Source organism: Ruegeria sp. HKCCE4148 (assembly GCF_017872495.1).
Taxonomy (GTDB): domain Bacteria; phylum Pseudomonadota; class Alphaproteobacteria; order Rhodobacterales; family Rhodobacteraceae; genus Ruegeria.
In genome coordinates this window covers 57,672-111,952 of the sequence record NZ_JAEDOS010000007.1, presented here as the reverse complement: position 1 = coordinate 111,952, position 54,281 = coordinate 57,672, and the positions used below count along the sequence as shown (strand labels likewise).

Here is a 54,281-nt window from a genome sequence, read left to right as displayed (position 1 = left end):
GCCTTCTTTCTGGTCTTCAGTCGCAAACATCGAATGGAAGACGCGACGCTCGAACAACATGCCTTCACTTAGCGGAAGTTCATAACTGCGATTGACGGCTTCTTTGGCTGCGATGGCGGTAATCTGCGACTTCTCAGCAATCTTTTGAGCCGCTCCAGTTGCCTCTTCGATCAACTTCTTGGCGGGCACAACTCGGCTTACCAAACCTGCGCGCTCGGCCTCTTCTGCATCCATGAACCGGCCCGTCAGGTTCATATCCATCGATTTCGATTTGCCGACGAACCGCGTCAAGCGCTGACTTCCACCGAGCCCCGCGATGACACCCAAATTGATCTCGGGCTGTCCGAACTTGGCAGTGTCTGCGGCGATGATGAAATCGCACAGCATCGCCAGCTCGCATCCGCCGCCCAACGCATAGCCCGCAACAGCGGCGATGATAGGCTTGCGGATCGCCGAAACCCGGTCGTTGGCATCGGCAAACAGGTTCACGTTGTAGACGTCCACAAAGCTCATCTCGGACATTTCCTTGATGTCCGCACCGGCGGCAAAGGCCTTGTCCGATCCGGTAATCACAATGCATCGCACCTTGTCGTTGCTGTCTGCATCTTCCAGCGCGGCACACAACTCACCCAGCAACTGGGTATTGAGCGCATTCAACGCATCCGGTCGGTTGAGTTTGATAAGAGCGACGTGGTCTTCGATTTCGACGATGATCGTCTCAAAAGCCATGAGGTGAAAGCTTCCGGTTGTTCCGTTCAGATACGATTCCTTATCACGCGATTTCGTTGGATCAAGTTATCTTTGGCATTGCACACAATAGAAGGATGAGCGACCGGACTGTGTGATTCTCTTGATTGTCGCGCCACAGCCCTCTGTCCGGCAAGGCTCTCCCTCGCGCCCATAGACGTCAAAGCTGTGCTGAAAATATCCAAGTTCTCCATCAGCTTGGCGGAAATCTCGCAAGGAAGAGCCGCCTGCTTCTATGGCGTCCTGCAACACTTGCCGGATGATCGGAACCAATGCGGCAACACGGGATGCAGAAATCTGCCCGGCTTTGCGACGTGGCGACACCTTGCCGCGATAAAGCGCCTCGCAGACATAGATATTGCCCAATCCGGCAACGATTCCCTGATTCAAGAGCGCGGATTTGACCGGGGTGTTCTTGCCTTTGAAGGCCTCGATCAGGTGCTCTTCGTGGAAGTCATTGCCCAAGGGCTCTGGCCCCAGAACCGACAGCAACTTGTGGTCATCCGCCGTTGCTGTCGGCATCAGGTCCATGGCGCCAAACCGACGTGGGTCATTGAAGGTCACGCGGGCACCGTTGGCCATGTGAAAGACGACATGGTCATGCTTCTCAGGCATCGGGTGCTCATGTACAAACCGCCCCAAAGGATCACCTGATACTGTCATGCGGCCCGACATGCCCAGATGAATCAGCAGCGTTTCTCCACTGCTGAGATCGGCCAGAATATATTTCGAGCGCCGCCGCAAACGATCCACCCGCTGACCCGTAAGCCGTTCGGCCATACGCTCGGGGAAGGGCCAGCGCAGATCAGGGCGATTTACGTCTGCCTGTTCAATCACCACGCCTTCCATCGCAGGGCTCAGGCCGCGTCTTACTGTCTCGACCTCGGGCAATTCGGGCATTACACGGCTCCTAATTCAAAGGGCCGCATTGTGCGCGCCTCTTATGGCCCTATAACAGAGGCGAAATTCGACGAACGGCAAGGCAAATGTCCGACAACAGCGACAAGACCACTCATTTCGGGTTTGAAACCGTGCGCGAGGCTGACAAGGCCGGGCGCGTGCAGGGCGTATTCAACTCGGTGGCCTCGAAATATGACGTGATGAACGATGTCATGTCGATGGGCATCCACCGAGTCTGGAAAGACGCGATGATGGATTGGCTGGCCCCACGCCCTGGCCAACGGCTGCTGGATGTGGCGGGCGGAACAGGGGACATCTCTTTCCGCTTCCTCAAACGCGCAGGCCACGGCCACGCCACTGTTCTGGACCTGACCGAACCTATGCTGGTCGAAGGCCGCCAACGCGCCGAAGCCGACCAGATGTCGGACAGCCTGAATTGGGTGGTCGGGGATGCGATGGCCCTGCCGTTTGAAGACAACACCTTTGATGTTTACACGATCTCTTTCGGCATCCGGAACGTCACCCGCCCGCAAGAGGCCCTGAACGAAGCGTTCCGCGTACTGAAACCCGGCGGTCGCCTGATGGTGCTGGAATTCAGCCAGTTGCCCAATGACGGGCTGCAAAAGCTTTACGATCTCTACAGCTTCAACGTCATCCCACGCATGGGTAAGCTGATCGCCAATGACTATGACAGTTATCAGTACCTTGTGGAATCTATCCGTAAATTCCCCGATCAAGAAACCTTTCTGGGCATGGTCCGCGCTGCTGGCTTCGAGAACGCCAAGTACCGAAACCTGAGCATGGGCATCGCCGCGCTGCATTCCGGCTGGAAAATCTGATGCGCGGTCCTCACAATATTATCCGCCTGATCCGCACAGGCGCCACTTTAGAGCGCACCGGTGCCATGAACGTGGTTCTGGACGCTTTTGAGGCCCCCCGGTCGCTGCGGTTTATCGCCCACGCGTTGGGCAAGCCGTTCCAGTGGCTGGGCTACAAAGGCGATCCTGACATGCCGCCTGCCACCCGTGCTCTGACAGCGCTTGGTCCGGCCTACATCAAGTTTGGTCAGGTGCTGTCCACCCGCCCCGATGTCGTCGGCAATGAACTGGCCGAACAGCTGCGCGTTCTTCAGGACAAACTACCCCCGTTTTCTAAGTCTGAGGCCATGGCCGAGGTCGAAAAAGAACTTGGGCAGCCTGTTGCCGAGATGTTCAGCGATTTCAGCGAACCAATCGCCGCCGCATCAATCGCGCAGGTCCATAAAGCCAAACTGGTCAGCACGGGCGAGGATGTTGCCGTAAAAGTCCTGCGACCCGGCATCGAACGCGCGTTCCGCAAGGATGTAGACGCTTTCTATTTCGCGGCCCGTATCGTGCAGCTTTTCGCCCCCGGCGCGCGCCGTTTGCGTCCGATGGAAGTGATCGAACATTTCGATGGCGTTGTCCGTGGCGAACTCGATCTGCGGCTGGAAAGCTCTGCTGCATCGGAATACGCCGCCAACACCAAGGATGATGCCGGGTTCTGGCTGCCGCCCGTGGTCTGGTCGCTGTCTGCGCGTCGCGTGATGACACTGAGCTGGGCCGACGGTATCCCGCTGGGCGACAACGCAGCCCTCGACGCCGCAGGCCACAACCGCCGCGATCTGGCCGAACGCGTCCTGCGCCTGTTCCTGCTGCACGCCCTGCGCGACGGGTATTTCCATGCCGACATGCACCAGGGTAACCTGAAGGTTGCCGCCAATGGCGATATCATCGCCTATGACTATGGCATCATGGGCCATATCGACGAATACACGCGCCGGGTTTATGCCGAGATCCTCTTTGGTTTCATCCGCCGCGATTATAAACGCGTGGCCGAGGTACATTTCGAAGCAGGATATGTCCCCGCAAACCAGGACGTAGATGAATTCGCCCGCGCCCTGCGTGCAGTTGGCGAACCCATCTTCGGCATGGATGCTTCACATATCTCGATGGGCCGCCTGCTGAATTACCTATTCGAGGTGACCGAGCGCTTTGGCATGGAAACAAGAACCGAGCTGATCCTGCTGCAACGCACCATGGTGGTGGTCGAAGGTGTCGCGCGCTCACTCGACGACCACATGAACATCTGGGAGGTCGCCCGCCCTGTAGTCGAAGACTACATCAAGCGATCTATCGGCCCTCGCGCCGCTCTGAGGGATTTTGGGAAAACCGCAATGGTGCTCGCCCGTTTCGGCCCGCGCCTGCCAGCGCTTGTTGAAAACGCACTGATCGCGCAAACCCAAAAAGACGACAAAAAGAGTAACGGCTTTGGTGCATATGCCCTACCTGCCACGATAGGTGCGCTCTTTGGAATAGCCGCAACGCTGATTGCCGTGGTGCTGGGCTAATTCAAACCCGCCTGCTTCATCTGGCTAAAAATACCTTCGGGGGGAATTGCGCCAAAAGCGCAATGGGGGGCAGACAGCCCCCCTGCTCCGTTGTCGTTCAGAGCCGCTCGATGGCAAGGGCAATCCCCTGACCACCGCCAATGCACATGGTGATCAACGCTTTTGACCCACCCGTACGCTCCAACTCGTACAGCGCCTTGAGGGTGATGATCGCGCCGGTCGCGCCAACCGGATGGCCCAGCGCAATGGCACCGCCGTTGGGGTTTACCTTGGCCGCATCCAGACCCAGCTCCTGATTGACGGCCAGTGCCTGTGCGGCAAAAGCTTCGTTGCTTTCGATCACATCGAAATCACCTGCCGACAAACCGGTATTCTTGAACAGGTTTTGCACCGCCGGGACCGGGCCAATACCCATAACTTCGGGTCGCACACCGGCATGGGCATAGCCGATCACGCGTGCTTTCGGTTTCAAACCGGCTTTTTCTGCCGCGTCCGCCGTTGCCAGAACCATCGCAGCCGCGCCGTCATTGATGCCCGAGGCATTCCCGGCCGTGACGCGCCCGTCTTTCTTGAACACTGGCCTCAACCCGGCCAGCGCCTCGGCTGTAGTCGCTTTGGGGTGTTCATCGACCTGGAAATCGACCATGTCGCGTTTGACCTTGACCTGCACCGGAGCGATCTGGCTTTCGAAAAATCCCCCCTCAATCGCAGCAGCCGCACGGGTCTGGCTGGTCATGGCAAACTCGTCCATCTGCTCACGGCTGATCTGATGTTCGTCGGCCACGTTTTCGGCCGTGACACCCATATGCCCTGTGCCAAACGGGCAATTCAGTGCGCCCAGCATCATATCGAGCGAGGTAACATCACCCATCTTAGCGCCCCACCGCGCCTGAGGCACGATGTAAGGGCTGCGCGACATGCTCTCGGCACCGCCCGCCACAGCAAATTCCGCATCGCCAAGCATCAGGGACTGCACGGCGGATACAATGGCCTGAGCCCCGGACCCGCACAGACGGTTCACATTCATGGCCGGCGTACCGTTGGGGATACCCGCCTGCATCGCAGCCACGCGTGATAAATACATGTCGCGTGGTTCGGTGTTGATGACATGACCAAAGACAACGCTGCCGATCTGCGCGCCTTCAACACCCGAACGTTCAAGGGCTGCTTCGGTGGCAACAGTTGCCAGATCAATCGGAGCCATCGAGGCCAAAGCGCCACCAAATGTGCCGATGGCGGTACGCGCACCATCCAGAATCACTACGTCAGTCATATTTTCTCCTCCAAAACCCGCGCGCATTATGCACTTGCAGCATGATCTTCAAATTAGACTCACTGTCACGCCCGGAATTGACATTACGTTGCGCAACACGCATGGATTCCGTCATGACGGAAAACACAGACGATATCCTGAACCTCCTGCCTGCACGCCTGAAAGAGGCACGCCGGGCAAAAGGACTGTCGCTTGAGGCGGTTGCCAAACTCAGCGGCGTTTCCCGGTCCATGGTCAGCCAGATCGAGCGCGGCGAAAGCAGCCCTACGATCTCGACCCTTTGGAACCTGACCCGCGCTTTGCAGGTGGATTTTGCAGGTCTGTTGGAAGGCGCACAAGCCAGTGACCAGATCGAGGTTCTGCGAAGCTCTGAGGTCCCCAGTATCGACAATATGGGGCAAAACTGCCGTATTCGCATCCTTTCCCCGCCGGAAGAAGCCGGAGGTCACGAGGTCTATGAAATTGAGTTTGGTGAAGGCGGAGCTTTGAACAGCCAACCCCACGCCCGCGGAGCGCACGAGCAGCTGACGGTGCTGGAAGGCAGGGTCAGGGTCACGTCCGGCAGCGCCATGTCGGACCTGAACCAAGGAGACACCGCGCGTTACGCTGCAGACATCGCGCATTCCATTGTTGCCAAAGGGCCCGCACGAGTCTTTTTGATCGTGAAAAACGCCTGAATCCGGCAAAATTCCGCCTTCACGGAAATTTTTCCTTCATATTGAATTTCCCCTATTTGGGAAATTCATCCGCTATGTTAGATGTGCGACTCAGTTGAACGGAGGTCGCCATGGCAGATGCATTCCTGTCCCACATCACGGACACACTCGCGCAGATCGAATCCGAAGGTTTGTACAAGCGCGAACGAATGATCACTTCGCCTCAGGGCGGTGAGATTACGGTGGGCGGCAAACAGGTCATCAACCTGTGCGCCAATAACTATCTGGGTCTGGCCGATCATCCGGCGTTGATCGACGCCGCCAAGGGCGTGATGGAGCCCAAAGGATTCGGCATGGCATCGGTCCGGTTCATCTGCGGGACGCAGGATATTCATCGTGAATTGGAACAGAAGCTGGCGACTTTCCTGAACAAGGACGACGCGATCCTGTTTGCTGCCTGTTTTGATGCCAACGGCGGTTTGTTCGAACCGCTGCTCGGCCCCGAGGACGCGATTATCTCAGACAGTTTGAATCACGCCTCGATCATAGACGGAGTGCGGTTGTGCAAGGCAAAGCGCTATCGCTATTTGAACAATGACATGAACGACCTCGAAGCCTGGCTGAAACAGGCACGCGAGGACGGGGCACGGCATATCATGATCGCAACGGATGGCGTGTTCTCGATGGATGGCTATCTGGCTAACCTGCCGAAGATTCGCGAACTGGCGGACAAGTATGACGCCATTGTCATGGTTGATGATTGCCACGCCACCGGCTTCATGGGGCCGAACGGTGCGGGTACGCCGGACCACTTCGGTGTTGATGTCGACATTCTAACAGGAACTTTGGGCAAGGCACTTGGGGGGGCAATCGGCGGTTACATCGCCGGGCCGCAGCCAGTGATCGACCTGCTGCGGCAGCGGGCGCGGCCCTATCTGTTCTCAAATTCGCTGCCGCCTTCCATCGTCGCCGCAGGGCTTGAGGCGATCCGTCTTGTAGAAGAAGGCGACATGCTGCGTGCCCAGCTGTTTGGCAACGCCAAATACTGGCGCGCGGGGCTGGAAAATCTGGGCTTTGATCTACTGCCCGGCGAACACCCGATCATCCCGGTGATGTTGGGCGAAGCGACGCTGGCGCAGGACATGGCGACAAAGCTGTTTGATGAGGGCGTCTATGTCTCGGGTTTCTTCTTCCCGGTTGTTCCACGCGGACAAGCGCGGATCAGAACGCAAATGAATGCGGCTCTAACCAAGGATGAATTGGATCGCGCGCTGACCGCCTTTGGCAAGGTTGGCAAAGAACTGGGGGTGATCTAATGCGCCCCAACACCATGAAGGCACTGGAAAAATCCAAACCCGAAGAGGGCCTGTGGATGGTGCAGGCCCCGGTGCCCGAGATCGGGCCGGAAGAGGTGCTGATCAAAATCAACAAAACCGGCATCTGCGGGACCGATATTCATATCTGGAACTGGGATGAATGGGCCTCTGCCACTGTGCCGGTTCCGATGATCACCGGCCACGAATTCGCCGGTGAGATCGTCGAGATCGGGCGCAACGTGACGGGGCTTGAGATCGGTCAGCGGTGTTCCGGAGAGGGGCATCTGATCACCACCGACAGCCGCCAGAGCCGCGCGGGCAAGTTCCACCTCGACCCCGGCACTCGCGGGATCGGTGTGAATGAGCAAGGGGCCTTTGCGCAGTACCTGAAATTGCCGGCTTTTAATGTCGTGCCACTGCCCGACGATATACCGGATGAGATCGGAGCCATTCTCGACCCCCTCGGCAACGCTGTTCATACAGCGCTGAGCTTCGATCTGCTGGGCGAAGATGTTCTGATCACTGGCGCAGGCCCGATCGGAATCATGGCCGCCGCAGTTGCGCGCCATGCCAGTGCGCGGAATGTTGTGATTACCGATATCAATCCAGATCGCCTGAAGCTGGCTGAACATGTGGTGCCAACTGTCCGCACCGTCGACGTGTCCAAAGAAGACCTGCAAGACGTCATTACCGAATTGGGAATGAAAGAAGGCTTCGACGTCGGTCTTGAAATGTCCGGGTCTCAAGCCGCGCTTGACCAAATGGTCGAAGCTCTTGTGATGGGTGGAAAGATCGCCTTGCTGGGCATTCCGCCCGGGAAATCACCGGTCGATTGGTCGCGTATCGTGTTCAAGGCCATCACCATCAAGGGCGTGTATGGGCGCGAGATGTTCGAGACCTGGTACAAGATGATTGCCATGCTGCAAAACGGGCTGGATATTTCTCGCGTGATCACACACCAGATGAAAGTCGACGAGTTTACCGAGGGTTTTGCCGCGATGAAATCGGGTAGGTCAGGAAAGGTGGTCCTCGACTGGACCTGACACTCTGGCCCTGCGCCGATTCACCCCCTACACATGGGGGGACGCCGGCGCAGGGAGAAGCACATGAGCGATAAGGATGATCGATTTCTTGAACGCGGGATCGAAGACACTCTGGTCACCGATTTCGCGCAGACCCATCGCAAAAGCTATGGCGATTTCCTGCAGCTCAAGACACTGCTGAACCTGCAAAAGACCTTTCAGGACCCTGCGCAACCAGATGAGATGCTGTTCATCATCATCCATCAGGTCAGCGAGTTGTGGTTGAAACTGATGCACCACCAACTGGTGGAAGTACGTCATTTCCTGCAACAGGACGAGTTCGGCCCGGCGATGAAGAACCTCGACAGGGTCAAGGCGATCCAGCGACAGTTGATCGCGGCGTGGGAAACCCTGCTGACCATGACGCCCGCCGATTACATGACGTTTCGGCAGGCTCTGGGCAACTCTTCAGGGTTTCAAAGCTATGGGTACCGGCAGATCGAGTTCATACTGGGCAACAAGGACCCCGCGACCCTAAAAGTGCATCAGCATGACCCCGAAGTTATGGCGATGCTGAATCATGCGCTGACCAAACCATCTCTGTACGACGAGGTGTTGTTCATGCTGTCCCGCCAGGGCTTTGACGTACCAAAGGACCTGTTAGACCGCGACTTTGCACAGCCCTATTCCGGTGATCCGCGCGTGGTCAAAATCTGGCTGCAGGTGTTTCGGGATAGGTCGCAGTATTGGGATCTTTATGCACTGGCGGAAAAGCTGATGGACGTGGAATCCCTATTCCAGCGCTGGCGTTTCGATCACGTCACAGCGGTGGAAAGAGTGATCGGCAACCAACCCGGCACCGGCGGCTCCAGTGGCGTGTCGTTTTTGCGCAAGGCCTTGGATTTACGCTTTTTCCATGATCTCTACGACCTACGCACCGAATTGATGTATGCGGATCAGGAGTGAGCAATGCTGTACCGGGGGTTCACACAGGCCGAGTTGGATCAGGAGTATTCGCCCTCGTCAATGATCGGTGGAGACCTCACACCCTATCTGGACAGCTACGCCGCGCTCAGTGCACAGCATCGCGCGCAGATGGAGGTGATCGGGAACATCTCTTACGGTGATGGAACCGCTCAGGTTCTGGATTTCTTTCCCGCAAAAGGTGCTGGTGCTCCGCTGCATGTCTTTATTCATGGGGGCTATTGGCAAGCCCTCAGCCAGCGCGATTCGGCGATGATGGCACCTGCCCTGATCGAGGCTGAACAGTCGTTTGCGACGCTGAACTACACACTCGCCCCGAATGCACGGATCGGAGAGATGGTCGAAGAATGTCGCGACGCTTTGCTCTGGCTAGCAACCAACGCATCTGATCTGGGTTTTGACCCGTCGCGGATCACCTTGTCCGGGCACAGCGCCGGGGCTCAGTTGGTCAGCATGGTAATGGCAAGCTCAGCCAACAAACTGGCGCGCGCGGGGCTGCGTGTGCGCGACGTGATCCTGATCAGCGGAATTTATGATCTTGAACCGATCAGCCTGACGCCGATCAACGACCCCCTGCAATTGACCCCGGTTGAGGTGAACGACCTGTCCCCCACCCGCCACCTGCCCCGCCCCGGCCCGCGCTATCACGTGACCGTGGCCGAACGCGATACGCCCGAGTTCATCCGCCAGAGCCGGGACTATGCCGAACAGCTGCGCAAAGCCGGGCATTCCGTCAGTTTCGATCTGAAACGTGGGATGCACCATTTTGACATCATCATGCATCCGGGGACGTTTTTATCGGTGTCGCGTTAGTCAAGGACATCGGGCGCCCAAAAGATTTGTCCCCTTCGCCGAGAGCCAAATAATCAAACACGAACCGAGGTTTGTACCGGAACTGCAAATGCCAGCCCCAAGCGCAACCCGGCCATTGAAATTTCGTGCTGCCCCCGCGAGCAGCACGAATTGTTGTTCCGAAACGCAAATACTCGTGTCGCATTGCGATGGAAAAGCAGTCCATACGCCAATGGGATGAACTCATTTCGTAAACTCGTCCTACGCGGAATTGGCCCCAACGAACGTCACACGTGATCAGCTTTTTTGTCGCTAGAAAGCAATTTGAAGCGAGCGCGCGACCTTGCCGTAGCCACCCGCCATGAGGCCCGAGATTGCGCCATCCTCAACCTCCAATTCAACTTTAATTAGGCTCGGGCTTGCAGGGTTCATAAACACTCCTTGCTCGATCTGGAATGAACGCTGAGATGAATCGCCAAAATCGTGCAATACACATGCCAGCGGCCCCGCGGCCATCCCGGTCGCTGCTTCCTCTTCAATCGCGTATCTGGGCGCGAACATGCGAGTCGTGGCATCTCGACTTGTCGCTAAGGGATCGTTTGTGAAGACGTAGTAGCCGATCAAATCCAGCTGCTCACTGATTTGAGTGATTTTGGCATAATCTGGTTTGACATTGGCAAGAACCCTGGCATTTGAAAGACCGACAACGATGAAGCTATTACCGGTATTGACCAGAAGCGGTGGGAACCTCCGATCAATTTGAGAATTGTCGATCCCGAGTGAGTTCAGAACATCATCGATTTTCACGCCCTTTTTGGCCCACTCTTCAACTCCTGAATAGCGTGGGGCCAATTGCTCCATGTAGGCGGCACCTTCTTTCATGAGGATGCGCCTCGGCCCATCAACCGTCTCCTTGGAAGTATCGGGGTTGGGGATCCGACCTAACGCATCAAGGTGCGAAAAGGCTGCGATTGTCGCGTGACCGCAATGAGCGATGCGTCGGTTCGGTGTGAAGAAATCCAGCTTGAAGCCTTCGGTCTCGGACCGAGAGACAAAGGCCGTTTCGGACAATCCAACCCTTGCTGCAATGTCCTGCATGTCTTGCTCACTCAATTCATCAGCGTCCAAAATGACACCTGCGGGATTTCCTCCGGTGCCACCGTCGACAAAGCCGTGTACGACTTCAACCGTTGCCTGTCTGGCTGTATTTGCCTGCGTGTTCATTGTTCGTCTCCATGCATAAGGCCGCACCCTTGAGCATGGTGCGGCCATTTCTACGTCAGTTGCTGGCGTTGGTGATACGATTCAGAAAGGCAGTCATCTGCGTGGCAATCTCGGGTCCATACTCTTCCAGCGCGAAGTGTCCAGTATCGAGCAGGTGAAACTCAAGATCCTTCAGATCACGTTGATAGGGAAAGGCACCTTCGGCAGGGAAGATGTGATCATTCTTGCCCCACATCAGCAGCGCCGGTGGCTGATGCTTGCGAAACAGCGCCTGCCATTTTGGGTATTCGGCAACGTTGGTGCCGTAATCCAGGAAAAGTTCAAGTTGTACCTCCTGATTGCCTTCGCGGTCGAGCAAGTATTGGACGTGCCAGAAATTGTCCGGGTTAATCAGTTCCGGTTTCTGGACACCGTGGGTGAATTGCCATTTGGTAGCATCCAGAGTGAGGAATCCACGAAGCTGATCGCCATTCTCTTGCGATGGCTCGGCCCAATAGGCTTTGATTGGATCCCAGAATTCGCGCAGCCCTTCCTCATAGGCATTCCCGTTTTGAATGATGAAGCCCGTGACTCGTTCGGGCCGTTCCGCAAACATACGAAAACCAACCGGAGCGCCGTAATCCATCAGATAGACCGCGTAGTGATCTACGCCCTTTCGGTCGAGCAGCGACGTCATCATTTTCGATATATTCGCGAAGGAATACTCGAAGTCTTCGGCCATCGGCATATCCGATGCCCCGAATCCTGGAAAATCGGGCGCAATCACGTGGTAGCGCTTGGCCAGTTCAGGAATAAGGTTTCGGAACATGTGTGAAGAGGTCGGAAACCCATGAAGCAGCAGGACAGTGGGCCTGTTCGGATCTCCGGCCTCACGATAGGCGATATTGATGTCGCCGATTTGTTCCGTACGGAAACTGATGGCCTGAGTAGCTTCAACTTGGGTCTCTGCGGCGATTGCAGGGGCTGGTGCCAATGGCCCAACAATAGAAAGCGCAAGAATACTGGCGCTCAGGATGGATTTCAGATTGCGCGGCATGGGTATTTCCTTTCGTCATTCTAGGGCGCGCGTCTTAACGCGCGGGGTTTGACACCGGTCAGTTTTGCTAGCCGAGCGCCTCTTCGAGCCTTGCGTTTCGCGCTTTCAGCGCTGCCAGTTCAGTGCGAAACGGGGCCAGATAATCTTCAAATTCTTCAAGGGTCATGCGTTGGGGGATGTGCTGCGGGCAGTTCCAGTCCATCGCCTCAAGCTTGATCACAATCGCCCGCTCAGGATGAGCGCGATAGCCTGGCGCACTCAGGCGCCGCATCAGGGCCGGATCAGTCTCGGCATCAATGAGCATCGCCCGACCCCAGATCTTGAGACGTCTCTGATTGGGGTAATCCATTAGGATCAGCGAGATGCGGTCATTGATCAGCAGGTTGCCTGTACTGAGATACTGCCGGTTGCCCCGAAAATCGGCGTAGGCAAGTGTCCGTTCATCCAACACCTTCAAAAAACCAACTGGTCCACCGCGGAATTGTACGTAAGGCCAGCCGGTTTCCGAGACCGTAGCTTGATAGAAGCCGTCCCTTTGCGCGATGAAGCTGGCCTCAACCGGGCTGATCAGGTCCTCCTGACGGGCACCTGCCAGAAACTTCGCGTAACCGGTCGCTGACCCATTCTTGGCCTGCGTTTCGCGTACGGAGGGCGTGAAACTGATCTCTGCAAAGGGTCGTACCATCGTATTCTCCACCTTGATCTGGGCTATGCCCTGGGACTGAGGTGAAGTTAATCAGAGCTTCTGTGTTGCGGAATTAGGATAATTGGCAATATATTATTCCAAAATATGGAATAATATTTTGGACAGATTTCACGCGCTAAACGTCTTTGTCAAAGTGGCCGAGCTGAAAGGCTTTGCCGCTGCGGCCCGTCACCTCAGAATGTCGCCGCCAACAGTGACCCGAATGGTTTCCATGCTTGAGGAAAGCCTCGGGCTACGTCTTTTTGTGCGCACAACGCGCTCAGTTATGCTGACTGATAGTGGGCAAAGGTTTTTTGAGGATGCCAAACGTATTCTGGCTGATCTTGAAGAGGCCGAGCGCGCTGCAATCGGTTCCTATTCCGAACCCACCGGGGAATTAAGTGTCACTGCATCGGTCTTGTTTGGTCGTATGTTCATTACTCCGCTTTTGGGCGAATTTCTGGATCTGTACCCAAAGCTCTCGGCACGTACCCTCTATGTTGACCGCGTGGTCAATCTGATTGATGAGGGCCTCGACGTCGGCATCAGGATCGGCAACATGGCGGATTCAAGCCTCATGGCTGTCAAATGCGGCGCAGTGAGGCAGGTACTATTTGCGTCGCCGGCATATCTTGACCAACACGGCGAACCGGAAACACCCGAAGACTTATCCAATCGTGCCATAATCAACTCAACTGCGCTCAATCCATCGGCCCAATGGCATTTTCAAACGGGCAGAAAGACAACTGTCAAACGCGTGAGCCCGCGCATCAGCATGAATACAAATGATGCTGTGATCGAGTTGGCCTTGCGAGGCCATGGCATCGGGCGGCTTCTGTCTTATCAGGTGGCACCCTACATAGCAGATGGGCGACTCAAGACTGTTTTAAAGCCTTATGAACCGCCCGAGGTTCCCATCCATCTTGTGCATCAAGAGGGCCGAACCGTGTCTGCGAAAGTGCGCGCCTTTGTGGATTTTGCCGCCGAGTGCCTCAAGTCCAACCCCCTACTTGGCTAAACGGGATCCCGGTTTGAGAGCGCGACCAACTAAAAGGCGAACTCGTACTATTCAGCCGCTGCTGCACCCGAAGATGTCCATACATTTGGAACAAAGGCACCATCCAACGCAGTGTTGAGAGGAAATGCAGTTGCCGCGAATGCGTCAGGATGCTGCGTCAGAAAAGGTGCGGAATCCAAGATTGGTTTTGCCCACGCGGCAGATGTTGAAACCCAACAAGAACCAACAAAAAAGCGGCCCAAGGGGGCCGCTTTCTCTAATTTCGTTTTGAACCGGATCAATCCAGTGTCCGGGTGACCTCTTCGCGCTCGAAGATTTCGATAACGTCTCCTTGGCGAATATCGTCGTAGTTCTCGAACGCCATACCGCATTCCTGACCCGACTGAACCTCGGCCACTTCGTCCTTGAAGCGTTTGAGCGTCTTCAGCGTGCCCTCGTGGATCACCACGTTGTCGCGCAGCAGGCGGACACCTGCCGAACGACGGGCAACACCTTCGGTGACCAGACAGCCGGCAACTTTGCCGACGCCGGTGACCTTGAAGACTTCGCGGATCTCGGCATAGCCGATGAACTTCTCGCGGATCTCGGCGCTCAGCAGGCCGGATGCAGCTGCTTTCACGTCGTCCACAAGGTCATAGATCACCGAGTAATAGCGGATCTCAACACCCTTCTGGTTCGCGGTGTTCCGGGCCGATGCGTTGGCACGAACGTTGAAGCCCATGACTGGCGCGCCTGATGCTTCGGCCAGGCCGACGTCGGTCTCGGTGATCGCGCCCACGCCCGAATGCAGCACGCGCACGCGCACTTCGTCGTTGCCGATTTTTTCCATCGCCTGAACGATAGCTTCGGCAGACCCCTGCACGTCAGCTTTGACGAGGATCGGCAGCTCGGCCACGTTCTCGTCTTCTTTCGCCTTTTGCATCAGCTGTTCAAGGGTCGTTGCGGCACCAGCGGCGGCGCGTTTGTCCTTGGCAGCTTGTTCGCGATAAGCGGCGATTTCGCGGGCTTGTGCTTCGGTCTCGGTCACGTTCAAAACGTCACCGGCTTCGGGCGTGCCGTTCAAGCCCAGAACCTCGACAGGAACCGATGGGCCAGCTTCTTTGACGCGGTCACCCTTGTCGTTGATCAGCGCGCGGACCTTACCGTATTGCTCACCCACAACGAAGATGTCGCCCTGGCGCAACGTGCCGTTCTGAACCAGAACGGTGGCCACAGGACCACGACCAACATCCAGCTGCGCCTCGATCACAGCACCTTGGGCGGCGCGGTCGGGGTTGGCTTTCAGTTCCAGAATTTCGGCTTGCAGCGCAATGGCTTCCAGCAGCTCGTCCAGACCCTGACCGGTGATCGCGGACACTTCGACGTCCTGAACCTCACCCGACATTTTCTCGACGATCACTTCGTGTTGCAGCAGATCGGTGCGCACCTTGTCCGGGTTTGCGTCCGGCTTGTCGACCTTGTTGATCGCCACGATCATGGGCACTTCTGCCGCTTTGGCGTGGTTGATCGCCTCGATCGTCTGCGGCATCACTGCGTCGTCAGCCGCAACAACCAGAACCACGATATCCGTGACCTGAGCACCGCGCGAACGCATCGACGTAAACGCTGCGTGGCCCGGTGTATCCAGGAAGGTCAGCGTGGTGCCGCCCTCGGTTTTCACCTGATAGGCGCCGATATGCTGGGTAATGCCACCGGCCTCGCCCGCCACAACACGCGCATCGCGGATTGCATCCAACAGCGAGGTTTTACCGTGGTCAACGTGACCCATGATGGTGATGACCGGCGGGCGCGGCTTCAGATCTTCATCGCTGTCTTCGACCTCTTTGATGACGTCTTCAACATCCGAGTCAGAAACACGCGTGACCTTGTGGCCAAATTCTTCGATGATCAGTTCAGCCGTGTCAGCGTCGATGGTCTGGTTCTGTGTGACCATCATGCCCATCTGCATCAGCGATTTGACAACGTCAGCCACACGTTCGGCCATACGGTTGGCCAGTTCCGAGACCATGATGGCCTCGGGCAGCTGCACGTCACGGATCACCTTTTCCCGCTCAACCGTGCCGCCCATGGCTTTCTGACGCGCACGCTCTTGCTTGCGTTTCATCGCAGCCATCGAGCGTTGGCGGTTGCCTTCGCCACCAGTGGCCTGACCCAGTGTCAGCTTGCCAGAACGGCGATTATCTTCACGACCTTTGCCGCGACCGCGCTGCTCGCGTTCACGATCCTGTTTACGCGGAGTCGCAGCAGGCGCAGGTTTGCTGGTCGGAGCGCGTGCCGCTTTCGGCTCTTCCGGCGCGGGCGCTGCAGCAGCACGTTTGGCAGCTTCTTCCGCCTCTTTGCGCTTGCGCTCTTCTTCTTCCGCCTTCTGGCGTGCACGCTCTTCGGCTTCGCGCTGTTCGCGCTCCTTGGCTTCCTGTTCCGCACGGCGGCGGGCGCGCTCTTCTTCGCGCGCCTTTTCAGCGGCCTCACGGGCGGCGGCCTCTTCAGCCTCGCGCGCCTTGGCTGCTTGCAGCGCCTTCATGCGGCGCGCCATTTCCGCGTCGGATATACCCGCCGGGCGACGCGACGGATCACCCGAAGGTGCAGCACCGCCACTTGGCTTTGCCGCGCCCGGCTTGGGGACCACCACGCGCTTGCGTTTGGTTTCCACCACGACATTCTTGGTGCGTCCGTGGCTGAAACTCTGTTTCACATTTCCGGGGCGTGCCCCGCCACGAAGACCCAATGTCTTTTTGCCGTCATTATCGCTCATAAAGCTTCTTACCCTTCCGCGCGGCCCCTGCCGCCGTCATCCGTTTCGCGCAAGCCACGCAAGCGCTGCGCTTCCTCTACAACACGTTTGGCGAGTCCGCCAGAGGCCATGGCAGCATGAATCACCGTTTGGCGTCCAAATGCCTGCCCTAATTCGTCCGCAGTCAGCCAACCAATGTATTTTCCGAAGTGCGGCGTGCTGAGTTTGGACTTGCCGCGCCCCGATCCATCAATGGCCTGAAGCAGCACCTGCGCTTCTTCTCGGTCCAGCCACGTCTTGACCTTTTCATAACCGGCAACCGCGTCACCAGACTTGCGCGCCAGACTGAGCAACTCAACCACGCGGCGCGCGATCTGTTTTTCAACTTCGTCGCTCAGATCGCTCGGCACAGAAACCTGCGCCTTGAACCCGCGCGCAAACAGCTTTTTGCCAACGGCCTTGTCCAGTGCGGCGCGATCTGCCGCCACATAGACCCCACGCCCCGGCAGCTTTGCCGCAACATCGGGATAAACCTGACCGTCCGGTCCCGTCACAAAGCGGATCAGACCGTATTTCGGCTGAACCTCGCCCGTGGCAATGCACTTGCGTTCGGGTCCGTCAGACCGATCTTTATGGACGCCACCGCGACCCATACGCGCCACCCGAGGCCTGAGATCAGGCCTCGACCTCCTCGTCTTCTCCGTCGCCGTCGACATCCTCTTCCGCCTGCTCCAACTCGGCCGGATCAACCCAACCCAACAGGATGCGCGCGGTCATGACCATGTCCTGTGCCTCTTCCAGCGTCACGCCAAAAGGTTCAAGTACACCGTCATCCTTGATGCGTTCGCCATCAACCGTGGTCCAGCCACCGGCCAGTTCCCAGTCCGCGCAGGTTGCGAAATCTTCCAAAGTCTTCACATCGTCCTTGGCCAGCGCTTCTACCATCTGGGGTGTCAGGCCTTCGAATTCAATAAGGCTGTCCTCAGCGCCCAGCGCACGGGCTGCGTCCAGTGCTGCCTTGGCCTGCGCTTCCAGGAATTCACGTGCACGGGTTTGCAGTTCCTGTGCCGTGCCTTCATCAACGCCGTCAATGACCAGCAGTTCTTCGATTTCGACATAGGCAACCTCTTCGAGGTTAGTAAAGCCTTCGGACACCAGCAACTGAGCGAAGAACTCGTCCAGATCCAGCGTTTCCATGAACAATTGGGTGCGGGCTTCGAATTCTTTCTGACGACGCGCCGATTCCTCGGCTTCTGTCATGATGTCGATGTCCAGATTCGTCAGCTGGCTGGCTAGACGTACGTTTTGACCACGGCGGCCGATGGCCAGCGAAAGCTGTTCCTCGGGGACCACAACTTCGATCTTGCCGGCTTCTTCGTCCAGAACCACCTTGGAGACCTCGGCGGGCTGCAGCGCGTTCACCAGGAAGGTCGGTTGATCTTCGTTCCACGGAATGATGTCGATCTTTTCGCCCTGCAATTCGTTCACAACCGCCTGTACGCGGCTGCCGCGCATACCGACGCAAGCACCGACGGGGTCAATCGAACCGTCATACGAAATCACGGCGATCTTCGCGCGCGAGCCGGGGTCACGGGCCACGGCCTTGACCTCGATGATGCCGTCATAGATTTCCGGCACTTCCATCTTGAACAGTTCCGCCATGAATTCTGGCGCGGTGCGCGACAGGAAGATCTGGTGGCCACGAACCTCACGACGCACTTCCTTGATATACGCACGAACGCGGTCATTTGGGCGATAGCTTTCGCGACCGATCTTGTCATTGCGGCGCAGAACAGCCTCGGCACCGCCCAGATCGACGATGACATTGCCGAACTCCTCGCGCTTGACTGCACCGTTGATGATGGTGCCCGCACGATCCTTGAACTCTTCGTACTGACGATCACGTTCCGCTTCGCGGACTTTTTGCAGGATCACCTGTTTCGCGGACTGCGCTGCGATACGGCCCATTTCCACGGGGGGCACTTCTTCGACGAAGACGTCACCAACCTCGGGCGCTTCCATGTACTGGCGCGCCTGTTCGACAGTCATTTCCGCCTGATAGTTCTCAAGCTCTTCATCCTCGACCACGGTGCGCACACGAGTAAAGGTCGCCTTGCCGGTCTTACGGTCGATGGACACGCGAATGTCCATTTCCGCGCCGTAACGGCTCTTGGCGGCACGGGCGAGCGATTCCTCCATCGCTTCGACAACCAGACCGGGGTCGATCATCTTTTCGCGGGCCACGGCCTCGGCGGTCTGCAGCAGCTCCAGCTGGTTGGCTGAGGTGATTGCCATCAGTTCGTCTCCTCTTCGGACCCTTCGGTCTCAATCTCGTCGAAAGCGTTTTCGTTCAGGGCGCCGGCGTCCTTGCGCTGGCGCAGCATTTCCTTGATCAGATCATCGGTCAGGACCAGCTTGGCGTCGCTCAACCAGTCGAATTGCAGACCGATGGTGATCGTCTCATCTCCCTCGGGGATGTTGATCAGAACCTCATCCCCTTCGATCCCGGCCAATTCACCTTTGAAGCGGCGGCGACCGTCGATCAGCTCGGCCGTTTCGATCTTGGCCTCATAGCCTTCAAACGTCTCAAAATCCTTGAGGCGCGTGAGAGGGCGGTCGATACCGGGACTGGACACTTCCAGCGTATAGGCATCAAGGATCGGGTCTTCGACATCCAGCGTGGCGCTGACCGCGTTCGAAATCTCGGCACAGTCGTCCACTTCGATGCCGCCGTCGGGCTTGTCCGCCATGATCTGCAGCGTGGTCTGCTTACCGCTCATCAGGCGGATACGCACGAGTTCGTACCCCAGATCCTCGATCACGGGGGCGATGATCTCGGCCAGTCGCCGGTCAATGGCAGCTTTGGCTATCAAGTCGTTTGTCATCAGGTGCTCTACCCTTTAATCGGGCACAAAAAAACGGGCGCGCGGCCCGTCGAATTTTCCGGTGGAGCCTTGAACCAGAAGTCCAACGCGCCGCTGTTGAAACTGCATATACGCAGGATGGTCCGAGTCTGCAACCCCCGGCGGGATTCGCAGCCGAATTTACGCCATCCACCACCGTTCTGCGATACGGCCGTCGTCTAAAACCGAAGGTCCTGCAATATGGCGCGGCATTCCGACAGCACCAGCTACAGCAAGGGCCATGTCCGCTTCGGACGGGTGAAACCGAAGACCGCGGACACCCTGCATTTCCGCCTTATCCGGCAGAGCCGCCACATCGACATAACCATCGCGCAGCGCTTCGGCCCGAACCCCCGCGTCCGGAATTACGATAACCTCGATGGCATCGACCCATCCGGCCTGACCATCCTTGTAATGCCCCACCACACGGCGACCGAGGAAATGTCGCCCGTCTTCGGCCCGTTCGACGCGGTAACAGCCAGTGCCGTTGGCGGCATGTAATGGCGACACAGTTTGACCCGATCGTTTGACGACAAACCGGCTGTCTGCCAACATAAAGGGCAGACCCGGATTGGCCTGAGCCAGTTCCAAGTGCACGCGATTGGGGGCCATGGCTTCGGCGCGACCAACTTCCGCCAGAACGGCCAGAACGTCCGTAATTTCCAACGGTGTACCATCGTGGAAAACCGCATCATCACGCAGATCAAAGGTCCAGACCCGTGCGTCGGCGTCGGTCTGCCACCCTGTTGCAAGCTCACCCCGCAGCGTTCCGTCGGGCGCGATCTCGGTCAAAGAGTCGAAAACAGCCCCGCGTGCAACTTGTTCAAGGCTGTCGTCGCGCGGTACGGCCAGACGCAACGTGCCGCCTTTCTTCGGCGTGTCCGCCAAGGACGCACCGGTCGCCGCCAAAAGCGCGGCAGCGGCACCTGACGCAAACAAGGCACGGCGGTCAATCCGGGTCATGCCACACCCTCCGCCACGCGATCCATGATGCGCACAAGCTCGGCGCTGATGCCGGGTTCAGACAACGCATGGCCCGCCTGCCGCACCATCTTCAACTCGGCATTGGGCCAGCGTTCAGCCAGATTCCATGCGGCCTGAGGCGGGCAGATCATGTCGTACCGCCCCTGAACGATATGTCCGGGAATATCGGCGATCCGATCCATCTGATCCAGAATCTGCCCATCCCTCTCCAGAAACGCCTTGTTGATGAAATAGTGATTCTCGAGCCGCGCAAAGGTGCGGGCGTATTCACCCGGACTTTCGCCCACCGATCCGTTGGTATGGATCGAGGCCAGCGCATTTTCCCAATGCGACCAGGCGCGTGCATACAGGATCTCGGTCGCGCGATCGCCCGAGAACAGGCGCTTATTATAAGCAGCAATTGTATCGTCCAGCTCACCCTCGGGCAGCAGAGCGGTGAATTTTTGCCAGTGCTCGGGCCAGAACCGTCCGGCCCCACCGCCGTAGAACCAGTCCAACTCGGCCTGCGTGGCCAGAAACACACCGCGCAGCACCAGACGGCTGACCCGATCAGAATGCGTCTGCGCATAGATCAGAGCCAGCGTCGCCCCCCAGCTGCCGCCAAAAACGATCCACTCATCAATTTCGAACAGTTCGCGCAGCCGTTCGATATCAGCGACAAGATGCCACGTCGTGTTGTTTTCGACCGATGCTGTGGGCCGCGACCGACCACATCCGCGTTGATCAAACAGAATCACCCTGTACGCACGCGGATCAAAATAGCGCCGCATAGCAGGGCTGCAGCCGCCCCCTGGGCCTCCGTGAAGGATAACAACCGGTATCCCATCGGGATTGCCGCATTGTTCCACATAGATACGGTGCCCATCGCCCATATCGACCATGCGCTGATCGAACGGGTCGATCGGCGGGTACAGATATTGAACTGCGCGCTTTTGGTCCGGGTACTTGTCCATTATGGCCCTATATAGTCCTTAAGCGTAAAAGAGCATACGGAGACAGGAATGCAAGCGCATCCGAACACTGTGGACCCGTCCGAGATCGCAAAATTCGAGGCGATGGCGGCGGAATGGTGGGATCCCCACGGGAAATTCAAACCTCTGCACATGCTGAATCCGTGCCGTCTGGATTATATCACACAGCAGATTGCAGGTGAGTTTGACCGTGATCTGACCGCGCAAAACCCGTTCGAGGGTTTGCGCCTGCTGGATATCGGCTGCGGTGGTGGGTTGCTCAGTGAACCGATGGCGCGCTTGGGCGCGGCGGTCGTGGGTGCCGACGCCGCCGAACGCAATCTTCCTGTCGCTCGCATCCATGCGGAACAATCGGGCTTGGAGATTGACTATCGCCACACCACTGCCGAGGACATGGCAGCCGCTGGTGAGCAGTTCGACGTCGTGCTGAACATGGAAGTGGTTGAACACGTGGCCGACCCGCAAAGCTTCCTGACCGCCACGCAACACTTGCTGAAACCCGGTGGGCTGCAGATTTGTTCCACCATAAACCGTAATCCGAAATCATACGCGATGGCGATCTTCGGGGCCGAGGTGGTCATGCGCTGGTTGCCGCGCGGCACGCATGAGTGGAACAAGTTCATCACACCTGACGAACTGTTCGAGCTACTGCGCCAGGCCGGGCTGGACCCGGTGGATCGCAAGGGGTTTGTGTTCAACCCGATCTTGTGGAGCTGGTCGATCTCGGACCGGGACTTGAGCGTGAATTATGTGACGGCGAGCGTGAAGCCGGGGTCATAAAACTGGTGTGGAAAGAAAGAGCATAAAAAACCAAACAATAATTCGAGGCGATCGAAGTTGGCATTCCCGTTGCTGTTGCCTGCCAACACGTCCAAAAAAGCCAATAGATTGGTATTAAAACGATTGGAAAAATTATGTTTGGATGGTTGAAAAAACGAGTTTTAAACGCATCCGCGGATGCAATGAAAAACGATATCGAGCGCTTCACGGCTGGCTTAGAAGGTGCTGATGCCGAAGAAATTTCAACAATGTTGGTTATAGCAAATATTTTAAGGCTTAGAATGTTAGATAGCGGTGTGATTCCAGCCGCAGCACTCGACCTAAGCATCCCTCGGGATGAGGACGTTATGTATCAATGTGACATGTGTTCGTTAAAATTAGTAAATGGTGTAAAGAAATTCCAGAAAATCGGGCAGCCATCTGATGCGGCGGGTGCAATGATATGGCTTCATAGCGTTCGCGCGCTAAATGTTCCGGAAATTCGAGTATGTGGCCGTAAGATGTGGGGTCAGCTTGTTCGCGGCTTTCCTTATGTTGATAACACGCTGGGAACGATGCGAGCCGTAATGGGAACACGGCTTCATGAGAACATTGACGAAGAATTGAGGTTCATTCCAATTGGTTTAGAACCCATAGAGACAGGTGCAAACTAAAACGGCCGCTTAATCTTAGTGTTTTGTCGCGCAGGTTATTCAAACATGGCCAGTTCTAGCTTAAAACTAGAAACTGACGGACGTCGAAAATTGGAAAGCGTCTACCCCTACTCTCCCTCCAACTGCAACCGTAAATCCCTCAACACCGGCAGCGTGCTGCGGACGCGCTCCAGCCCCAGTTCTCCGACCACGCGGTTGATCAGCGGGGCAATCGACGAAATCGCCTGATCCCGTGCCCGCCGACCGGCGGGGCTGATCGCCACCATCTTGCGGCGGGCGTCGTCCCAGTCGGGGCGGATGTGGATGTATCCGGCCCATTCCAGCTTGGCCAAGGTGTTTGTCATGGCTCCACGCGTGACGTGGAAGGTGCTGGCCAGTTGCGCCGGGGTCCGCTCATCCCCCACAAACACCAGATGGTTCAGCACCGAGAAATGCGAGATTTCCATGCCCTTGGGCAGCACCCGGCTCAGCCGGTTGCGCAACAATTGGTCTGCAGTCAGAATCTCGCTGAACAGCGTGACCGCCAGGGCATTTTTTTCGTCCGTCATAAGTCCGGTTCTGGATCAGGGCCTGTCGAAAGGCCGCACATGCGTCAAAGAGGGCACACGTCGGCGCGCCTCTGTCACAGAACTATCATCCAAATCGAAAATGTGAATGCCCGGATCGGTACCTGCGTCGATCAGCACCTCCCCCCACGGGGCGACAACCATGCTGTGGCCGTGCGTGTAGCGGGTTTTTCCGCGCGTCTTGGGATGTTCTCCGGTCTGTGCCGGAGCCAGCACCCAACACCCGGTCTCGATCGCGCGGGCGCGCAACAGCGATTCCCAATGCGCGGCCCCTGTGACAGGCGAAAACGCCGCTGGAACCGTCAGGATGCGTGCCCCCGCCTGCGCCAGAGCAGCGTGCAAATTGGGGAAGCGGATATCGTAACAGATGGTCAGCCCCACCTTGCCAAAATCGGTCTCGGCAATCACGGCTTTCTCGCCCGGGCGGTAGTTCTTCGATTCGCGGAAGGTCTCGGATTCGGAAACCTGCACGTCAAACATATGGATTTTGTCATAGCGCGCCACGACCTGACCCTGCGGGTCGATCATGAAGCACCGGTTGGCAAAGCGTCCATCCGTGTCATGGGTTTTAATCCCCAGCGAACCGATCAAAAGCCACACACCCAGTCTGGCGGCCTCTTCGCGCAAGCCCGCCAGGGTGATGTCGTCTTCTTCATGCTGCAGAACCTCGCGCTGCCGCGTTGTGCTGGTCGAAACACAGTTCGTAACCTCAGGCGTCAAAACAAACCGCGCGCCTTGCCCAGCCGCCTCGGCCATCATGGCGCGCACCGTGTTCAGATTTTCGGCCGGATCGTCCGACGAGGTGATCTGCAGCAGCGCGGTCTTCATCAGGCCGCCAGCAACCGGTCGAGCTTGCCCTGACGTTCCAGTTCATACAGATCGTCACAGCCGCCTACATGCTGTGTTCCGATGAAGATCTGCGGCACCGTGCGCTTGCCACCGGCCCGTTTGATCATCTCGGGTTTGCGTTTGGGATGCATCAGCACGTCGACTTCTTTGAATTCAACGCCTTTCTGTTTCAGCAGACGTTTGGCCGCATGACAAAAACCGCATAGCGGCGAGGTATAAATTTCTACCGGCTTCATTTTCCGTTCCCTTTGGGTTTCGCGCAATCTTGGGCGAATTAGGCATCCTTGGCAACGCGCGCTAGAGCCAACACGAAAATATGATTTGCTCCTGCATCCTGGCATACACGGGCGCAGGCCGCCAGTGTTGCGCCAGATGTCATCACGTCATCCACTAGCAACACGTCCCGGTCGTTCAGATGCTGTACCCTGCGCGGGTGGATGCGAATCGCATCTTTCAGGATCTCGGCCCGTTCTTGCGCCGTTTTGCCATCCAGAACCGGTGTCCGTCTTTTTCGCACCAGCAGGTCCGGCACACAGTCCAGCCCACTGTCCTGACCCAGGTGCTGCGCCAACAGGGCCGATTGATTGTAACGCCGTTTGAGTAGACGGGACCAATGCAGCGGCACAGGGGCAATCACCATATCCGGTCGCAACAGCTCATGCCCTGCCTGCGCCATCCAACGCGCTGCCGGGCGGGCTAGCTCGGGCCGGTCGCCATGTTTCAAAGCCAGGATCAGCGCACGCGCCTTTCCATCATACAGCAACGCTGATCTGCCAGCCTTCCAGGGCGGCGGGGCTTTTAGGCAGCCGTCACACTCGATCCGATACCCATCCTGTGTGCCCATCAGCGGCACTCCGCAGCTTTCGCATACGGTGCCTCCAATAAAGGGCGTTTCGCGCCAACACGCCCCGCACAGGCCAAAATCTGACGCGGTAAGCGCGCCGCATCCCATACAACGAGGCGGGTAAATCAGTGCGAGTGCGGTTTGAATCCGCCGCGCGATGCGATACTTGCGAGCTATGAAGTTGCCCGAGTCCAACGCACCCTCTCTGTTTGATCGCAAAACTATCCTGCGCCACCGCGGACGTGCACAGGATGACGCCTTCTTCCTGCATCGCGCCGCGATTGACGAGGCGCAGGATCGGCTCTCTATAGTTAACAAAGCCTTTACAGCGCCTGCGATCGTGAGCCCGTTTCCACAGCTTTGGGACGGCATTTTTTCGGGAGCTACCTTGGTCCAGGATGACGACGTTCTGGCACTGCAGCCCGGCGCCCATGATCTGGTCATCCACGCGATGGCCCTGCATTGCGCCAATGATCCGGTTGGGCAGCTGATTCAATGCCACAGGTCGCTGCAACCTGACGGGCTTTTGCTGGTCTTATGTTTGGGCGGCGAAACACTTCACGAACTGCGCGCGGCTTTGGGGCAAGCCGAAGTCGAAAGTACAGGCGGGCTGAGCCCCCGTGTCGCACCAATGGCCGAGCTGAGAGATCTGGGCGGGCTGCTACAACGGGCAGGTCTGGCCTTGCCCGTGGCGGATTCGATACCTCTGACGGCGGAATACCGCGACATTTGGCATCTGATGCGCGATCTGCGCCATATGGGCGAAACCAACGCTTTGTCTGCACGGCTAAAACGCCCGACCAGACGGACCGTGTTCGAGGCCGCACAACGTATCTATGCGGATCACTTTTCGACCGACTCAGGCCGCTTGACCGCCACTTTCGAATTGATCTGTCTGACCGGTTGGTCGCCGCACGATAGCCAACCCAAACCCCTGCGCCCAGGATCGGCCCAAGCCCGTCTGGCTGACGCCTTGCGCACCACCGAGGGCAAACTGCCTGATTGACGTGCGGATAAATCCCCTTATCTCAGGCCGGACCATAAGAAATTTAGGAAGTCCCATATGTTCGACGCTATCCGCCCTGCACACGCTCCTACGGATCATCCCAAGATCAGGATGGGCCGCGTCGGCATTCTGCTGGCAAATCTGGGTACACCGGATGACTATACATATTGGCCGATGCGCCGTTATCTGAACGAGTTTCTGTCGGACCAGCGCGTCATCGACTATCCGAAATGGAAATGGCAGCCGATTCTGCAGGCCATAATCCTAAGCAAACGGCCTTTTAGCTCAGGCGAAGCTTATAAATCGATCTGGAATCACGACAAAGGCGAAAGCCCTTTGATGACGATCACCAAGGATCAGACCGCCAAGCTTAAGGCGGCGATGCATGACCGCTATGGCGATCAGGTGATGGTCGATTTTTGTATGCGATATGGCAACCCTTCAACCAAGTCCAAGGTACGTGAAATGGTGGCGGCAGGGTGTGACCGCATTCTGTTCTTCCCGCTCTACCCGCAATACGCAGGCGCAACGACGGCCACAGCCAATGACCAGTTCTTCCGTGCGTTGATGGAAGAGGCCTGGCAACCAGCATCTCGCACTGTGCCCGCCTATTTCGACCAGGCCAGTTACATCGACGCGCTGGCGCAATCTGTCGAGCGCGCCTATGCGGCAATGGAGACAAAACCCGACATTCTGGTCTGTTCGTACCACGGAATGCCAGATCGCTATCTTCAGCAAGGCGATCCCTATCACTGCCAGTGCGCCAAGACATCACGTCTGCTGAAAGAGCGGTTGGGCTGGTCGGATGATCAACTGGTTTCGACCTTCCAATCTCGATTCGGTCCCGAGGAATGGCTGAAGCCTTACACCGTGGATCACGTGGCGGATCTGGCAAAGCAGGGTAAGAAAAACATTGCCGTCATCGCGCCCGCGTTCTCAGCCGATTGCATCGAAACGCTGGAAGAGATCAACGAAGAGATCAAGGAAAGCTTTGAAGAGGCGGGAGGCGAGACCTTCACCTATATTCCATGCCTGAACGACGACGATGCGCACATAGCGGCCCTTGGGAAGGTGGTCGAAGATAACCTGCGCGGTTGGCTGGAATAATTTCGCTCGGGCGATCGCCACGGTGGACGGGCGATTCGTTCAACAATGAATCCCCGAGGGCCGAGACAAACAGTCGGAAATAAAAAAGGCGGTGGATTGCTCCACCGCCTTTTTCAAGAATTCCGTGTTGGCTTAGCTTGCAGCAACAGCAGCAGCAACAACAACCAGCAGGATCAGCGGCAGGATGATGCCCTGCGACGAACCTTGAGTTTCTTCAACAACAACAGGTGCTTCAACAACCGGCTCTTCCAGGTTGCCAGCGTATGCGGTCGAAGCTGCGGCGGTCAGAGCTGCGGCGAGAACGAGTTTTTTCATATTAACCTCCAGAATTTGCACGGTTCCAATGCCCGGAACCGCGCACCTAAGACTTACCTCGTGTTTTTTTCTAATCAGCATTGGCGCTGGATTGCAATTGCAACTTGAGCGCTAAGCGGCTTCGCGAAGGAAAATGTCGTCAAATTAGCAACACTTGCGTGCCGACCTTCGCCATAGAAAACAGTTCAGCAATATCATCGTTGAAGAGGCCAATACAGCCATTCGACGAACGTCGCCCAATTTTGCGCGTATCGTGGGTGCCGTGAATGCGATAATATTTCCAGCCCAGATATAAAGCGTGCGTTCCCAGAGGGTTATCTGGCCCCGGCGGGATATAGTCGGGCCATTCCGGATTTCTTCTCTTCATCGACGGTGTCGGCGACCAACTGGGGCCTTCAACTTTGCGGATCACGCTGGTGCGCCCGCGACGGGTCATCTCTTCGGTCAAAGGCACCGAAGATGGATAGAGTTTGTATACGGATTGATCATCTGACCAATAATGCAGCGCGCGAGACACGGTATCGACCAGAATAGCGCCGTTTCTGGTGTTCGAGAAATACGGCTGCCAGTCCAAAGCCCGGAAACCGGACACGTTGCGACGCACGGGCGGCTCGGGTTCAGGCGCGGGGCGCAGCGGATCACCCGGAATGTACTGGGCCAGCGCCGGAGACGCCAACGACGCGGTAGCACCGGTCAGAAACCCCCGGCGTGTGGGCGACAGAAAACGCTTTTTGTCCATGACAATGGGTCCTGTGTTCTGGAGAGTTCTGAAATCTGGCCTATTCTATTGCGAGAATGCTTCAGTCGCAAACCAAACCGGCAGAATCACGCGAGTAATGACGAATGTACGTTTGCTCAGCGCAGTCAGGCACGCTATGCCGGGTGACAACACAATTATCAGGTCGATCATGACGCGTATCGTTTCTTTACTGTTGATTTGCTTTGTCGCACTTGCGGCATGTACTGACACCCGCACCACGGCCATTGGCGCAGATGGCCGCCCCTTGCCGACGGTTTACAAGATTCGCGGCAACCCGGAAAAGCTGCAGTTCCGTATGTTGGATTCGGTCAACGCTCTGCGGCAGGCTCAGGGTCTGCAGGCAGTGCAGTTGAACTCTCAGCTTAACGCGGCGGCAGCAACGCATTCCAAGGATATGGCCCGACAAAACCGGCCCTGGCACTTTGGGTCAGATGGTTCTTCGCCGATCGATCGGGCCGCGCGGGTCGGGTATTTCGGCACATTTCTGGGCGAGGCCATTTCCGAAACCTACGAGACCGAGACCGAGACACTGGCAGCCTGGATGCAAGAACCGGGACCGCGCGCTGTCATCATGGACCCTAAGGCAACCCAGATGGGGTTCGCCTGGCATCAGGAAAGCGGTGGAAAAATCTGGTGGACGCTGGAAATGGGATCCGGCGGCTGATCCAGATCTGCCTAAAAAAGCCCCCGGAAAACGGGGGCTTTTTTAGTCTTTTAAGCAGCTTGCATAGATTGAGCTTCGGTCAATATCGCATAGAGCTTAACCGGATCTGGGTTCGCTCGCAGCTTGGTGCAGACCGAAGTATCTCGCAACGTGCGCGACACCAATGCCAGCGCCTTGAGATGATCCACGCCCGCCTCTTCCGGCGCAAACAGCGCAAAAGCGATGTCTACAGGCTGTCGATCAACCGACCCGAAATCGATGGGTTTTTCCAGCATGACAAACACGCCCGAAACCGCTTCAAGCCCGGCCAGGCGCGCATGCGGCAAAGCCACACCATGCCCAACGCCAGTGGGGCCAAGGCTTTCGCGCTCAAGCAGGCAATCAACGACGGCCTGAGCATCAAGGCTCCGGGTCGCGGCGGCGACGTCGCCGATTTCCTGAAACAACCGCTTCTTGCTGGAAGCGGCCGAGAGTACACGTACTGCCTCGGGCTTGAGAATGCTCGAAAGCTCCATGATCACGCTCCATGGAACGGCACCCGCCTTGGCGGGTGCGGTCCCGTTTTCTTGCCTGTTACGGATCGATCCAGCCGATGTTACCGTCATCGCGACGGTAGACAACGTTCAATCCATCCTTGTTCTCATTCCTGAACACCAGCACCGGAGCGCCAGCAAGTTCCATTTGCATCACGGCTTCCCCAACGCTCAGAGACGGAATTTTCGTCTCCATCTCAGCCACAATCATGGGCTGCAGCGATTCGGGTTCGTTTGCCGTGTCCGATTCGTCAGAGGCGAGGATATAAGAGGACGCACCAAAGAGTTCAACCGGCTCTGAACGGTCCTTGTGGTGATCCTTCAGTCGGCGCTTATAGCGGCGCAGTTGGGTTTCCATCTTGTCACAGCATGCCTCGAATGCTGCATAAATCTCAGTTGCGTGCGCCTTGGCCTGGGCGGTAAGGCCCGTCGACAGATGCACAGTTGTTTCGCATACATATTCATGCGCTGAACGGGAAAAGACGACGTTGGCATCTGTTGGCCGCTGAGCATATTTGCCCACAACCTCGCCCAGCTCGGTCTGCACGTGTGTCTGCAGGGCCGCGCCGATGTCGATCTGTTTTCCGCTGATTTGGTAACGCATGTGATCTCCTTCACAATTCACACCCATTCTGACGTCGCAGTCCGCGACGAACTTGTTTTTATCGGGTGGGGGGTCGCGACATTTTCTGCGGTTGCCTTAAAACCTGCCCTTCGAAGAAGGGACATCGAGATCCAGACTGGAACCGAGTAAATGCCATAGACCAATTGAGGCAAGAGACGAAGGAAGAGTCAATCAAAACAGGCGTGTATATACGCGATTTCCGTCGTGAACCGGATGCCATTCAGCACAACCCTATGAAATACGGAAGTTTTCGCCCAAATAGACCCGACGCACATTCTCGTTTTCGACAACTTCATCAGGTGTGCCAGACATCAGCACCTGGCCATCATGCAGGATATAGGCGCGATCCACAATTTCCAGCGTTTCCCGGACGTTGTGATCTGTGATCAGAACACCGATTCCCCGTTTTTTCAGGTCAGCCACCAGATGCCGAATATCCCCGACACTGATCGGGTCGACGCCTGCAAAGGGTTCGTCCAAGAGCAGATATTTCGGATCTGCTGCCAAACAGCGCGCGATCTCGACACGGCGGCGCTCACCACCCGAAAGCGCCAAGGCCGGGGCCCGGCGCAAATGCTCGATAGAGAAATCAGACAGCAGTTCTTCCAGCCGCTCTTTGCGCCGATGGGCGTGTGCGACAGTGATGTCCAGAACGGCGGCGATGTTGTCCTCGACGCTCATCCCGCGGAAAATCGACATTTCCTGTGGCAGATAGCCGATCCCCATTCGAGCGCGCCGATACATCGGCAAGGTCGTGACATTCTGGCCGTCGATTGTCACTTTACCCGCCTCGGGAAACACAAGACCCGCCACGGAATAGAAAGTTGTGGTTTTACCCGATCCGTTTGGTCCCAGCAGCGCCACGACCTCGGACCGGTCCAGTGTCATGGAAACCTCTCGGATAACCGTCTTTTTCCGATAAGACTTTCGCAGCTTCTCGATACGTAGGCCTGAACTGCCCTCGGCCACAGAAAGCTCGGGGCGCGCCATCAGTTGTTGCCCTGCTGCAAGATCGTTTTGACACGCCCTGTCATCGTTGCGGTACCCGTCGTCAGATTGGCGTTCATCTGATCGCCGCTGATAACACTGGGGCCCTGTGTCAGAAGGACGTTCCCCTTCATCACGATCACGCCCGAGTCGATTGTGTATTCTGCCCAATCGCCTTCAGCAGCGTCAGGTGGGCTGACCAGAACCACGTTTTCGCTTGCCTCCATCCGTTCGATGGCCGAGCGTTCCTGATTGTAGATCACCAAAACCCGTTCAGCTGTCAGCCGCATTTCACCCTGTACAACGATGACATCTCCAAGGAACTCGGCAGAGCCGTCTTCCTGGTTCACATTCAGCGTTTCAGACGTCACCTCGACCGGCAGACTTGGGTCGGCATTCGCAGAACCAAAGGCCACCTGCGCTTCTTGCGCAGTCGCGGACCCGGCACCCACAATTACAGCGAGACACAGAGGAACAAAACGAAAATCGAACACAGGTTATCTTTCTGCCTTTTCAGGCTCGTATATCAGCTTCACGCCATCTGTAAAAACAATATGGACGGGACCATCCTTTTTTTCAGTTCCAAAGGTCATGCGCCCGGCGGAAAAGTTGCCGATCGGCCCGGTTCCGTTCACCTGCCCCGGTGTGTCGCCGCGAATTTCGTCCAGCGACGTGTTGAGCAGATCTGTTGTGACCTGAAGACCATCCGCTGTGGTGATCACCACGTCGCCGACAAAGGTGGCCGTGCCCTCATCCGGACGAATTAACCCAGAGTTGGAATCCAATGTGATCGTTCCGCCATTCAGTAAACCAAACCGGCCGCGGAATTCAGACGCTGCCGGAGTTGACCCTTCGCTGCCTTGGGTGGCCTGCGTGGCTTCAATTTGCACATCTTCGCCTTTGCGGGTTGTACCCTGGTAATTTGGCTGGGTCACGACTTGCTGCGCCAGCCGTTCATCAATGTCATTTTGCGCGAAAGGCACTGACACATTTGTTTCGATGCTGCGGGACAGCAGAAAGACAGTGGACAGCAAGACGATGGCCGCAAGCGGCAACAGGACCTTCAGGAACTGCACCATGCGGGAATATCTGTCCACTTCGCCCCCCCTCAGCCCAGACCGACGCGCAAACAATCGTGGATATGCAACAAGCCCTGTGCTTGTCCATCCGCCTCGGGGTCGACCACAAACAGCGAAGTGATCTTGCGATCATTCATGATCGCGACCGCTTCTTCGGCCAGTGCGTTGGGAGCAATGGTCATCGGATCACGGGTCATGACATCTTGCGTGCTCTTGTCCAACAGCCCGTCCATGTTACGACGCAAATCGCCATCGGTGACAATGCCCAGCAGACGGCCTGCGTCATCGGTAACACCAACGACACCAAAGCTTTTTTGGCTCATGACCAGCAAAGCCTCGCTCATCGGAGTGCCCGATGCGACAACAGGCATATCCGAATGCATCAGGTCGCGCACCTTACTGAGCTGCGCGCCGAGTTTACCGCCAGGGTGGAAGTCGCGGAAATTCTCGGGCTTGAAATCCCGGTACTTCATCAAAGCAATCGCCAGCGCATCGCCCATTGCCAAAGTCAATGTCGTCGAGATCGAAGGCACCATGCCAAAGCCACATGCCTCACCCATTGACGGGATCAGCAGATGTACATCCGCCTGCTTCATAAGCGTGCTCTGGGGCTTACTGGACAAGCCGATCAGCGGAATGCCAAAGCGTCGGGTAAATGCCAACATGTTGGCCAGTTCCGGAGCCTCGCCCGAGTTTGAGATCGCCAGGACAACATCGCCCTTGGATACCATCCCCAGATCGCCATGGCTGGCCTCGGCCGGATGAACAAAATAGGCCGGCGTACCCGTGCTGGCCAGAGTCGCAGCAATCTTGTGACCGATATGGCCTGATTTGCCGATCCCGCTGACAATGATGCGACCCGTTGCTTGCAGGATCAGTTGCACAGCCTCGGCAAAGTGTTCATCAAGGCTTTCGGCCAGCACGTCAAGGGCGCGGGCTTCATCAGTGACAACCTGTCGGGCAGTTCTTAGAAAGGCTTCGGTATCGGTCATGAGTGCGCAAAGATATCCGTTTCGGGCCAACCGGCGAGGTCCAGCTTCGCACGCATTGGCAAGAAATCAAAACACGCCTGCGCCATCTCGGTCCGGTCCTCGCGGGCCAGCCGTTTGTTCAATTCGTCCCGCAGGCGGTGCAGGTACAGAACGTCCGATGCCGCATAGTCCAACTGAGCGTCCGTCAGGGTTTCAGCGCCCCAATCGCTCATTTGCTGTTGTTTCGAGATATCGACACCGATCAGTTCCTGGCACAGGTTTTTCAGCCCGTGCCGGTCCGTATAAGTGCGCACCAACCGGCTGGCGATCTTGGTGCAGTAAACCGGTGCAGCCAACGCGCCAAAGGTGTGATACATCGCGGCAATGTCGAAACGCCCAAAGTGGAACAGCTTAAGCACGTCGGGGTTTTCCAGCATGGCGCACAGGTTCGGCGCTGCGGTCTGGCCCCGTTCAACCTGAACAATATGGCTGTTGCCGTCACCACCCGACATCTGGATCACGCACAAGCGGTCGCGATGCGGGTTCAACCCCATGGTTTCGCAGTCCATGGCCACAATGGGCCCCAAATCCAGCCCGTCCGGCAGATCGTTTTTGTACAAATGGTTCGCCACGCAACTATTCCTCTGAGCGCTTTCGCCTCCGAGATAGGCGGTTTGGTCCATAAACTCAACGCCGTCCAAAAATCGCGGTCATTTCATCACCAAGCAATTGATTTTATCCTCAAGGGGGGGATAAGGATAAATCATGCCAAATCACAAACATGAGTCGCACCCACAAATCACGGCCCGGCTGAAACGCGCCCACGGTCATTTGGCCAAGGTCATTGCCATGCTGGAAGAACACGCCCCCTGTTCAGACGTCGCACAACAGCTTTTCGCTGTTGAAAGGGCCGTCACCAATGCCAAGCGCGCTTTGATCCATGATCATATCGACCATTGCCTGTCTTCTGAAGACGGTGGCAGCGGGATCGAAGACTTCAAAACGATTACGAAATACCTTTGAACCATGCTGAGCATTCTTAGAAACCGCACCTACCGCCACCTGTTCCTCGCCCAGATCGTCGCCCTGACCGGAACCGGGTTGGCCACGGTTGCGTTGGGTTTGCTTGCTTTTGAACTGGCAGGGGACGCCGCTGGCCTTGTGCTGGGCACCGCGTTGACGATCAAGATGGTGGCCTATGTCACCGTCGCCCCATTGGCGGCCGCATTTGCCGAACGCCTGGATCGTCGCAAAATGCTGGTTTTTCTGGACCTTATCCGCGCTGCTGTTGCGGTATGCCTGCCTTTTGTAACTGAAGTCTGGCAGGTCTATGTATTGATTTTCGTACTACAATCAGCCTCGGCGGGATTCACGCCTGCCTTTCAGGCAACGATTCCTGACGTGTTACCTGATGAGGCTGAATACACACGCGCGTTGTCTCTGTCGCGCCTGGCTTATGACATGGAAAGCTTGCTCAGCCCCATGTTTGCCGCAACCCTGCTGCTGCTTGTCAGCTTCAACAGCCTGTTCTGGGGCACTGCATTGGGTTTTTTGGCTTCTGCTTTACTTGTGATTTCAGTCGGGCTGCCTTCTCCAAGGCCAACCAAACCCCGCGGCATTTATGACCGCACGACACGCGGCATTCGCATTTATCTGAGGACACCCCGGTTGCGTGGGTTGCTTTCGCTCAGTTGGAGCGCAGCCGCGTTGAGTTCGACGGTTATCGTCAACACTGTGGTCATCGTGCGCGCCAATCTGGGCCTGTCGGAAAGCGCCGTGGCCATAGCCTTGGCCGGGTTCGGAGGCGGATCGATGCTGGCAGCCTTTACTTTGCCTCGCCTTCTGGATCGGATCGAAGACCGTCGCGTCATGCTCTCGGGGGCCGTTTTTGCTACAGGATCGATGGCCGTCGCTGCGGTTCTTGCAGCAACTGTTCCCTTGTCACTGGGTCTGCTGACCCTGTTGTGGGCCTTTACAGGTTTCGGATATTCCACAACGCTCACACCTTCGGGCCGCTTATTAACCCGGTCGGCGCAGCCCGAAGACCGCCCTGCCGTGTTCGCCGCACAGTTCACCCTGTCGCATGGCTGCTGGTTGGTTCTTTACCCACTGGCAGGATGGCTGATGACCGTGTACGGGCCGACCGTTACCCTCAGCAGCATGGCGACATTGTCCGTGGTGGGCGTTGTAGGTGCAATCAGCCTTTGGCCGCGGCTTGATCAGGAACCGATCCTTCACGATCATCCGGATTTACCGCCCGATCACCCGCACCTGGCCGGGTCAGGCCCGCATGTGCATCCAATTGTCATTGACGACCTGCACCCGCACTTCCCGCGTGAGCCTTGAGCAAGAGCTTCGATCTGAACTAAACCCGGAGTCATAGCATACCGGAGCCCCAATGGACCAGCTAGACCGTCGCATCATCGCCGCACTGCAAGCCAATGCGCGTGCATCGACAACACAGATCGCAGCCACACTGGGCGTCGCGCGCACGACGGTACATGAGCGGATCAACCGGATGGAACAGCGCGGCATCATCACGGGGTATTCCGTGCGCCTTGGGGCGACGGAAGATACACCCAAGGTTCAGGTGATCGTCATGCTGGAGGTGCAGCAAAAAGAAACGACCCGCATCATCAAACGGCTCGAAGCCTACCCCGAAGTCAAATTGTGTCTGTCAATCAACGGTGAATTCGACCTTATGCTTTCGGCTGAAGCACCCCGGTTGGAAGATCTGGACATTCTGGTCGACGACCTGGCCAAGATTCCCGGCGTCCTGCGCACCAATACCAGCGTTGTCTTTGGGCGCAGGATCGATCGAAACTGAAGCGGCGATAACCCTCTGTAAACCGATTATTGGCTAGCTTGGCCGGGACAGTTCAGAATCCCGGACCGGCAGAATGCCAATTCGAAAGCTTTCGTTTTTCATCATGTTCCTGCTTGGCGCGCTGGCTGAGGCAGTGTTTGCCGCGCCAATGCCCATACACGGGATCTGTGCGATCAAGCCGCGCAACGTGCGGCTTTGTCCGAAGGGGTGCCTCTGGACGTGTTGCGCGCAATCTCACGTGTTGAAACCGGCCGTACACTGGCGGGGCATTTTTCACCCTGGCCATGGACCATCAACGCCGAAGGTCAGGGATACTGGTTCACGACCGAAGATGAAGCCAAAGCCCATGTTTTCAAGATCTTCAAAGCAGGTGCGCGCAGCTTTGATGTCGGCTGTTTCCAGATCAACTACCGCTGGCACGGAAAAGACTTCCGCTCGATCGACGCGATGTTCGACCCCGATGAGAACGCCAGCTACGCCGCCCGCTTCCTGAAAGCCCTGTATACCGAGCTTGGCACGTGGCCCGCTGCCGCCGGGGCCTATCACTCCCGTACGGAATCGCTGGCCAAAGCGTACACGGGGCGGTTTCAGGCCGTGCTGGCCCAGCTTAGCGGCGAGACCTCGCCTCGGCTTGCAGCCATGTCACGCGATCCGTTCACCGGGACAGGAACACCTTTGATCCCCCTGCGGTCAAGCGTGAAGCACGGTGGGGCATTGGGCTCTTTGGTCCCGACCGCGGGCGCCGCCACCGCATTTATCGCGTTCAACTAGGAGTTTCGTGTGCCCAAAATCGACGCCCGATCCCTGTTTTCACCCACAGTTCTTCTGGCACTGGCTCTGATGACGGTCATCGTAATGATGATCCTTCCGATGCCAGCCTGGGTGCTGGATGTGGGGCTTGCCGCATCGTTTGCCTTGGCCATCCTGATTTTCACACTGACCCTGTTCATCGAAAGACCTCTGGATTTTTCGTCCTTCCCAACGATCCTTCTGGCATCCCTTATGCTGCGGTTGTCGCTGAATGTGTCCTCGACAAAACTGATCATCGGGCAAGGACATACCGGCCCAAACGCGGCGGGTGATGTGATCGAAGGGTTTGCCAATTTCGTCATGGGCGGCAGTATTTTTCTGGGCCTTGTGGTGTTTGGCGTCCTGTTGATTGTAAACTTCATGGTCATCACCAAAGGTGCGGCCCGGATGGCCGAGGTCGGCGCGCGTTTTGCCCTGGACGGGATGCCGGGCAAACAGCTTGCCATCGACAGTGACATGTCCGCCGGGGCCATTGACCACCAGCAGGCCAAGGAAAGACGCGAACGCGAACAGCAGGAAACAACGTTTTTCGGCTCGCTCGACGGTGCGTCGAAATTCGTCAAGGGTGACGCCATTGCCGGTCTGCTGATCACTTTGCTGAACCTTGTGATGGGTCTGATCATGGGCGTAATCGTGCACGGAATGCCCGTGGCATCGGCGTTCGAGACTTATGCGATCCTGACCGTTGGCGACGGGTTGGTGTCGCAAATTCCGGCCGTGATCATCTCTATCGCTTCCGCTTTGTTGCTGGCACGCGGCGGCACGCAAGGGGCTACGGACAACGCCATCTTCTCGCAGTTGGGCCGCCACCCGGCGGCCCTGTCCACAGTGGCGGTTCTGATGGTCCTGTTTGCGTTGGTGCCCGGACTACCGTTTCTGCCCTTCATTCTTGGGGCAGGTGTCTTGGGATACGCGGCCTATTCCGTCCATCGCAAACGGCAAGAGGAAGAAACCGCGGCGCAGCTGCCCGCGACCGAAACGGATACACCAATTACTCAGGCCATCGGAGATATCCTTGATTTGGACGATGTGCACCTTGAGTTCGCCCCCGATCTGGTCAGCATGGTGCTGAACCCAGGTACTGGCCTAGATGCCCGGATCGCCAATATGCGCACCTATGTGGCGTCAACCTTTGGGTTGATCCTGCCTGAAATACGTCTGACGGACCGCGCCGATCTGCCAACCGGGACCTATGTGATCAAGGTTCACGGTGTCGAACAGGCGCGCGGCGTTCTCAATCCGGATCTTGTTTTGGCCCTTGTACAGGACGGGTTTGATCTGCTTCCAGAAGGCAACGATGTGACCGAGCCCGTCTATGGCGCACCTGCCCGCTGGATTCTTCCGAAAGATCAGGAAGACGCGGCGCTGAGCGGCGCTACCATCGTCTCGCCTCCCGAGATTTTGGCCACCCATCTTCTTGAGATCATCAAACAGAATTTCTCGCGCCTGCTGACGTTGAAGTCCCTGCGTCGCCTGCTGTCCGAAATGACCCGGCTCAGTGACCCGGTGCGCGCCGAAGCCAACCGAAAACTGTTGGACGAACTGATCCCGGACAAGGTGCCCATCGACACCCTGCACGCGGTTCTGCGCCTGTTGCTCGATGAACGCGTGTCGATCCGAAACATGGCCCTAATCCTGGAAAGCGTGGCCGAAGCGCGACTGACCACAACCCAACCTGAAGGCATCTTTGAGCTGGTGCGTCAACGCCTTGGCTTCCAATTGGTTGCCGACATGAAGCGCGAGGATGGCTCGATCCCACTGATCCAGTTGGACCCTGAATGGGAGGACACGTTTGCCACCTACCAGATCGACGCGCCCAATGCCGGGCTGGATGTCGCACTGCCGCCAAACTTGTTCAACAAACTGGCTGACGGCGTGGTCAGCAGCGTCGCCAAATCCGCCGATAGCGGCCTGTTCCCTGCTGTTGTGACTTCGACCCGGCGGCGGCGATTGTTGCGCACAATCATGCACGCACGTGGCATCACCAACCCCGTTCTGTCCTTCGAAGAAATCGGTCTGGAAGCCAAACCCGCCATGGTCGGAACCGTCCCGACGTGATTGCTCTGCCGCCAGAATTGATGTCGCAGCTATCCGACACTCTGTGGCAAGCCTTTGTCGTGTTCTTGCGCGTTTCAGCGCTTGTTTCGCTGCTGCCTGCCTTTGGTGAGCGCAGTATTCCCACACGGGTCAAACTTGGCATTTCCATCGCGTTTACCTTGATCATTCTGCCTGCTATTTCAGCTATCTCCTTCGAAACCAGTCTTTTGACAGTGGTGCGCCTGGTCGGAACCGAGGTCCTGATTGGGTTCGCCCTTGGGATTGGATTGCGTCTGTTCGTCCTAGCCTTACAAACGGCGGGATCCATCGCGGCTCAGTCCACCTCCCTGTCCCAGCTTCTTGGCGGTGCATCTGTCGATCCGGTTCCCGCCATGGGATATCTCTTGACGCTGGCTGGTTTGACACTCGCCGTCATTATGGGGCTGCATGTGCGGGCTGCGCAGTTCTTGATCCACAGTTACACGTTGTTTCCAGCCGGCTTGCTTCCTGGGGCTGCCGATATCTCGCGCTGGGGTGTTCAGCAGATTACACATAGTTTTGGGTTGGCCTTTGCTCTGGCCACGCCTTTTGTCATCGCCTCATTGATCTACAATCTGGCGCTGGGCGTCATCAACCGGGCCATGCCACAGCTGATGGTCGCTTTCGTAGGTGCACCCGCAATCACTTTTGCCGGGCTGTTCCTGCTGTTTGCCGGTACACCGCTAATCCTTTCGGTGTGGTCTGACGCGCTGATGGCGTTTTTTATGAACCCGGTCGGACCGCAGCCATGAGTGGGGGCGGCGACGACAGTGACAAATCTTACGAACCGACACCGCAAAAGCTGCAAAAAGCGCGCGAAAAGGGTGAAGTTCCCAAATCCAATGATTTGTCCGTCGTGGCCGCGTACACCGGGTTACTGATCGCGCTCATGACGGCTGGGAAATACACTGTCGAACAAATGGGCACCGTGTTCATGGTTTTGATCGAACAATCCGACCAGATTGCGCGGCTTTTGACAGATGGGCCTTCAAACGCTCCGACTGCGGGGATTTTAAAAGGGGCTTTGATGCCTGTGGCCTTGCTGTTTTGCCTGCCGGCAGCGGCCGTGTTGTTGAACCTGATCGCCCAGCGCGCCTTGATATTTGCCCCAAGCAAACTGAAACCAAAGCTCTCACGCATCTCGCTTGCGTCGAATGCCAAGAACAAGTTTGGCCGCGGCGGGCTTTTTGAATTCGCCAAAAGTGCGATCAAGCTGGTGATCTACAGCACGTGTCTTGCGCTGTTTCTCAAAGCAAACCTGACCGAAATACTGTCGGCCAGCGCGGCACCGGCCAAGTCATCCATCCTGTTGATGATGAACCTATTGTTTCGTTTTTTGTTTATCGTGATCGCCATTGCCCTGGTCATCGGGGTCGTCGATTTTCTGTGGCAATACGCCGAGCATATGCGCAAAAACCGTATGTCGCGCAAGGAAATCCAAGACGAAACCAAAGACGCCGAAGGTGACCCTCATGTCAAACAGCACCGCCGTCAGCGCGCGCAAGAAATTGCCACCAACCAGATGATGTCAGATGTGCCCGGCGCAGATGTCGTGATCGTCAACCCCACCCATTTTGCAGTTGCGTTGAAATGGTGCCGAACTATCGGCAGCGCACCCGTTTGCGTCGCCAAAGGAGTCGACGAAGTAGCAGCAGCCATTCGAACCGCCGCAAGCGAAGCCGGGGTTCCGATCCACTCGGATCCACCCACAGCCCGCGCGCTTCACGCAACTGTCGAGATAGGGCAGGAAATCGCCGAAGAGTATTATCGGCCCGTGGCGGCTGCGATCCGGTTTGCCGAAGCAATGCGAAAACGCGCCAAGGAGCAGATCCGATGAAACACACCCAAATCCCGGCTTTGGAAAAAGTGACAGAGGCCACATTTCAAAAAAAGTTTCAGGAATTGCGGCCGATCCTGGACGCTGAGGCGAGGGTTCGGCAACAGCTTGCAAAACTGGATTTGCAGCTGAGTCAAGTGCGAACGGAAAGCGACAAAACCGAAGGATACCAAGTTTCCGGAACCGACATTCTGTGGAACGGGTGGGAGTCCGCCACACGGCGCCAGCTCAATATGCAACTTGCCCAGATTCGAGCGCAAAAACTTGCGGCGATCGAAGCGCTTCGCTTTGCGTTTGGGCGTAAACAAGCCGTCGAAGCTCTGGGGGAGAAATTTCATCAGAAACACTGCCTCAAAGCCGCCCGAAAGCTGGTCGAATAAAAACCAAGCTTTTTCAGACGTCTTGCCGGTTTACGCTCATGATCAGCACTTCTGTGACGTTATCGCCCAGATCTTTACGCGCGACTTCCAACAAGGATTTTCGCAGGATGTCCAGATTACCGGATTCTGTGAAAACGCCGTCGAACCCACCTGAATTTGCATGATCAAACAAAACCTGAAGGAAACGATCCCGCAGTTTTGGTTCAATTGCATAGAACCTGTCTGTGATCGAGGGATCAGCCTCGAGGCTCAGAGTCAAAGTCACCATGGCGTCTATCGAGTCATCTTTCACGACCGGAACAACAAACTGCTTGATCATCTTCAGAAACTCTGATCCGCCGCCATCATTCTTTTTCGACGTCTTGGGCTTGCCCTGCTCTTTGCCTTTGTCATTTCCCTTAAGCGCTGCATCCTTGTCGGTTGTGGCATCCTCGGGCTTTTGCGCCGGAGCCAGGTATAGCCCGGCGCCGGCACCCGCCCCCAGTCCAACAACCAGGAAAAGAACTGGAATCAGTTTTGCGATCACACCTGCACCTCAGAACGGAAGAAGAGAATCAAGAATTTGCTGGCCGTACCGAGGTTGTTGGACATCCGTAATCTGCCCACGGCCACCATAGGACACACGCGCCGACGCGATCTTGTCATAGGTGATTTCATTCTGGCGTGAGATGTCCTGAGGGCGGACATAGCCAGCCACCAAAAGCTCGCGTAGTTCAAAATTGACGCGCAGCTCTTGTGATCCCGAGATGGCCAAAACCCCGTTCGGCAGCACATCCAGCACCGTTGCGGCCACGCGCAAGGTCAGCTTTTCGTTCCGCCGAACCGATCCGCGACCAGAGCTTGAAGAATCCGATTCGATCGCGACGGCTTCGTCCAATGACGCGCCTTCCGGCAGGTTTTTTTGCACACACTGCGGCAGGCCAAAGAAGCTTCCCGCCCCAAGCTCTTCCGACCCGGATCTGGAGCGTCGCGTGTCATTGGATATCTCGGCCTCTTCATCCAATTCGATGACGACGGTCAGAATATCTCCCTTTTTGATCGCCCGCTGATCGCCCAACAGAGATTGCTGACCGCCACTCCAGAGCGATGAACGATCCACATTTCGCTGGGGTTGCGTGTGTAACGGCAGGCCCGGCCACAGCATGGCTACCTGTTCAGGCGAGTCCTCGTTAGGGGTGAAACTTGGCGGTTTTCCCAAATGGTCCAGACGCCCGCACGCAGACAAAGCAAACACGGTCAAAAGAAGAGTTTTTGGAAGTCTTGACATCACTGCACCTCAATTTGGCCATCTGGGCGGATTCGGCCTGTTACCGTTGTTCGAGACGAAAGATTCATCACCCGAATGCGCTCGCCGATTGCGCCGCGCCCGAGGGCTCGACCCTCGGTGGTGATAGACAAGGGTTGGCTGTTAAACACCAAAATCACCAGATCGTTGCGGTCAACAACGGCGGGCGGACCAACATCCGTGTCACGAATGGGTCTGCCGGGGTAAAGAGCCACCCTGGCTTCCTGCCCGATCAAGGCCTCGGGATCCTTTACTGCACCAGCGACCTCCGTCGGCTTCATCTCAAGATCTGCTGCGACAATGATCTCTTTTGCCCGGATCGTTCGGGTTGAAACCACGATGTCAGACTGCGCAACACAGGGTATCAAGATCGTCAGGGCCGCTAAAAGACGTTGCATTAGCGCACCTGTGTTGTTGCGCTCATCATCTGATCGACTGCCGAAATGACTTTGGCATTCATTTCATAACCACGCTGCGCCTCGATCAGTTCTGTCACCTCGCGCACCGCGTCGACCGAGCTGTCCTCCAGATAGCCCTGCCTTATTGTTCCCAGCCCGTCTTCACCAGGCGTGCCCAAAACGGGCGCACCTGAGGCTTCGGTTTCCTTGAACAAATTGCTTCCGATTGCCTCAAGCCCCTTGGCATTCGAGAAACTGGCAAGCGCAAATTCTCCCAACAGCTGACCTTCGGGAGCGTCGTCAAAATAGGCGTAAACCTCGCCGCCCGCGTTGATCGAAATAGAGCGCGCATCGTCAGGGACGGTGATTTCGGGCGAAACCGCAAATCCATCAGAGGTCACGATTAGCCCTTCAGCCGAACGTTTCAGACTACCATCGCGAGTATAGGCGGTCTGACCGCTGGGAAGCGTCACCTCCAAGTAGCCGCGCCCTTCAATCGCCACGTCCAGATCACTGCCGGTCGCCGACAGCGCACCCTGCTCCAATTGCACCGTCACGGCGGCAGGCCGCACACCCAGACCCAGCTGGATACCAGTGGGCAGGACCGTTCCATCCGACGCGTTCACTGCCCCGGCCCGGGCCATCTGTTGATAGTGCAAATCCGCAAACTCGGCCCGTCGGGCGTTGTAGCCAGTGGTATTCATATTCGCCAGGTTGTTCGAAATCGTCTCGACACGCATCTGTTGCGCGGACATGCCGGTGGCGGCAATTTTTAGGGCTCGCATTTAACACTCTCCTTATTCAGATCAGCGCATCAGGGCGTTAAGCGCCCCGCGCACCCGCTCGTCTTCGCTTTCCAGAAAACTTTGCCCCAGTTCGTAAGCGCGCTGGATTTCAACCAAGCGCGTCACCTGCTCAATGGCATTGACGTTTGAGCCTTCGAGAAAGCGTTGCAAAACAATCGGTTCGTCAACCGGATCTATGGCCTCATCCGTGCGGAAGCGTGTGTTTCCTTCGCGGACTAGATCTTTAGGGTCGGCGATGTTGAACACCCCCAGCTGCCCCAATAATTGCCCATCGACACTCAGGGTTCCGTCGCTGCCAACGTCTATCGTGACGACATCGGGCGGGATGAAAACCGGCGCGCCATTTGCGTCCAACACGCGCGCGCCATCCAGGGCCACCAGATCCCCCTCTGCGTTGGTCGAGAAACTGCCAGCCCGCGTCAACCGATTCCCGTCCGGCGTTTCAACCATAAAAAAACCAGCGCCTTCGATCGCGAAGTCAAACTGCCCACCGGTTTCCGTCAACACCCCCTGTTGCAACGACGTGTTGCGGGCTTCGGCCCGGCTCATGGAAAGCGACGGGCTTTTTGGCATGCCCTGAATGAACTCGGAAAACACAAGACCTTGCTGGCGATAGCCAGTCGTGTTCGCATTGGCGATATTATTTGCCACCAATCGCATTTCGTTCATCAAACCGGATTGGCGGGACAAGGTAACATAAGCGGTGTCCATCAGCGACCTCCTGCAATCAAAGGGACGAGCGTTCCGGTGAAGAACGTCACCAGAGTCTGGGTCATGAACCCCATCGAAATCCAGAATACGACAACGATGGCGATCAGCTTGGGAACGAAAGTCAGTGTCATTTCCTGAATCGACGTCAGCGCCTGAAACAAGCCGACAATCAAGCCCGAGACCAAGGCGACAGCCAGAATCGGGACCGATGTGATCACCGCAACCCAAAGGGCCTGGCGCACAATGTCATAGAAAAGACCTTCGCTCAGCATCGTGTCAGACCGGCATCCGCAGGATTTCCTGATAAGCCTCGACCACCTTGTTGCGCACGATCACGGCTGTCTCGACAGCCAGTTCGGTTTGCGCCAGCGCCTGCACCAATGCGTGCGGATCGGCTTGTCCGACCATCGCGGCCTGAGACATCTGCTCGCTGTGTTTCAACGTGGCCGCAAAGTCCTGAAAACTGGCCTGAAGCCCCTGCGTCGTCCCGGTGTGTTCGGGATCGGCCTGTGTCGCGGGGCGTGCGCCGGTATAGTTCTGTGCGGCGGTCAGGGATCGGATGTCCATTCTGGCTGTCCTTTATTTTCTGAGCAATTCCATCAACGACGACGACATCTGCCGCGTCTGATCAAACATCTTGAGATTGGCTTCGTAGCTGCGCTGCGCTTCGCGCGCGTCGGCGATTTCGATCATCAGATCGACATTCGATCCCTGATAGTGGCCGCTTTCATCAGCCATCGGATGGCCAGGGTCGTAGATTCTGCTTAGGTCACGCCGATCAAACGTGACACGGCCGGCCTGCACCATGTCGCGACCGTCTTTTTGTACAGTTTCAAATGGCACCGTTTTGCGCCGGTAGCCCGGCGTATCGGCGTTCGAAATATTCTCGGACACATGCCGCAAGCGGGCGGCCTGCGCACGCAGGGCGCTGGCGGATGCGGTCAGAGAGTGGGAAAAATCGCTCATCTTCTTTCCTCTTAGCCACGACCCAGGCTGGTACGCAGGATATTCATGGATGACTTGTAAATAGCCAAAGCCCGGTCATGCTGGCGCTTAACATCGACCGATTTCAGCATCTCTTCTTCAAGGGAAACGCCGTTGCCGTTAGGATCGCCAGAAGGGACGGCATCGAACTCGGCCCAGCTTTTCGCATCAGAACCTCTGTGCAGATGACCCTGACGCGTGGCGCTCATAGTCGTTTCACGTTGTGAGATTTCGAAAGCTGTCTTGAAAGATTCTATATCGCGCGGCTGGTAGCCGGGTGTATCCGCATTGGCCATGTTGCGCGCAATGACCGCCTGCCGTTGCCCGGCATGGGTTGCCATTGCGTACGCGGTCTTAAAGACGTTCAGGTCATAGAACATCGGGGCTTCTCCCTCGATCAATTTCAATCAAGGCTTAACCCCGATTCCTTTAGAAACCGTTTTCAGAACTCAGTTGGAGAACCCACGATGTCAGATCTCGACCCGATGCTTCTGAAACATGAATTCGACAGGATGACTGCGGTCCGTCATGTGGGGCTGGTCAGTGGCGTCGCGCAGGGTCTGATCGAGATCAGCGGCCTGAACAGTCACGCGCGAATTGGCGACCTGCTTACATTGCAGCGGCGCTCGGGGCCTGATGTCTCAGGTGAAGTGCTGCATGTGGATGCGGATCATGTTCATATGATGCCAGGCGCCGCACCAGATGGTGTCAGTCTGGGGGACCGCGTGTATCTTGACCCCTCTCCGGGTTTCGCACCGGGCCTGCACTGGTTGGGGCGTGTTATCGATCCATTTGGCAAACCGCTTGACGGGAAACCTCTGCTGAACGGGGCGCAGGACCGCGATATCATGCAGGCCCCGCCGCCAGCTGTAACACGCAAACCGTTGGGAGAGCGGATGGCCACGGGGTTGTCCGTTCTAAACACAATGCTACCGATCGTGCGCGGTCAGAGGGTCGGGTTGTTTGCCGGGTCGGGCGTTGGGAAATCGACGCTCCTGTCAACTCTGGCACGCTCCATGCGGGCGGATGCAGTCGTAGTTGCACTGATTGGTGAGCGGGGGCGCGAAGTAAATGAATTTGTTGCCCATGCCATCGGTCCGGAGGCCATGCAGCGGACCATCGTGGTGGCAGCGACTTCGGACCAATCGGCCTTGTCCCGCAGGCGCTGCGCTTGGTCAGCGATGTCGACAGCAGAATTCCTGCGCGATCAGGGCCTGAACGTCCTGTTTCTGGCCGATTCAGTGACCCGTTTTGCTGAAGCACACCGGGAAATTGCCGTCGCCATGGGGGAAACGCCGTCTCTGCGCGGGTATCCGCCTTCGGTCACACCCCTGATCGCCAATCTGTGTGAACGCGCAGGACCGGGCGCGCAGGATCAGGGGTATATCACCGCCGTGTTCAGCGTGCTGGTGGCCGGATCGGACATGGATGAACCTGTCGCAGACATTCTGCGCGGCGTGCTGGACGGGCATATCGTGCTTAGCCGTGACATCGCCGAACGTGGGCGTTTCCCCGCCATCGATCTCAGCAGGTCCGTGTCCCGCAGTTTGCCGGGGGCGGCGTCCGAGGCGGAAAACCATATGATTTCGGAAACACGCAGACTTGTCGGAAGCTACGAACAGTCAGAAGTGATGATAAAGGCCGGGCTATATGCCGAAGGGTCAGACCCGCTTTTGGATCAGGCCGTGCGCGTTCACGACGAATTGGATTCGTTTTTCGGTAAACCGGATTCCGAAGGGATCGAAAACAGCTTTAGTCGACTGTCTCTGATTCTGCGCCGCGCATCGGTCGGGGTACCGCGTTAAGCGAATTCTGAACAGTTTTAAGTGTTAAGGCCACCTTAAGTCCTCCGCTGCTAGTCACAGAGTTGGGTGATAAAAAGGTGGTGGAGATGGGTGCGCAAACAAACGCGGCGCCAATCATCATCAAGAAGAAGCGTGTGTCAGGTGGCGATGGCCATCATGGCGGCGCGTGGAAAGTCGCGTATGCCGACTTTGTTACGGCCATGATGGCCTTCTTCATGTTGATGTGGCTGCTGAACGCAACAACGGAACAACAACGCAAGGGGTTGGCGGATTACTTCGCGCCGACAATCCCGCTGAGCCCGGAATCCGGGGGCGGTGACGGCGCTTTTGGTGGCGACAGTATGCTGTCAGAAGACACGCTGCTGCGGGACGGCCAAGGGGCTATAACCAAGTACGCAACCGAGTCGCGCCTGGCCCGTGGGTCCGTCGGCGTGGATGCACAGGGTGGCGGCAAAGGGAACAAGGAAGACTTCTCGACGCTTGAAGCCCAACTGCTTGGCCGCACCGGCGAAAGCGATGTGTCGGACAAGCTGCTCAAGCACATTGTCACACGCGTCACTGACGAAGGACTTGTCGTCGAACTCTTTGACACCGAGGATCAGGCATTGTTCGAATCGGGATCCGACACGCCAACCCGCTTCCTGCGCGCGCTGGCCCTGATCATCGCCCGATCCTCGGATTTAGTGACAAATTCGATCGCCGTTGAAGGCCATGTCAGCGCCTCGCCTGTTGTACAGGCCCGCAACACCGCCTGGGATCTGTCTACTGCACGAGCGCAAAAACTGCGCCAGTTGCTGCAGGACAAGGGCGTGACGGCACGGCGGATGGATCGCGTCACCGGCCATGCAGACCGTGAGTTATTTGCTAAAAACCCAATGGCCCCGCGGAACAACAGGGTCGAAGTGATCTTCCTGCGTCACCCCTAAAGGATAGAACGCATTTTACATGTTAGCGCGCTGTTAAGGGGCAGCGCGTTACCTGTTGCATCAACGACTGACGCAACAGAAGGGCGCGCCCATGACCATTTCCTCTTCGCTCAATGCCGGCGTGGCAGCGCTGAAAGCCAACGCCAACAGGCTGGCAACGATTTCCGACAACATCGCGAATTCCTCGACCTATGGGTACAAGCGGGTCGAGACGGATTTTCATTCTATGGTCACATCGGGTCAAGGTGGCAGCTATTCGGCAGGTGGCGTGCGCACGACAAGCCAGCGCATGATTGATCAGCGCGGACCCTTGGTAACAACCAGCAACTCCACCGACCTCGCGGTTCGCGGGCGCGGGATGTTGCCAGTGCGCCCTAGTTCGCAAATCGGCAATAACTCGAACGAAATGCTTTTGACCACAACCGGATCGTTCCGCACCAACGAAGAAGGGTATCTGGTAACCGAATCCGGCCTTGTTCTTCTAGGATGGCGCGCTGGTCCGGATGGGACCATTCCGTCTGTACCCCGCGACACACCCGCTGCACTTGAACCCATTCAACTGAGCGTCAATCAGCTCTCAGGCGCCCCAACAACAGAAATGAACCTGCGCATGAACTTGCCCGCCACCGCGACCGATGCGGGCGCTCCGGGCGACGTTCAACCTTTGTCGGTCGAGTATTTTGACAACCTTGGCAAATCCGAAAGCGTTGATATCCAGCTGATCCCAACCGTTCCGGCGACCGGCAGCAGCAATGAATGGACTATGGTTCTGCGCGATTCCGCCTCTGGCGGCGCAATCATCGGGGAATACACACTAACTTTCACCGACAACCGAACCGCAGGCGGCACTCTGGCCAGTGTCGCGGCAGTATCAGGTGGCGCATACGACCCAACGACCGGCAGCGTCATGGTCAACGTTGCCGGCGGTCCAATGGAGATAAATATCGGCATGATCGGCGATGACGATGGAATAACCCAGCTCTCTGACACCTTTGCACCGGTTTCGATCACACGAGATGGTTCCGCCGTTGGTACAATGACTAGCGTTCAAGTGGATGAAAATGGCTATGTCTATGCGTTCTACGATACTGGCGTCAGCCGCCGGATGTTTCAGATTCCTCTCGCGGACGTGCCCAATCCCAATGGCCTGACGGCGTTGGACAGTCAGACCTACGCCCCGTCACGTGAAAGCGGCACATTCTTTCTGTGGAACGCAGGCGACGGCCCGACCGGAGATCTTGTTTCCTTCGCCCGCGAAGAATCAACTACGGACGTCGCCACCGAACTCACCTCTCTGATCCAGACACAGCGCGCTTATTCATCAAGCGCCACGGTGATCCAGACGGTGGATGAGATGCTGCAGGAAACGACGAATCTGAAACGCTGAACCAGTGTCTGATCAAAGGAAAGGAGCAGCCTCATGAACATGTCGACGGCACTCAACAATGCATTGGGTGGGCTGACAGCGGCCAGCCGAGGGGCCTCTGTGGTGTCCGGGAACATCGCAAATGCCCTGACACCGGGCTATGCGCGCCGTTCCCTTGAACTGACAACCAGCCAGATTTCCGGCAGCGGCGTCCGCACGGTTGGGGTGGTTCGGCACCAGGACCCTGTTTTAACCGCCAACAGACGGTCAACGGACGCCGAACTTGCGTTACAATCCGCAGTTTCGGATTTTCATACGCGTTTCGAACAACTAGTCGGGTCTCCAGCAAACGGGTCCTCGTTGTCCACGCGCCTGTCGGACTTGGAAAACAGCTTCATAACTGCAGCCAGCCTGCCTGATTCGGTCGAACGACTAGATCAGGTCGCGCGCTCGGCAGGTGATCTGGCCAACGCGCTGAATAAAGCATCTGAAGGCGTGCGGCAGGCGCGCTCGGACGCAGATCGCAAGATCGGCGCTCAAGTTGAAAACCTAAACCGGACTTTGCAGGATATCGAAGACCTGAACGCCAAGATTCCTGCCATTAAAAACTCGGGTGGAGACATTGGTGCCCTGTTGGATCAACGACATGTCCTGATCGATCAAGTCAACACGATGATTCCGGTCAACGTCGTGCCGCGCGTAAATGATCAGGTGTCGCTATATTCCGATGGCGGCTTAATACTGCTGGAGGGCAAAGCGTCAGAGTTCACCTTTTCCACAACGGGTGAGACCATGCCGCATATGACGGTGGCAAACGGCCTTCTGTCAGGGTTGGAGATGAACGGAAACCCTGTGCGCACAAGCGGTGACACCGCACAGATTCGTGGCGGAGCGCTGATGGCCCAGTTCACTATCCGCGATGAACTGGCTATTGAGGCACAGATGCAACTGGACACTGTTGCCCGCGACCTGATCGAACGGTTCGAAACGTCGGGGCTGGACCTCACCGCCCTGGTTAGCGATCCGGGCCTGTTTACCGACAATGGCAACCGGTTTGATCCTACCGCTTTTGTCGGGCTCGCCTCTCGGATTGCAATCAATTCTACGGTGGATCCTGACGTTGGCGGAGACAGTTGGAAGCTGCGTTCGGGTCTGGGCGCTGTGACAGCAGGTGATCCCGGACAAGCCGCTCAACTAAGTGCCTTCGGAAACATCCTGAGTGACGCGCGTCCGATACCTGGCGGAGTGTTCGGTACAGGAAACATGCGTGCCGCCGAGTTGACCGAGGCTTTGCTCTCTAAAGCGGGTGCACATGCGCATGCAGCAGATCAACGCCAGGCCTTCGCCAATAGCGCCCAACAACAAATGGCCCAGATCGAGGCCGAGCAAGGTGTAGACACAGATCAGGAACTGCAACGTCTCATGCAGGTTGAACAGACATATGCCGCAAATGCACGGGTTATCTCGGTCGTGGATGAATTGCTTGAAACTCTACTGAGGTTGTAACGATGACTTTGACATCTATCGGCGATCTGGCGCGCGGTATGACCTTGCGCACGCGTGCCACAGACATAAAAACACAGATCGAAACGCTTTCGTTTGAGATGTCCACTGGACAGGTACAGGATATCTCAGGCCGGTTGGGGGGCGATTATTCGCAGCTTCTCGACTTGGATCGCAGCCTCGCCAGGCTCGACGCCTTTGGCATAGCAACATCTGAGGCGGCTCTGTTCGCCGATGCCATGCAGTTAAGCCTGACAACCTTCAGCGATTCTGTCGGAGAAATGACCGCATCCTTGTTGGCTTATGGAACCGCAAATCAGCCTGCGAACCATGAACAAGCATCGGTGCAGGCGAAAAACGAACTGGACACGATGATCTCGGCGCTGAACACGCGCGTCGGTGGACGTAGCCTGTTTTCCGGCACGGCCACCGACGTATCGCCTTTGCAATCATCAGACGATCTTTTGGCGGCGCTGAGGCCGCAGTTGACCGGGCTTGCGACTGTGTCAGATATCCGTCTGGCAGCAGACACATGGTTCAATGACCCGGCCGGGTTTGACGCCGTAATTTACCAAGGATCGAACAACACGCTTTCCCCGATGCAGGTATCAGAAAATGAAAGCGTCACTCTGCCGATCACTGCAACGGACCCGGCTTTCAAAGCCGCCCTCAGGGACGTTGCAGTGGCCGCATTGGCCACAGACAGCGCATTGGCGCTTTCCCCAGATCAACGCACGATGCTGTTCACGCAGTTGGGTGTTGATCTGGCCAACGCGCAGGATGATACCGTGCAACTCCGGGCCGAAGTCGGCACGGCGGAGGCCCGTATAGAAGAGGCAGCGACACGCAATTCGGCTGCTCGCACCAGCCTTGAATACAGCCGAAACGAACTGATCGCGGCGGACCCTTATGAAACGGCGGCAAAACTGCAAACTGTGCAGTTCCAATTGGAAAGCTTGTATTCCGTAACTGTTCGCAACGCGAACCTATCGCTGGTGAATTTTCTGAGATGAGGGCGCTGATACTTATCTTGGTCTTCCTTCCCAGCCTGGCTTGGGCGGGGGCAATCCGTCTTAAGGACCTGGTCGATTTTGACGGCGTGCGCGGCAACGATCTGGTTGGCTACGGCCTAGTCGTAGGTTTGAATGGAACCGGTGATGGATTGCGCAATGCCCCCTTCACCGAAGAAATCATGTCCAACATCCTCGAACGTCTGGGCGTCAACGTGAACGGCGAAGATTTTCGACCAAAAAACGTGGCAGCGGTTTTGGTCACAGCCAGCCTCCCACCCTTCTCCAGGGTGGGCGGTCAGATCGATGTGACTGTTTCGGCCATCGGCGATTCCAGCAGCCTGTTGGGCGGAACGCTGATCATGACACCTTTGAACGCAGCCGACGGTCAAATTTATGCTGTCGCTCAAGGCACAATTTTGGCGGGCGGCGTTTCTGCCGAAGGTGAGGCCGCTTCGGTGGTGCGCGGGGTGCCGACGTCGGGCGTCATACCATCTGGTGCACGGGTTGAGCGTGAAATTGACTTTGACCTGTCGACCCTGACCCAAATGCGTCTTGCTCTGAGAGAACCCGATTTCACCACAGCCGCACGGATCGAATCCGCGATCAATACCGAGTTCAACAGGGCCGTGGCCATCATGCGGGATTCGGGAACGGTTGAACTTAACATTGCCGCGACGCAAGCGGTATCAACGGCCCATGCCATCGGGCGAATCGAAAACATACTGGTTGAACCGGAAACAAAAGCGCGCGTGGTCGTCGATCAGCGGTCGGGTACCATCGTTATGGGTCAAGAGGTCCGCATTTCGCGCGTTGCTGTCTCTCAGGGTAATCTGACGTTAACAGTGCAAGAGGCCCCGATTGCAGTGCAACCCAACCCGTTTGCCAGAGGTGAAACAGTGGTCGTGCCCCGCACCATCGCTGGCATCGAAGAGGAAGAAGGCACCGGTCTTGCCGAAATCCCCGAGGCGACAACTCTGTCCGAAGTGGTTGCTGGATTTAACGCGCTGGGCGTGTCGCCTCAGGACATGATCGACATTTTGAAAACCATAAAAGCAGCGGGCGCGCTGCACGCAGAGTTCATAGTCAGGTGACGGCGGAAGGGCGTGCTGATTGCACGCCCCTTGCGCTTTACTTTGACTTCCAGCTGTCCAGCCAGCGTCGAAACCTGGTGCGCCGTTCTTCAATTGCGTCACCCGCCGCATACAGCCCGTCTTCCACGTTTTCGATCATCGGGTCGATCCGGGCCTCCCGGAACCTGCGCCAGCGCACCCATATCGCCCAGACCACCGCGGCGAAAATCGTCAGGAATATGATGTTGAACCAGGGGATAATCCGCGCATCCGGCCCATCTACATGGTTGATGAAGATGGCGTTTGGAAAGATCGACAGAAACTCGTTGCGCCAGCCGTAGTGAGTAACAACCACCCATTTCGGATTCTCTTTGGTCGATTTCGCATCATTGGCTTCGGTATACAGGTTTGCGGTATCGAACTTGAAATAGGGGGGCCAACCCCATCCAGTATCCTCGTTTCGATAGACGATGGGTTTACCGCTTTCGCGAACGGCCTGAATGAACTGCACGTCCCGATTGGCAAGGCTTGCGGACTGGTCCTGGGGTTCAGACCAGAAAATCCGGGTCCAGTCGTTCAGATCCTGCCGTTCTTCATAGGTATTGACGATGCGCACAATGTCATGCTGCGGCAATGAGTATTGCAAGACCGCCGCAATCGTACCCCAGAAGATAATAATGAACGCCCATTTCACATAGGCCATGCCTAAATCCTCACATGTAATTCACAATGTAGATCAGCGCGCCAATCGCCACCCACGGCACAATATAGACACCCAGGATCAGTTTACGCCGGAACGAATTGTCATACACATGCAATCCGCGTTCGACAAAGGCTTCTTTGTTGCCCGTTTTGCCTTTTTTATCCCACCAGTCCTCAAGCTTACGCCGCCGAATGCCGCGCGAATAGAAAGACAGCGCCACATAGGCAATCGTCTGGACCACCAGCAAGATCAGCAACAGGCGCAACAATCCGATCATATCAGCCTTTCCTCACCGAACCCCAGGGACCGACCCGAGCGATTATGTCATCGCTGACCCGGTCATTGCCGCTCATATCCGGCTCATGCCCAAACAACGCGGCGCGGGCCCCTTGCTTGTCCACCTGATACTCACGCGCAAGGAAGTCGGCAACA

65 protein-coding genes (2 of these 65 cut by a window edge) are annotated in these 54,281 nt (G+C 56.9%); 27 read left to right on the top strand and 38 right to left on the bottom strand.

Translation table 11 applies throughout. The features are described 5' to 3' along the window. Both I9187_RS17255 and mutM read right to left on the bottom strand, forming a co-directional pair. Window positions 1-729 carry the 5' portion of an enoyl-CoA hydratase gene (locus tag I9187_RS17255; RefSeq protein ID WP_171181203.1) on the bottom strand. It extends 48 nt beyond the left edge of the window, so 729 of the gene's 777 nt are visible here — the first part of the coding sequence; the start codon lies at window positions 727-729; its stop codon lies beyond the left edge, outside the window. A gap of 66 nt (window positions 730-795) precedes the next feature. Beyond that, window positions 796-1,647 (bottom strand): bifunctional DNA-formamidopyrimidine glycosylase/DNA-(apurinic or apyrimidinic site) lyase, encoded by an 852-nt coding sequence (gene mutM / locus I9187_RS17250; RefSeq protein WP_171181201.1) that lies wholly within the window; start codon window positions 1,645-1,647, stop codon window positions 796-798. An 86-nt stretch (window positions 1,648-1,733) separates the two neighbouring features. Here mutM and ubiE point away from each other — a divergent pair, with 86 nt between their 5' ends. Together ubiE and ubiB are read left to right on the top strand one after the other, a co-directional pair. Continuing rightward, window positions 1,734-2,486, top strand: coding sequence for a bifunctional demethylmenaquinone methyltransferase/2-methoxy-6-polyprenyl-1,4-benzoquinol methylase UbiE (gene ubiE, locus I9187_RS17245; RefSeq protein WP_171181199.1), 753 nt, complete (start codon window positions 1,734-1,736; stop codon window positions 2,484-2,486). Continuing rightward, complete coding sequence (gene ubiB, locus I9187_RS17240) at window positions 2,486-4,015, top strand: 2-polyprenylphenol 6-hydroxylase (protein ID WP_171181197.1); 1,530 nt, start codon at window positions 2,486-2,488, stop codon at window positions 4,013-4,015. The genes ubiE and ubiB overlap by 1 nt, the downstream gene beginning before the upstream one ends. A 97-nt stretch (window positions 4,016-4,112) precedes the next feature. Here the strand turns inward: ubiB and I9187_RS17235 are convergent, their stop codons facing one another. Then, window positions 4,113-5,288, bottom strand: coding sequence for an acetyl-CoA C-acyltransferase family protein (locus I9187_RS17235; protein WP_209509758.1), 1,176 nt, complete (start codon window positions 5,286-5,288; stop codon window positions 4,113-4,115). A gap of 113 nt (window positions 5,289-5,401) precedes the next feature. On the opposite strand from I9187_RS17235, the gene I9187_RS17230 reads away from it, so the two are divergent. The 5 genes from I9187_RS17230 to I9187_RS17210 all read left to right on the top strand — a co-directional run bounded on the left by I9187_RS17230 (window position 5,402) and on the right by I9187_RS17210 (window position 10,079). Then, window positions 5,402-5,965, top strand: a complete 564-nt coding sequence (locus I9187_RS17230; RefSeq protein WP_171181191.1) for an XRE family transcriptional regulator — start codon at window positions 5,402-5,404, stop codon at window positions 5,963-5,965. Between the two features lie 110 nt (window positions 5,966-6,075). Further along, complete coding sequence (locus tag I9187_RS17225; protein WP_171238834.1) at window positions 6,076-7,260, top strand: glycine C-acetyltransferase; 1,185 nt, start codon at window positions 6,076-6,078, stop codon at window positions 7,258-7,260. 14 nt (window positions 7,261-7,274) lie between these two features. Continuing rightward, window positions 7,275-8,303 (top strand): L-threonine 3-dehydrogenase, encoded by a 1,029-nt coding sequence (tdh, locus tag I9187_RS17220; RefSeq protein ID WP_171181246.1) that lies wholly within the window; start codon window positions 7,275-7,277, stop codon window positions 8,301-8,303. Between the two features lie 63 nt (window positions 8,304-8,366). Next, window positions 8,367-9,248: a tryptophan 2,3-dioxygenase family protein gene (locus I9187_RS17215; protein ID WP_171181187.1), complete on the top strand. Its 882-nt coding sequence runs from the start codon at window positions 8,367-8,369 to the stop codon at window positions 9,246-9,248. Between the two features lie 3 nt (window positions 9,249-9,251). After that, the gene (locus I9187_RS17210; RefSeq protein ID WP_171181185.1) at window positions 9,252-10,079 is read left to right on the top strand and encodes an alpha/beta hydrolase; all 828 of its coding nucleotides are present in this window, start codon (window positions 9,252-9,254) and stop codon (window positions 10,077-10,079) included. 291 nt (window positions 10,080-10,370) lie between these two features. Here I9187_RS17210 and I9187_RS17205 read toward each other — a convergent pair whose 3' ends face one another. The 3 genes from I9187_RS17205 to I9187_RS17195 form a co-directional block, all read right to left on the bottom strand. Beyond that, window positions 10,371-11,282, bottom strand: a complete 912-nt coding sequence (locus tag I9187_RS17205; protein ID WP_209509757.1) for a PhzF family phenazine biosynthesis protein — start codon at window positions 11,280-11,282, stop codon at window positions 10,371-10,373. A 55-nt stretch (window positions 11,283-11,337) separates the two neighbouring features. Beyond that, window positions 11,338-12,318 (bottom strand): alpha/beta hydrolase, encoded by a 981-nt coding sequence (locus tag I9187_RS17200; RefSeq protein ID WP_171181181.1) that lies wholly within the window; start codon window positions 12,316-12,318, stop codon window positions 11,338-11,340. A gap of 67 nt (window positions 12,319-12,385) precedes the next feature. After that, complete coding sequence (locus I9187_RS17195) at window positions 12,386-13,003, bottom strand: pyridoxamine 5'-phosphate oxidase family protein (protein ID WP_171181179.1); 618 nt, start codon at window positions 13,001-13,003, stop codon at window positions 12,386-12,388. Between the two features lie 118 nt (window positions 13,004-13,121). On the opposite strand from I9187_RS17195, the gene I9187_RS17190 reads away from it, so the two are divergent. Then, window positions 13,122-14,021, top strand: coding sequence for a LysR substrate-binding domain-containing protein (locus I9187_RS17190; RefSeq protein ID WP_171181175.1), 900 nt, complete (start codon window positions 13,122-13,124; stop codon window positions 14,019-14,021). Window positions 14,022-14,298: 277 nt separating this feature from the next. Here I9187_RS17190 and infB read toward each other — a convergent pair whose 3' ends face one another. The 6 genes from infB to pip all read right to left on the bottom strand — a co-directional run bounded on the left by infB (window position 14,299) and on the right by pip (window position 21,592). Next, window positions 14,299-16,773: a translation initiation factor IF-2 gene (gene infB / locus I9187_RS17185; RefSeq protein WP_171181173.1), complete on the bottom strand. Its 2,475-nt coding sequence runs from the start codon at window positions 16,771-16,773 to the stop codon at window positions 14,299-14,301. Window positions 16,774-16,781: 8 nt separating this feature from the next. Next, a complete protein-coding gene (locus I9187_RS17180) occupies window positions 16,782-17,405 on the bottom strand; it encodes an RNA-binding protein (protein ID WP_171181171.1) in 624 nt (207 codons plus the stop codon). A gap of 22 nt (window positions 17,406-17,427) precedes the next feature. Then, entirely contained in the window at window positions 17,428-19,047 is a 1,620-nt protein-coding gene (gene nusA, locus I9187_RS17175; protein WP_171181168.1) for a transcription termination factor NusA, read from the bottom strand. After that, window positions 19,047-19,637, bottom strand: coding sequence for a ribosome maturation factor RimP (gene rimP, locus I9187_RS17170; RefSeq protein WP_171181146.1), 591 nt, complete (start codon window positions 19,635-19,637; stop codon window positions 19,047-19,049). Before rimP ends, nusA begins: the two co-directional genes overlap by 1 nt. 159 nt (window positions 19,638-19,796) lie before the next feature. Next, window positions 19,797-20,618 carry an ABC transporter substrate-binding protein gene (locus I9187_RS17165; RefSeq protein WP_171181142.1) on the bottom strand — a complete coding sequence of 274 codons (822 nt, stop codon included), beginning with the start codon at window positions 20,616-20,618 and terminating at the stop codon, window positions 19,797-19,799. Beyond that, window positions 20,615-21,592 carry a prolyl aminopeptidase gene (gene pip / locus I9187_RS17160; protein WP_171181140.1) on the bottom strand — a complete coding sequence of 326 codons (978 nt, stop codon included), beginning with the start codon at window positions 21,590-21,592 and terminating at the stop codon, window positions 20,615-20,617. The genes I9187_RS17165 and pip overlap by 4 nt, the downstream gene beginning before the upstream one ends. A 48-nt stretch (window positions 21,593-21,640) precedes the next feature. Here pip and ubiG point away from each other — a divergent pair, with 48 nt between their 5' ends. Both ubiG and I9187_RS17150 read left to right on the top strand, forming a co-directional pair. After that, a complete protein-coding gene (ubiG, locus tag I9187_RS17155; RefSeq protein ID WP_171181138.1) occupies window positions 21,641-22,390 on the top strand; it encodes a bifunctional 2-polyprenyl-6-hydroxyphenol methylase/3-demethylubiquinol 3-O-methyltransferase UbiG in 750 nt (249 codons plus the stop codon). A 134-nt stretch (window positions 22,391-22,524) separates the two neighbouring features. Beyond that, the gene (locus I9187_RS17150) at window positions 22,525-23,043 is read left to right on the top strand and encodes a hypothetical protein (protein WP_171181136.1); all 519 of its coding nucleotides are present in this window, start codon (window positions 22,525-22,527) and stop codon (window positions 23,041-23,043) included. A 107-nt stretch (window positions 23,044-23,150) separates the two neighbouring features. Here the strand turns inward: I9187_RS17150 and I9187_RS17145 are convergent, their stop codons facing one another. The 4 genes from I9187_RS17145 to I9187_RS17130 are packed head-to-tail and all read right to left on the bottom strand — an operon-like array spanning window position 23,151 to window position 25,461. Then, window positions 23,151-23,591, bottom strand: coding sequence for a MarR family transcriptional regulator (locus I9187_RS17145; RefSeq protein WP_170334681.1), 441 nt, complete (start codon window positions 23,589-23,591; stop codon window positions 23,151-23,153). Between the two features lie 15 nt (window positions 23,592-23,606). Next, entirely contained in the window at window positions 23,607-24,437 is an 831-nt protein-coding gene (locus I9187_RS17140; RefSeq protein WP_171181134.1) for a carbon-nitrogen hydrolase family protein, read from the bottom strand. Further along, entirely contained in the window at window positions 24,437-24,694 is a 258-nt protein-coding gene (gene grxC / locus I9187_RS17135; RefSeq protein ID WP_171181132.1) for a glutaredoxin 3, read from the bottom strand. The genes I9187_RS17140 and grxC overlap by 1 nt, the downstream gene beginning before the upstream one ends. 38 nt (window positions 24,695-24,732) lie before the next feature. Continuing rightward, complete coding sequence (locus tag I9187_RS17130) at window positions 24,733-25,461, bottom strand: ComF family protein (protein WP_171238835.1); 729 nt, start codon at window positions 25,459-25,461, stop codon at window positions 24,733-24,735. 16 nt (window positions 25,462-25,477) lie between these two features. Here I9187_RS17130 and I9187_RS17125 point away from each other — a divergent pair, with 16 nt between their 5' ends. Both I9187_RS17125 and hemH read left to right on the top strand, forming a co-directional pair. Next, window positions 25,478-26,308 (top strand): SAM-dependent methyltransferase, encoded by an 831-nt coding sequence (locus tag I9187_RS17125; RefSeq protein ID WP_171181130.1) that lies wholly within the window; start codon window positions 25,478-25,480, stop codon window positions 26,306-26,308. A gap of 57 nt (window positions 26,309-26,365) precedes the next feature. Then, complete coding sequence (hemH, locus tag I9187_RS17120) at window positions 26,366-27,415, top strand: ferrochelatase (protein WP_171181128.1); 1,050 nt, start codon at window positions 26,366-26,368, stop codon at window positions 27,413-27,415. Window positions 27,416-27,547: 132 nt separating this feature from the next. Here the strand turns inward: hemH and I9187_RS17115 are convergent, their stop codons facing one another. From I9187_RS17115 to I9187_RS22135, 3 genes are all read right to left on the bottom strand, one after another. Then, window positions 27,548-27,730 carry a hypothetical protein gene (locus I9187_RS17115; protein ID WP_010442520.1) on the bottom strand — a complete coding sequence of 61 codons (183 nt, stop codon included), beginning with the start codon at window positions 27,728-27,730 and terminating at the stop codon, window positions 27,548-27,550. Between the two features lie 139 nt (window positions 27,731-27,869). Beyond that, window positions 27,870-28,469, bottom strand: coding sequence for a L,D-transpeptidase (locus tag I9187_RS17110; RefSeq protein ID WP_171181126.1), 600 nt, complete (start codon window positions 28,467-28,469; stop codon window positions 27,870-27,872). 45 nt (window positions 28,470-28,514) lie between these two features. Next, window positions 28,515-28,640: a hypothetical protein gene (locus tag I9187_RS22135; RefSeq protein ID WP_256368706.1), complete on the bottom strand. Its 126-nt coding sequence runs from the start codon at window positions 28,638-28,640 to the stop codon at window positions 28,515-28,517. On the opposite strand from I9187_RS22135, the gene I9187_RS17105 reads away from it, so the two are divergent. Then, on the top strand, window positions 28,639-29,154 hold the full coding sequence (locus I9187_RS17105; protein WP_171181124.1) for a CAP domain-containing protein: 516 nt from the start codon (window positions 28,639-28,641) through the stop codon (window positions 29,152-29,154). The two genes, I9187_RS22135 and I9187_RS17105, sit on opposite strands and share 2 nt — an antisense overlap. A gap of 50 nt (window positions 29,155-29,204) precedes the next feature. Here I9187_RS17105 and I9187_RS17100 read toward each other — a convergent pair whose 3' ends face one another. The 7 genes from I9187_RS17100 to I9187_RS17070 all read right to left on the bottom strand — a co-directional run bounded on the left by I9187_RS17100 (window position 29,205) and on the right by I9187_RS17070 (window position 33,981). Then, window positions 29,205-29,669 carry a PTS sugar transporter subunit IIA gene (locus tag I9187_RS17100; protein WP_171181242.1) on the bottom strand — a complete coding sequence of 155 codons (465 nt, stop codon included), beginning with the start codon at window positions 29,667-29,669 and terminating at the stop codon, window positions 29,205-29,207. Between the two features lie 58 nt (window positions 29,670-29,727). Beyond that, window positions 29,728-30,291 carry a ribosome-associated translation inhibitor RaiA gene (raiA, locus tag I9187_RS17095; protein ID WP_171181122.1) on the bottom strand — a complete coding sequence of 188 codons (564 nt, stop codon included), beginning with the start codon at window positions 30,289-30,291 and terminating at the stop codon, window positions 29,728-29,730. 252 nt (window positions 30,292-30,543) lie between these two features. Further along, window positions 30,544-31,302, bottom strand: a complete 759-nt coding sequence (gene lptB, locus I9187_RS17090; protein WP_171181120.1) for an LPS export ABC transporter ATP-binding protein — start codon at window positions 31,300-31,302, stop codon at window positions 30,544-30,546. Then, on the bottom strand, window positions 31,302-31,793 hold the full coding sequence (locus tag I9187_RS17085; protein WP_171181118.1) for an LptA/OstA family protein: 492 nt from the start codon (window positions 31,791-31,793) through the stop codon (window positions 31,302-31,304). Before I9187_RS17085 ends, lptB begins: the two co-directional genes overlap by 1 nt. A gap of 3 nt (window positions 31,794-31,796) precedes the next feature. Next, the gene (gene lptC, locus I9187_RS17080; RefSeq protein ID WP_171181116.1) at window positions 31,797-32,396 is read right to left on the bottom strand and encodes an LPS export ABC transporter periplasmic protein LptC; all 600 of its coding nucleotides are present in this window, start codon (window positions 32,394-32,396) and stop codon (window positions 31,797-31,799) included. Between the two features lie 11 nt (window positions 32,397-32,407). Beyond that, window positions 32,408-33,370: a KpsF/GutQ family sugar-phosphate isomerase gene (locus I9187_RS17075; RefSeq protein WP_171181114.1), complete on the bottom strand. Its 963-nt coding sequence runs from the start codon at window positions 33,368-33,370 to the stop codon at window positions 32,408-32,410. Further along, the gene (locus I9187_RS17070; protein ID WP_209940273.1) at window positions 33,367-33,981 is read right to left on the bottom strand and encodes a ribonuclease D; all 615 of its coding nucleotides are present in this window, start codon (window positions 33,979-33,981) and stop codon (window positions 33,367-33,369) included. Before I9187_RS17070 ends, I9187_RS17075 begins: the two co-directional genes overlap by 4 nt. A 133-nt stretch (window positions 33,982-34,114) precedes the next feature. Between I9187_RS17070 and I9187_RS17065 the strand changes: the two genes are divergently transcribed. The 8 genes from I9187_RS17065 (at window position 34,115) to I9187_RS17030 (ending at window position 41,279) form a co-directional block, all read left to right on the top strand. After that, on the top strand, window positions 34,115-34,372 hold the full coding sequence (locus tag I9187_RS17065; protein ID WP_171181110.1) for a metal-sensing transcriptional repressor: 258 nt from the start codon (window positions 34,115-34,117) through the stop codon (window positions 34,370-34,372). A 3-nt stretch (window positions 34,373-34,375) separates the two neighbouring features. Further along, window positions 34,376-35,695: an MFS transporter gene (locus tag I9187_RS17060; protein WP_171181100.1), complete on the top strand. Its 1,320-nt coding sequence runs from the start codon at window positions 34,376-34,378 to the stop codon at window positions 35,693-35,695. Window positions 35,696-35,747: 52 nt separating this feature from the next. Continuing rightward, window positions 35,748-36,176, top strand: coding sequence for an Lrp/AsnC family transcriptional regulator (locus I9187_RS17055; protein ID WP_171181099.1), 429 nt, complete (start codon window positions 35,748-35,750; stop codon window positions 36,174-36,176). Between the two features lie 219 nt (window positions 36,177-36,395). Further along, window positions 36,396-36,947 carry a transglycosylase SLT domain-containing protein gene (locus I9187_RS17050; protein ID WP_348540131.1) on the top strand — a complete coding sequence of 184 codons (552 nt, stop codon included), beginning with the start codon at window positions 36,396-36,398 and terminating at the stop codon, window positions 36,945-36,947. 9 nt (window positions 36,948-36,956) lie between these two features. Further along, complete coding sequence (gene flhA / locus I9187_RS17045) at window positions 36,957-39,044, top strand: flagellar biosynthesis protein FlhA (RefSeq protein WP_171727920.1); 2,088 nt, start codon at window positions 36,957-36,959, stop codon at window positions 39,042-39,044. A 20-nt stretch (window positions 39,045-39,064) separates the two neighbouring features. Beyond that, window positions 39,065-39,814, top strand: a complete 750-nt coding sequence (locus I9187_RS17040) for a flagellar biosynthetic protein FliR (protein ID WP_171727929.1) — start codon at window positions 39,065-39,067, stop codon at window positions 39,812-39,814. Beyond that, the gene (locus I9187_RS17035; RefSeq protein WP_171727919.1) at window positions 39,811-40,899 is read left to right on the top strand and encodes a flagellar type III secretion system protein FlhB; all 1,089 of its coding nucleotides are present in this window, start codon (window positions 39,811-39,813) and stop codon (window positions 40,897-40,899) included. Before I9187_RS17040 ends, I9187_RS17035 begins: the two co-directional genes overlap by 4 nt. Then, a complete protein-coding gene (locus tag I9187_RS17030; RefSeq protein ID WP_209509754.1) occupies window positions 40,896-41,279 on the top strand; it encodes a hypothetical protein in 384 nt (127 codons plus the stop codon). Before I9187_RS17035 ends, I9187_RS17030 begins: the two co-directional genes overlap by 4 nt. A gap of 13 nt (window positions 41,280-41,292) precedes the next feature. On the opposite strand, the gene I9187_RS17025 is transcribed toward I9187_RS17030, so the two are convergent. The 9 genes from I9187_RS17025 to I9187_RS16985 are packed head-to-tail and all read right to left on the bottom strand — an operon-like array spanning window position 41,293 to window position 45,843. Then, window positions 41,293-41,805, bottom strand: a complete 513-nt coding sequence (locus I9187_RS17025) for a flagellar basal body-associated protein FliL (protein WP_348540130.1) — start codon at window positions 41,803-41,805, stop codon at window positions 41,293-41,295. A 9-nt stretch (window positions 41,806-41,814) separates the two neighbouring features. Next, the gene (flgH, locus tag I9187_RS17020) at window positions 41,815-42,546 is read right to left on the bottom strand and encodes a flagellar basal body L-ring protein FlgH (protein WP_209509753.1); all 732 of its coding nucleotides are present in this window, start codon (window positions 42,544-42,546) and stop codon (window positions 41,815-41,817) included. Beyond that, complete coding sequence (flgA, locus tag I9187_RS17015; RefSeq protein ID WP_209509752.1) at window positions 42,546-42,962, bottom strand: flagellar basal body P-ring formation chaperone FlgA; 417 nt, start codon at window positions 42,960-42,962, stop codon at window positions 42,546-42,548. The genes flgH and flgA overlap by 1 nt, the downstream gene beginning before the upstream one ends. Further along, a complete protein-coding gene (gene flgG, locus I9187_RS17010) occupies window positions 42,962-43,747 on the bottom strand; it encodes a flagellar basal-body rod protein FlgG (RefSeq protein WP_171621141.1) in 786 nt (261 codons plus the stop codon). The genes flgA and flgG overlap by 1 nt, the downstream gene beginning before the upstream one ends. 21 nt (window positions 43,748-43,768) lie before the next feature. Further along, window positions 43,769-44,479 carry a flagellar hook-basal body complex protein gene (locus I9187_RS17005; RefSeq protein WP_209509751.1) on the bottom strand — a complete coding sequence of 237 codons (711 nt, stop codon included), beginning with the start codon at window positions 44,477-44,479 and terminating at the stop codon, window positions 43,769-43,771. Beyond that, a complete protein-coding gene (locus tag I9187_RS17000) occupies window positions 44,479-44,751 on the bottom strand; it encodes a flagellar biosynthetic protein FliQ (RefSeq protein ID WP_171621143.1) in 273 nt (90 codons plus the stop codon). Before I9187_RS17000 ends, I9187_RS17005 begins: the two co-directional genes overlap by 1 nt. A gap of 4 nt (window positions 44,752-44,755) precedes the next feature. Continuing rightward, window positions 44,756-45,046 (bottom strand): flagellar hook-basal body complex protein FliE, encoded by a 291-nt coding sequence (fliE, locus tag I9187_RS16995; RefSeq protein WP_171621144.1) that lies wholly within the window; start codon window positions 45,044-45,046, stop codon window positions 44,756-44,758. Window positions 45,047-45,058: 12 nt separating this feature from the next. Continuing rightward, window positions 45,059-45,445 carry a flagellar basal body rod protein FlgC gene (flgC, locus tag I9187_RS16990; protein WP_209509750.1) on the bottom strand — a complete coding sequence of 129 codons (387 nt, stop codon included), beginning with the start codon at window positions 45,443-45,445 and terminating at the stop codon, window positions 45,059-45,061. 11 nt (window positions 45,446-45,456) lie between these two features. Further along, window positions 45,457-45,843 (bottom strand): FlgB family protein, encoded by a 387-nt coding sequence (locus I9187_RS16985; RefSeq protein ID WP_171621146.1) that lies wholly within the window; start codon window positions 45,841-45,843, stop codon window positions 45,457-45,459. Window positions 45,844-45,948: 105 nt separating this feature from the next. Here I9187_RS16985 and I9187_RS16980 point away from each other — a divergent pair, with 105 nt between their 5' ends. The 6 genes from I9187_RS16980 to I9187_RS16955 all read left to right on the top strand — a co-directional run bounded on the left by I9187_RS16980 (window position 45,949) and on the right by I9187_RS16955 (window position 53,167). After that, window positions 45,949-47,268, top strand: a complete 1,320-nt coding sequence (locus I9187_RS16980; protein ID WP_245223267.1) for a FliI/YscN family ATPase — start codon at window positions 45,949-45,951, stop codon at window positions 47,266-47,268. An 86-nt stretch (window positions 47,269-47,354) separates the two neighbouring features. Next, entirely contained in the window at window positions 47,355-48,194 is an 840-nt protein-coding gene (locus I9187_RS16975) for a flagellar motor protein MotB (RefSeq protein WP_171621148.1), read from the top strand. A 91-nt stretch (window positions 48,195-48,285) separates the two neighbouring features. Then, window positions 48,286-49,581, top strand: coding sequence for a flagellar hook-basal body complex protein (locus I9187_RS16970; protein WP_209509749.1), 1,296 nt, complete (start codon window positions 48,286-48,288; stop codon window positions 49,579-49,581). Window positions 49,582-49,614: 33 nt separating this feature from the next. Next, window positions 49,615-51,066, top strand: coding sequence for a flagellar hook-associated protein FlgK (flgK, locus tag I9187_RS16965; protein ID WP_209509748.1), 1,452 nt, complete (start codon window positions 49,615-49,617; stop codon window positions 51,064-51,066). 2 nt (window positions 51,067-51,068) lie between these two features. Further along, on the top strand, window positions 51,069-52,076 hold the full coding sequence (locus tag I9187_RS16960; RefSeq protein WP_171181094.1) for a flagellin: 1,008 nt from the start codon (window positions 51,069-51,071) through the stop codon (window positions 52,074-52,076). Next, entirely contained in the window at window positions 52,073-53,167 is a 1,095-nt protein-coding gene (locus tag I9187_RS16955; RefSeq protein WP_209509747.1) for a flagellar basal body P-ring protein FlgI, read from the top strand. Before I9187_RS16960 ends, I9187_RS16955 begins: the two co-directional genes overlap by 4 nt. Before the next feature lie 37 nt (window positions 53,168-53,204). Here the strand turns inward: I9187_RS16955 and I9187_RS16950 are convergent, their stop codons facing one another. The 3 genes in view from I9187_RS16950 to I9187_RS16940 are tightly spaced (at most 10 nt apart) and all read right to left on the bottom strand, a layout consistent with a single transcriptional unit that may run on beyond the window. Then, window positions 53,205-53,849 carry a DUF1523 family protein gene (locus I9187_RS16950; protein WP_171181089.1) on the bottom strand — a complete coding sequence of 215 codons (645 nt, stop codon included), beginning with the start codon at window positions 53,847-53,849 and terminating at the stop codon, window positions 53,205-53,207. Between the two features lie 10 nt (window positions 53,850-53,859). Next, window positions 53,860-54,126: a hypothetical protein gene (locus I9187_RS16945; RefSeq protein WP_171181087.1), complete on the bottom strand. Its 267-nt coding sequence runs from the start codon at window positions 54,124-54,126 to the stop codon at window positions 53,860-53,862. A 1-nt stretch (window position 54,127) separates the two neighbouring features. Next, a protein-coding gene (locus I9187_RS16940; RefSeq protein ID WP_209940272.1) for a DUF6638 family protein crosses the window boundary here: on the bottom strand, window positions 54,128-54,281 show its 3' portion. 1,184 nt of this gene lie beyond the right edge of the window; only the last 154 of its 1,338 coding nucleotides appear in the window; its start codon lies beyond the right edge, outside the window; it ends in the stop codon at window positions 54,128-54,130.

Bases quoted from the DNA above. Each gene is read 5' to 3' on its own strand.
- flgH (WP_209509753.1), bottom strand. From the start codon at position 42,546: ATGTCAAGACTTCCAAAAACTCTTCTTTTGACCGTGTTTGCTTTGTCT.
- I9187_RS16985 (WP_171621146.1), bottom strand. From the start codon at position 45,843: ATGTTCTATGACCTGAACGTCTTTAAGACCGCGTACGCAATGGCAACC.
- I9187_RS17060 (WP_171181100.1), top strand. From the start codon at position 34,376: ATGCTGAGCATTCTTAGAAACCGCACCTACCGCCACCTGTTCCTCGCC.
- lptB (WP_171181120.1), bottom strand. From the start codon at position 31,302: ATGGCGCGCCCCGAGCTTTCTGTGGCCGAGGGCAGTTCAGGCCTACGT.
- I9187_RS17230 (WP_171181191.1), top strand. From the start codon at position 5,402: ATGACGGAAAACACAGACGATATCCTGAACCTCCTGCCTGCACGCCTG.
- rimP (WP_171181146.1), bottom strand. From the start codon at position 19,637: ATGACAAACGACTTGATAGCCAAAGCTGCCATTGACCGGCGACTGGCC.
- flgK (WP_209509748.1), top strand. From the start codon at position 49,615: ATGAACATGTCGACGGCACTCAACAATGCATTGGGTGGGCTGACAGCG.
- I9187_RS16945 (WP_171181087.1), bottom strand. From the start codon at position 54,126: ATGATCGGATTGTTGCGCCTGTTGCTGATCTTGCTGGTGGTCCAGACG.
- I9187_RS16955 (WP_209509747.1), top strand. From the start codon at position 52,073: ATGAGGGCGCTGATACTTATCTTGGTCTTCCTTCCCAGCCTGGCTTGG.
- mutM (WP_171181201.1), bottom strand. From the start codon at position 1,647: ATGCCCGAATTGCCCGAGGTCGAGACAGTAAGACGCGGCCTGAGCCCT.
- I9187_RS17215 (WP_171181187.1), top strand. From the start codon at position 8,367: ATGAGCGATAAGGATGATCGATTTCTTGAACGCGGGATCGAAGACACT.
- I9187_RS17065 (WP_171181110.1), top strand. From the start codon at position 34,115: ATGCCAAATCACAAACATGAGTCGCACCCACAAATCACGGCCCGGCTG.
- raiA (WP_171181122.1), bottom strand. From the start codon at position 30,291: ATGCGTTACCAAATCAGCGGAAAACAGATCGACATCGGCGCGGCCCTG.
- I9187_RS17180 (WP_171181171.1), bottom strand. From the start codon at position 17,405: ATGGGTCGCGGTGGCGTCCATAAAGATCGGTCTGACGGACCCGAACGC.
- I9187_RS17055 (WP_171181099.1), top strand. From the start codon at position 35,748: ATGGACCAGCTAGACCGTCGCATCATCGCCGCACTGCAAGCCAATGCG.
- flgA (WP_209509752.1), bottom strand. From the start codon at position 42,962: ATGCAACGTCTTTTAGCGGCCCTGACGATCTTGATACCCTGTGTTGCG.
- flgC (WP_209509750.1), bottom strand. From the start codon at position 45,445: ATGAGCGATTTTTCCCACTCTCTGACCGCATCCGCCAGCGCCCTGCGT.
- I9187_RS17040 (WP_171727929.1), top strand. From the start codon at position 39,065: ATGTCGCAGCTATCCGACACTCTGTGGCAAGCCTTTGTCGTGTTCTTG.
- infB (WP_171181173.1), bottom strand. From the start codon at position 16,773: ATGAGCGATAATGACGGCAAAAAGACATTGGGTCTTCGTGGCGGGGCA.
- ubiG (WP_171181138.1), top strand. From the start codon at position 21,641: ATGCAAGCGCATCCGAACACTGTGGACCCGTCCGAGATCGCAAAATTC.
- I9187_RS17200 (WP_171181181.1), bottom strand. From the start codon at position 12,318: ATGCCGCGCAATCTGAAATCCATCCTGAGCGCCAGTATTCTTGCGCTT.
- I9187_RS17210 (WP_171181185.1), top strand. From the start codon at position 9,252: ATGCTGTACCGGGGGTTCACACAGGCCGAGTTGGATCAGGAGTATTCG.
- ubiE (WP_171181199.1), top strand. From the start codon at position 1,734: ATGTCCGACAACAGCGACAAGACCACTCATTTCGGGTTTGAAACCGTG.
- I9187_RS16950 (WP_171181089.1), bottom strand. From the start codon at position 53,849: ATGGCCTATGTGAAATGGGCGTTCATTATTATCTTCTGGGGTACGATT.
- I9187_RS17140 (WP_171181134.1), bottom strand. From the start codon at position 24,437: ATGAAGACCGCGCTGCTGCAGATCACCTCGTCGGACGATCCGGCCGAA.
- I9187_RS16970 (WP_209509749.1), top strand. From the start codon at position 48,286: ATGACCATTTCCTCTTCGCTCAATGCCGGCGTGGCAGCGCTGAAAGCC.
- I9187_RS17100 (WP_171181242.1), bottom strand. From the start codon at position 29,669: ATGGAGCTTTCGAGCATTCTCAAGCCCGAGGCAGTACGTGTACTCTCG.
- grxC (WP_171181132.1), bottom strand. From the start codon at position 24,694: ATGAAGCCGGTAGAAATTTATACCTCGCCGCTATGCGGTTTTTGTCAT.
- I9187_RS17235 (WP_209509758.1), bottom strand. From the start codon at position 5,288: ATGACTGACGTAGTGATTCTGGATGGTGCGCGTACCGCCATCGGCACA.
- I9187_RS17035 (WP_171727919.1), top strand. From the start codon at position 39,811: ATGAGTGGGGGCGGCGACGACAGTGACAAATCTTACGAACCGACACCG.
- I9187_RS17030 (WP_209509754.1), top strand. From the start codon at position 40,896: ATGAAACACACCCAAATCCCGGCTTTGGAAAAAGTGACAGAGGCCACA.
- I9187_RS17165 (WP_171181142.1), bottom strand. From the start codon at position 20,618: ATGACCCGGATTGACCGCCGTGCCTTGTTTGCGTCAGGTGCCGCTGCC.
- I9187_RS22135 (WP_256368706.1), bottom strand. From the start codon at position 28,640: ATGATCGACCTGATAATTGTGTTGTCACCCGGCATAGCGTGCCTGACT.
- fliE (WP_171621144.1), bottom strand. From the start codon at position 45,046: ATGGACATCCGATCCCTGACCGCCGCACAGAACTATACCGGCGCACGC.
- ubiB (WP_171181197.1), top strand. From the start codon at position 2,486: ATGCGCGGTCCTCACAATATTATCCGCCTGATCCGCACAGGCGCCACT.
- I9187_RS17150 (WP_171181136.1), top strand. From the start codon at position 22,525: ATGTTTGGATGGTTGAAAAAACGAGTTTTAAACGCATCCGCGGATGCA.
- I9187_RS17105 (WP_171181124.1), top strand. From the start codon at position 28,639: ATGACGCGTATCGTTTCTTTACTGTTGATTTGCTTTGTCGCACTTGCG.
- I9187_RS17205 (WP_209509757.1), bottom strand. From the start codon at position 11,282: ATGAACACGCAGGCAAATACAGCCAGACAGGCAACGGTTGAAGTCGTA.
- I9187_RS17075 (WP_171181114.1), bottom strand. From the start codon at position 33,370: ATGACCGATACCGAAGCCTTTCTAAGAACTGCCCGACAGGTTGTCACT.
- nusA (WP_171181168.1), bottom strand. From the start codon at position 19,047: ATGGCAATCACCTCAGCCAACCAGCTGGAGCTGCTGCAGACCGCCGAG.
- I9187_RS17145 (WP_170334681.1), bottom strand. From the start codon at position 23,591: ATGACGGACGAAAAAAATGCCCTGGCGGTCACGCTGTTCAGCGAGATT.
- I9187_RS17000 (WP_171621143.1), bottom strand. From the start codon at position 44,751: ATGCTGAGCGAAGGTCTTTTCTATGACATTGTGCGCCAGGCCCTTTGG.
- hemH (WP_171181128.1), top strand. From the start codon at position 26,366: ATGTTCGACGCTATCCGCCCTGCACACGCTCCTACGGATCATCCCAAG.
- pip (WP_171181140.1), bottom strand. From the start codon at position 21,592: ATGGACAAGTACCCGGACCAAAAGCGCGCAGTTCAATATCTGTACCCG.
- I9187_RS17110 (WP_171181126.1), bottom strand. From the start codon at position 28,469: ATGGACAAAAAGCGTTTTCTGTCGCCCACACGCCGGGGGTTTCTGACC.
- tdh (WP_171181246.1), top strand. From the start codon at position 7,275: ATGAAGGCACTGGAAAAATCCAAACCCGAAGAGGGCCTGTGGATGGTG.
- I9187_RS17125 (WP_171181130.1), top strand. From the start codon at position 25,478: ATGAAGTTGCCCGAGTCCAACGCACCCTCTCTGTTTGATCGCAAAACT.
- I9187_RS17195 (WP_171181179.1), bottom strand. From the start codon at position 13,003: ATGGTACGACCCTTTGCAGAGATCAGTTTCACGCCCTCCGTACGCGAA.
- I9187_RS16960 (WP_171181094.1), top strand. From the start codon at position 51,069: ATGACTTTGACATCTATCGGCGATCTGGCGCGCGGTATGACCTTGCGC.
- I9187_RS17115 (WP_010442520.1), bottom strand. From the start codon at position 27,730: ATGAAAAAACTCGTTCTCGCCGCAGCTCTGACCGCCGCAGCTTCGACC.
- I9187_RS17005 (WP_209509751.1), bottom strand. From the start codon at position 44,479: ATGGACACCGCTTATGTTACCTTGTCCCGCCAATCCGGTTTGATGAAC.
- I9187_RS17225 (WP_171238834.1), top strand. From the start codon at position 6,076: ATGGCAGATGCATTCCTGTCCCACATCACGGACACACTCGCGCAGATC.
- I9187_RS16975 (WP_171621148.1), top strand. From the start codon at position 47,355: ATGGGTGCGCAAACAAACGCGGCGCCAATCATCATCAAGAAGAAGCGT.
- I9187_RS16980 (WP_245223267.1), top strand. From the start codon at position 45,949: ATGCTTCTGAAACATGAATTCGACAGGATGACTGCGGTCCGTCATGTG.
- flgG (WP_171621141.1), bottom strand. From the start codon at position 43,747: ATGCGAGCCCTAAAAATTGCCGCCACCGGCATGTCCGCGCAACAGATG.